This is a genomic window from Salinarimonas soli (assembly GCF_008386575.1).
Classification (GTDB): Bacteria; Pseudomonadota; Alphaproteobacteria; order Rhizobiales; family Beijerinckiaceae; genus Salinarimonas_A; species Salinarimonas_A soli.
Genome location: NZ_VUOA01000001.1, coordinates 54,244 through 96,435 on the forward strand (window position 1 = coordinate 54,244; position 42,192 = coordinate 96,435).

Here is a 42,192-nt window from a genome sequence, read left to right on the forward strand (position 1 = left end):
TCGCCGATGCCGTCCACCTCTAGGAGGCGCGCGGGCGGGGCGGCGAGCGTCTCGGCGAAGCTGCCGAAGCGGCGGATGAGCTCCTTGGCGATGGGCTTCACGTCCCGGCGCGGGATAGAGCGGAACAGCACGATCTCCAGGAGCTCGTAATCGGGCAGCGCATCGCCGCCGACCTCTGCGAAGCGCGCCCGCAGGCGGTCGCGGTGACCGTGATAATGCGGGACCGCCGCGCCCCCATCCGCTCCGCTCATCCGCGCCTCGTTCGCGATTCCGTCGTCAAAGCCTAGCCGTGACGATGGCGCACGCGCGCAAATTGTCCAGAGGTTGTGTGGGTGCCCAGGGGCCGGCGGTCGAGTTTTCCGCCGTCCCGTCTCGGGGGCTGGCCTGAAAGAGGCCGCCGGGCCCACGCTCCCCCTCGTCGCCCGCCTTCGGGGGGCATCCCAGGGCGTCTGGAGCACCCGCGGTCGGGGCCGGTCGCTTACGAGGCCGCGCGGTAGGGCGGCTTGTCGAAGCCCGCAGGCGAGAGCGTGAAGATCTCCACGCCGGTCTCGGTCACGCCCACCGTGTGCTCGAACTGCGCCGAGAGCGAGCGGTCGCGGGTCACCGCGGTCCAGCCGTCGGAGAGCACCTTCACGTGCGGGCGGCCGAGATTGATCATCGGCTCGATCGTGAACAGCATCCCGACCTTCAGCGGCACGTCGTAGGAGGGCTCGACGAAGTGCAGGATGCTCGGGGCGTCGTGAAAGACGCGCCCGAGGCCGTGGCCGCAGAAATCCCGCACCACGGAGCAGCGCTCGGCCTCGGCATAGGTCTGGATCGCCGCCCCGATGGCGTTCGTCGTGGCGCCGGGCTTCACGGCGGCGATGCCCCGCATCAGGGCCTCGTAGGTGATCTCGCACAGGCGCTCGGCGCGCCGTGCCACCTCGCCCACATAGTACATGCGGCTCGAGTCGCCATGCCAGCCGTCGACGATGAGCGTCACGTCGATGTTGACGATGTCGCCGTCGCGCAGGGGCTTGTCGTTGGGGATGCCGTGGCAGACCACGTGGTTGATCGAGGTGCAGATCGAGCGCGGGAAGCCCCGGTAGAGGAGCGGCGCCGGATAGGCGCCCCGGTCCATGGCGAACTCGAACATGAGGCGGTCGAGGCGCTCCGTGGTGACGCCCGGGCGCACGTGCTCGACGAGCATGTCGAGGGCCTCGGCCACGAGGCGGCCGGCGCGGCGCATCCCCTCGAACGCCTCGGGGCCGTGGACGGGCACCTGGCGGGCGCGGGTCGGTTCGAGTTCGGCGACGTCGTCGAGGGTCATGCTGGAGGTCCCATGGAGGGCCGAATGTAAGGATCGCGCGCCGCCGCGCAAGCGCCGCGGCACCGGCGCGGCATTTGCGCGGGGCCGGCCCGGTTTCGCCGCAGGCCGGCGTGCGCGGCCGCGCTTGCAGGGGCCCGGCATCGGTGGCATGAGCACCGTTCCCGCAACCCGGCGACGGCAGGAATGGACGATCGAATGGCTTTCGGCGCTTACGCTCCCTCGGGTGTCACCGGGTGGGTCGTGGACCGCACGCGCCTCCTGCCCGACACCTGGACCGGACGCCGAACCGCCTTCCTGCTGCGCCGGATCGCCTCCCCCTTCATGCGCGGGGTGCCCGTGGACGTGGAGCGGCTGGGGGCGCGCATGCGGCTCCACCCCTACAACAACATCTGCGAGCGGCGCATCCTGTTCACGCCGCAATATTTCGACGCCGAGGAGCTCGCCTTCCTGCGGGGGCGCATCCGCGAGGATTTCGTGTTCATCGACGGCGGGGCCAATGTCGGGGCCTATTCCCTGTTCGTGGCGTCGCAGGCCGGGCCGCGCGCGCGGGTCGTCGCCGTGGAGCCGCAGCCCGACATCTTCGACCGGCTCATCTACAACATCCAGCAGAACCCCTTCGGCACCATCAAGGCCGTGGCCTGCGCGCTCGCCGACAAGACGGGCGAGCTCACCCTCTTCCTCGATCCGCGCAACTCGGGCGAGTCGAGCGTGAAGATCGTGGGCTTCAACCAAGCCCCGACGCTCCGGGTGCCGGGCACGACGCTCCTCGACCTCATCACCCGCGAGGGCTTCGAGCGGGTCGACGCCGCGAAGCTCGACGTGGAGGGCGCCGAGGACCTCATCCTCGAGCCGTTCTTCGCCTCGGCCCCGCGCGCCCTCTACCCCGCCGTCCTCATCCTCGCCAACACGCCGAGCCGCTGGCAGGCGGACCTGACGGGGCTCGTGGAGGCGCAGGGCTACCGGCGGGTGGGGGAGACGAAGAGCAACCTGATCTTCGAGCTGGCCTGAGACGCCTACAGGACCGGCACCGCCTCTCCGATCGTCACCTCCTCCGGCGTCACTCGGCACGTCACCGCGTGCACCTCGACCCCTGCCGCCCGCGCCCGCTTCGAGGCGGCGTCGTAGGTACGGTCGATGTCGCGGGCGACGTCGAAGCGCTCCGCCTCCATCTGGATCACGTAAAGAAGCGCCGCCCGCGCGCCCTGCCCCACCATCGTGGCAAGCTCGTCCATGTGGCGGGCCGAGCGGGCCGCGATGCAGTCGGGGAACTCGGCGAGGCCGGCCTCGCGCATGAGGTGGCAGTTCTTCACCTCCAGATAGAGCGGCGGGCGCCCGTCCGCCTCAAGCAGGAAGTCGACCCGCGAGGCGCGTCCGTATGCGACCTCCGGGCGGATGCGGGAATAACCCTTGAAAGGCGCGAGACGTCCCTCTGCCAAGGCCTCGGCCACGAGCGCGTTGGGACGCGAGGTGTTGATGCCCACCCATTGCGCCGGCCCGCCGTTCACGGGCGCCGCCTCCACGAGCTCCCACGAGAAGCCGAGCTTGCGCTTCGGATTGTCCGACACCGAGAGCAGCACCCGGGCGCCGGGCTGGGCCAGGCCCAGCATCGCGCCCGGATTCGCGCAATGCGCCGTCACCCGCTCGCCGGACATGAGGTCCACGTCCGCCAGGAAGCGCTTGTAGCGCTGGACGAGGCGGTCTTCGAGGAGGGGATGGGGGAAGCGCATGGGGTGTGGTCCGGGACGGGGCGCCCCGCGTATCAGCCACGAGCCCCCGCCACAACGGCCGCCTTGAGCCCCGCCCACCGACGCGCTAAAGCCCACTCCCGCAGGGAACCCATCCATGGCCGAGAAGACCGTCACCGCCGCCATCCTCGTCATCGGCGACGAGATCCTGAGCGGGCGGACCAAGGACAAGAATATCGGCTACATCGCCGAGTATCTCACCGCCATCGGCGTGGACCTGCGCGAGGTGCGGGTCGTGCCCGACGTCGAGGAGGAGATCGTCGGCGCCGTCAACGCGCTGCGGACGCGCTACACCTACCTCTTCACCACCGGCGGCATCGGCCCCACCCACGACGACATCACGGCGGACGCGGTCGCCAAAGCCTTCGGGGTCGCGATCGATCACGACCCCCGCGCGGTGGCGATCCTGCGGGAGCGCTACAGCGCCGAGGAGCTCACCGAGGCGCGGCTGCGCATGGCGCGCATCCCGGCCGGCGCGGACCTCGTCGAGAACCCCGTCTCCAAGGCGCCGGGCTTCCGGATCGGCAACACCTTCGTCATGGCGGGCGTCCCCTCGATCATGCAGGCCATGCTCGACAACATCGCCCCGACCCTCGAGACCGGCGCCCGGATGGTCGTCGAGACCGTCGAGGCGCCGGGGATCCCGGAGGGGATCTATGCCGCCGCCCTGGGCGACGTCGCCAAGGCCCATCCGGGGGTCTCGATCGGCTCCTACCCCTCGTTCACCGCCGGCGGCTTCCGCAACCAGATCGTCGTGCGCTCCAAGGACCCGGCGGCGGTCGCCGCCGCGGCCGAGGCGGTGCGCGGCGCGCTCGAGCGCCTGCGCGGCGACGGCGTCCCGGCCTGATCACACCCCCAGCAACCAAGGTCTCCCCATGGTAGCCCCTCCCCAGCCCAAAGCGTTCCCCGTGTCCTGGGACCAGTTCCACCGCGACGCGCGCGCGCTCGCCTGGCGGCTGTCGGGCGCCGGCCCCTTCGAGGCGATCGTCTGCATCACCCGCGGCGGCCTGGTGCCGGCCGCGATCGTCGCCCGCGAGCTCGGCACGCGGCTCATCGAGACGGTGTGCGTCGCGAGCTACCACGACTACCAGAACCAGGGCTCGATGCAGGTTCTCAAGGAGATCGCCCCCGCGGTGCGCTCGCTCGGCGACGGCCGCGGCAAGGGCGTGCTCGTGATCGACGACCTCACCGACACGGGCAAGACCGCGAAGGTGGTGCGCGAGATGCTCCCCGACGCCCACTTCGCCACGGTCTACGCCAAGCCCGCCGGCCGCCCGATGGTGGACACCTTCGTGACGGAGGTGAGCCAGGACACCTGGATCTACTTCCCCTGGGACATGGGCCTGTCCTACCAGGCGCCGATCACGGACGGGCACAAGGGGTAGGGCCGGGCGGCGGGCGCGCCGCTACGACCCGCCGGCCGCCTTCTTGGCGCCGCCCGCCTTGTGCCCGCCCTCGGCGATCCGGTCGGTCAGCGCCATGAAGATGCCCGAGGCCACGAAGACCACGTGGATGATCACGAGCCACATGAGGTCGCGGTCCGAGAGGTTCGCGACGTTCATGAAGCCCTTGAGCACCTGGATCGCCGAGATGGCGACGATGGAGGACAGGAGCTTCAGCTTGAGGCCGGTGAAATCGATCTTGCCCATCCATTCGGGCCAGTCCGGATGGTCGGCCTCGTCGATGCGCGAGACGAAGTTCTCGTAGCCTGAGAAGATCACGATGATCAGGAGCGAGCCCGTCAGGGTGAGGTCGACGAGGCTCAGCACGCCGAGGATCACCTGCGACTCGGTCGCGCCCGGCAGGTGCGCCATGAGGTGCACGACCTCCGCCATCGCCTTGTAGAGCAGCGCCACGAGGGCGAAGACGAGGCCGACATAGAACGGCGCCAGAAGCCAGCGGCTGGCAAACAGGAATTTCTCGAGCGCGCGTTCGATCCGCATGCGATGCCCCCATCACTGATCGGGTGCATCGCATGCGGGCGGGGCCGCCGCAAGCGACGGCGACGGTTCGAGCGGCGCGGCTACTCGGCCGCGACGCCCACGCCGATGGGGCAGGACACGCCCGTGCCGCCGAGCCCGCAATAGCCGCGCGGGTTCTTGGCGAGGTATTGCTGGTGGTAGTCCTCGGCGAAGTAGAAGGGCGGCGCGTCGAGGATCTCCGTGGTGATCGGCCCGAAGCCCCGCGCCTTGAGGGCGCCCTCGTAGGTCGCCTTGACGGACTCAGCCGCCTCGCGCTGGGCCGGGCTCGTCGCGTAGATGCCGGAACGGTACTGCGTGCCGACGTCGTTGCCCTGGCGCATGCCCTGCGTCGGGTCGTGGCTCTCGAAGAACGCCCTGACCAGCGCCTCGTAGGAGATGCGGGCCGGGTCGTAGACCACGAGCACCACCTCGTTGTGGCCCGTGCGGCCCGAGCAGACCTCCTCGTAGGTCGGATTGGGCGTCGGGCCCGCCGCGTAGCCGACCGCCGTCACCCACACGCCCTCAAGGCGCCAGAACGCGCGCTCGGCGCCCCAGAAGCAGCCGAGCCCGAAGATCGCGGTCTCGTAGCCCTCCGGATAGGGGCCTTTGAGCGGGTTGCCGTTGACGAAATGGCGCTCGGCGGTCGGGATCGGGTCCGGGCGGCCGGGCAGGGCCTCGGCGGCGGCCGGGATCGTCGCGGGCTTGCGGGAGAAGAACATGCGGGGCCTCCTGTGCAGGCCCCTATATGGGGTGCGCCCGCCCGCCCCGCGAGACGGGCCGCGTCACCTTGTCGTGAGCGTCAGCGACGCGCCAGATAGCCGATCGGCTCCACGGGCTTGCGCCCGGCCCACAGCAGGAGGACGCCGAGGCCGAAGGCGAGCAGCGAGGCTGGCAGGGTGAAGAGGTTGAGGAGGATGGGGTTCCACAGGAAGGGGTGGATGTGGCGCGTCACCGCCGGCTCGATGAGCGGGAAGGTCTTCGGGAACGCCGCGAACAGAAGCTCGCCGAGCGGCATGAACATCACGGCGGTGTTGGCGATGGAACGGGTACCATCCACCACGAGGCCGACGAATCCCGCCGCGATCAGGAGAAAACCGACCAGCCGGGCCAGGAAGCGGAACATCGGCGAACCTCAACACGATCCCACGCCGGCTCCGCCGGCACGCTGCGTCCGAGTTAAGGGGCGCCGCGCGCTCACGCAAGGTCAACCTTCGGTCACGGTGAACCGGCGCGCTTGACAGACGGCCCGGGCGGTGTTGTCTCCTAGGGAGGCAGGCTCCGCGACGTGTCGGGGCCGGATGGCGGGTCCTTGGTGCGATGCGCTCCATGACGACGAAAACGAAAACCACCATCACGGCGGCAGCGACCGCCGGCTGAACGTTCGCGCTCGTCCCCGGTCCTCTCCCCAACGGGTCGAGAGGACGCCCATATCACGGGGAGATCGATCCAGGAGCAGGCAAGATGGGTTTCAAGGTCGCCGTCGTGGGTGCAACCGGGAATGTGGGGCGCGAGATGCTCGACATCCTGGCCGAGCGCGCCTTCCCCGCAGACGAGGTCGTGGCCATCGCGTCGCGCCGCAGCCAGGGCACGGAGGTCTCCTTCGGCGACCGGACGCTGAAGGTGAAGGCGCTCGACACCTACGACTTCTCGGACGTGGACATCTGCCTGATGTCGGCGGGCGGCGAGACCTCGAAGGAATGGTCGCCGCGCATCGCGGCGCAGGGCGCCGTCGTGATCGATAACTCGTCCGCGTGGCGTTACGACCCGGACGTGCCCCTGGTGGTGCCCGAGGTCAACGCCGAGGCCGTGCGCGACTTCAAGAAGAAGGGCATCATCGCCAACCCGAACTGCTCCACGGCGCAGCTCGTCGTCGCGTTGAAGCCCCTGCACGACCACGCCAAGATCCTGCGCGTCGTCGTCTCGACCTACCAGTCGGTGTCGGGCGCGGGCAAGGAGGGCATGGACGAGCTCGACCGCCAGACCAAGGCGATCTACTCGCTCCAGGACCTGCAGCAGAACAAGTTCCCCAAGCGCATCGCCTTCAACCTCATTCCCCAGATCGACACCTTCATGGAGGACGGCTTCACGAAGGAGGAGTGGAAGATGATGGTCGAGACGAAGAAGATGCTCGACCCGAAGATCAAGCTCACCGCGACCTGCGTGCGGGTGCCCGTCTTCATCGGCCATTCCGAGTCCGTGAACGTGGAGTTCGAGAACCCCATCACGGCGGACGAGGCCCGCGATATCCTGCGCGCGGCGCCGGGGGTGGTGGTCATCGACAAGCGCGAGCCCGGCGGCTACGTCACCCCGCACGAGGCGGCGGGCGAGGACGCCACCTACGTCTCCCGCATCCGCGAGGACATCACGGTCGAGAACGGCCTCGCCTTCTGGTGCGTATCCGACAACCTGCGCAAGGGCGCGGCCCTCAACGCAATCCAAATCGCCGAGTCGCTCGTGAACCGCAGCCTCATCCAGGCGAAGAAGCGCGCGGCTTGAGGGGCGACACTCCCCTCTCCCAGGGAGAGAGGGGCCGAGGGTGAGGGGGTACCACGCGTGTCCAGCGGTTTGCCCACCCCGGAAATCCTACCCTCACCCTCGTCCTGAGAGGCTGGCTCTTAAATATGGCCTGCCCCCCAACCTCGTCCTGAGGTGCCCTGCGGAGCAGGGCCTCGAAGGGCGCTCCAGGGATCTCCAGACGGCTGTGGGAGCGTGGTGCGTGCTTCGAGGCTCCGCTACGCTCCGCACCTCAGCATGAGGGGGTGCGAGACAGCTGGATCGGCGTGGTACCCCCTCACCCCCTGGCAGTTCGTGCATCCCTCTCCCCCCGGGAGAGGGGAGCCGCGCACTCCCCCAGATCCCAGTACAGCCCCGCCATGATGGCCAGCCCCTCGCGCGCGATCGCGATCGGCAGGTGCTCGTCCGGGGCGTGCTGCTGGCAGGCGGGATAGGAGTGGGGCACCCAGACCGTGGGGAGCCCGAGGGTGTCGGCGAAGACGTCGTTGGGGAGCGAGCCGCCGAGATTGGGCAGGATCGCGGGCGGCGCGCCCGTGGTCCGGGCGATGGAGTCGGCGGCGAAGCGCACCCAGGGGCTGTCGGGGTCGAGGCGGGTCGCGGCGAACACCTCCTCGCCCCGCGTCGGCGCGATCTGGACGCGCGCGAACCCGTGCCGGTCGAGGTGGCGGCGGAGCGCCGGCAGGATCGCGGCCGGATCGACGCCCACCACGAAGCGCAGCTGCCCCCGCGCCCAGGCCCGGGGCGGGATGGCGTTGACGGGGTTCTCCGGGTTGCCGCAGGTGAAGGCCAGGATCTCGAAGGAGGACCAGCCGAAGACCCGCTCGGCGGGGCTCAGGCCCGGCTCGCCCCACCACGGATCGAGGGCGGGCCCGCCGGGCTGGCGCACCACCTCGATGTCGCCGAGCGCCCGGCGCACGGCCGCCGGAATCTCGGAGGGCACCCATTCGGGGATGCGGATCTGGCCCGTGGGCCCCGCGATGGAGGCGAGCGCATGGGCGAGCTCCAGGCCGGGATTGGCGAGAAGCCCGCCGAAATTGCCCGAATGGTGCCCGCCCGTGCGCGCGTCGATCCACAGATCCATGGAATAGGCGCCGCGCGCTCCGAGGAAGATGGTGGGCCGGTCGGCGCCGAGCCGGGGCCCGTCGGACGCGAGCAGCAGGTCCGCCCGCAGCGCGTCGCGGTGGCGCTCGCACAGGGCCTTCAGCCCCGGCGAGCCCATCTCCTCGCCCATCTCGACGAGGAAGCGCAGGTTGAAGCCGAGCCGGCCGCGGGCCTTCAGGACGGCGTCGAGGGCAGCCAGATGGATCGCGTGCTGGCCCTTGTTGTCGGCGACGCCCCGGCCGTACCAGCGCCCGTCCCGCTCCGTCATGCGCCAGGGCGACAGGCCCTCGCTCCAGGATTCCTCCATGCCGCGCACCACGTCGCCATGGCCGTAGGCGAGCGCGGTGACGAGCCCGGGATCCTCGATGCGCTCGGCGACGAGGAAGGGCCCCCGGGCCGAGGGCTCCTCCAGCAGCCGGCAGGTGAAGCCCACGGCCTCGAAGGCGGGGCGCATCTCGCGTTCCAGATAGGCCGCGAGATCGGCCGCCCGGTCCGGGTTCTGGCTTTCGGTCGGCATCGCGACGCGGCGGGCGAGGTCGGCCGCGAAGGCGCCCGAGTCGAGGTGCCGGAGGGCGTGGTCGAGGGCGGCCTGGCGGGTCATTGATGAATGTCCTCTCGCGGCGGGGCCCTGCCTGCGGGCTCCGGCGCCACCATGGCGCCGAATGCCGGCCCCGTCATCACCCGGCGCTCGGCCCGAAGCGGCCGACCAGAACCTGGGCCCCGGCCGGGCTGGTCAGCCGGACATGGGTGATGGCGCGCTCGCCCCGCCAGGTCCGGCGCTCGACCACGAGGCAGGCGGCGCCCCGCGAGAGGCCGAGATGGCGTGCCGCGGCCGCGGGCGCCTCGACCGCGCCGATCCGGTGCTCGGCCTCGGTCCAGGGCACCCGCTCCAGGAGCCAGCGTCCGGGCGTGATGCCCGCGAAAGTCTCGGTGCGGATCGCGGGCGCCATCGCGGGGTCGACGAGGCGCTCCTCCAGCTGCACGGGCACCCCGTCGGCGTGATGGCGCAGGACGAGGCGCAGCACGGCGGTGCCCGGCTCGACCTTGAGGAGGGCGGCCTCCTCGGCGCCCGCCGGCTCTTCGGCGCGCGCCAGGAGATCCGCCCGGTGGACGCCGCCGGCGCGGGCGATCTCGGCGGCGATGTCCCAGATCTCGAACACCGCGCGCTCGGCCGACCGCGCCGCCACCACCGTGCCGGCGCGGCGGCGGCGCTCGACCAGGCCCTCGCCCGCGAGGCTCGCCAGCGCCCGGTTGACGGTCATCCGCGATACGCCGAAGCGCGCCACGAGCTCGTGCTCAGAGGGGATCCGCCGCCCGGGCGCCCAGGCGCCCGACAGGATGGGCCCCGCGATGGCGCGCCGGATCTGCAGATGCAGGGGCCCCTGCCCGTCCAGGACGATGCCGTCGCCGTTCATGGGGCGCGGGTCCGGGGCATCAGATCGCCTCCAGGCGCCGCACCGCCGCGCGATAGCGCCCGGCGAGCCGCTCCCGGTCGCGGTGCCGTCCCTGCGCCACCACGTGGACGCCGTCGCAGATCACGTCCGCGACGCCCGCGTTGTCGGCCGAGAAGATCCAGGCGTCGAGGATTACGTCGCCCGCCGCTGCGGCGAGGGAGGGGTGGTCGGGGTCGAGGACCACGATGTCGGCCCGCGCGCCGGGCGCGATGCGGCCGATGTTCCGGTCGAGCGCCTGGGCGCCCCCGGCGCAGGCGGCCTCGTGGACGCGCCGGCCCGTCGAGACGCCCGGGGCGCCGAGCGTGTTGCGGGAGCGGTGGCGCAGGCGCTGAACGTGCTCCAGGGTGCGCAATTCCTCCGCCGCCGAGACCCGGATGAGCGAGTCGGACCCGATGGCGAAGCGCCCGCCCTGCCCGACATACCCCGTCACGTCGCAGATGCCGTCCCCGAGGCTCGCCTCGGTGAGGGGGCAAAAGCCGATGACGGCGCCGCTGCCCGCCATCGCGGCGATCTCGCCCGCATCCGCGTGGGTGGCGTGGATGAGGCACCAGCGGGGATCGACGGCGGCCGTGTCGAACAGAAGCTCGATCGGGCGCCGGCCGTGCGCGGCAAGGCAGTCGTCCACCTCCTTCACCTGCTCGGCGACGTGGATGTGGACCGGGCCGGCGGGATTCGCGGCCACCGCCGCGCGGAGCTCGTCGAGGGTCACGGCGCGTAAGGAATGGGGCGCGATGCCGATGCGTGCGTCGGGCAGGCCCCGGATCGCGGCGCGGCTGCCCTCCATCAGCCGGGCGAACCGGTCGGGATCGTTGAGGAAGCGCCGCTGGCCCGGCACCGGGGGGGCGCCGCCGAAATTGCCGTGGGCGTAGAGCACGGGCAGCAGGGTGAGGCCGATGCCCGCGATATCGGCCGCGGCCGCGATGCGCTCCGCCGTCTCGGCGAGATTGGCGTAGGGGCTCCCGTCGGGGGCATGGTGGAGATAGTGGAACTCGCCCACCGCCGTGAAGCCCGCCTCCAGCATCTCGGCGAAGGCGTGGGCCGCGATGGCCTCGATGTCGTCGGGGGTCAGGCGGTCGAGGAAGCGGTACATCACCTCGCGCCAGGTCCAGAACGAATCGGGCGCGCTCCCCCGCCGCTCGGCGAGCCCCGCCATCCCGCGCTGGAAGGAATGGCTGTGGACGTTGGGCAGGCCGGGCACCGCAGGCCCCGCGAACCGCGCCGCGTCTCCCGCCGGCACGCCCGCCGTCACCCGGGCGATGACGCCGCCGTCCACCTCCACCAGCACGTCGTCGCGCCAGCCCCCCGCAAGGAGCGCGGTTGCAAAATGCATCTTGCCCAAGGCGCGTTTTCTCCCCTACTCTTTTGTCTAGACAATAACCGGCTCGGGGAGGGGCGCAAGCGGATGAAGGTCGATCGCCTCTGGCGCGATGCGCGGCTCGCCACGATGACGGCTCCCGATCTCGGCATCGAGGAGCGCGGCGCGGTCGCGGCCCGCGACGGCCGCATCGTCTTCGCCGGCCCCGAGGCCGAGCTGCCGGCGGGGATCGTGGCGGAGGAGACGGTCTCCTGCGCAGGCCGCTGGATCACCCCGGGCCTCGTCGACTGCCACACCCATCTCGTCTTCGCCGGAGATCGCTCGGACGAGTTCGAGCGGCGGCTTGCGGGCGAGTCCTATGCCGACATCGCCCGGGGCGGCGGCGGGATCGCGGCGAGCGTGCGGGCGACGCGGGCGGCCTCCGAGGACGACCTCGTGGCCGCCGCCCTCCCCCGCCTCGACGCGCTCCTCGCCGAGGGGGTCACCACGGTCGAGATCAAGTCGGGCTACGGACTCGACACGGGAACGGAGCTGCGCCAGCTCGCGGCCGCGCGCCGGCTCGGGGCGGAGCGCGCCGTCACCATCGCTCCCACCTATCTCGGGGCCCATGCCCTTCCGCCGGGCACCGACCGGGCGGACTACCTGCGCCGCGTCATCGCCGAGATGATCCCCCGGGTCGCGCGCGAGGGGCTTGCCGACGCGGTTGACGCCTTCCACGAGACCATCGCGTTCACGGCCGACGAGACGGCGGCCGTGTTCGAGGCGGCTTCGCGCCACGGCCTGCGGGTGAAGCTCCACGCCGACCAGCTCAACGACAACGACGGCGCGGCGCTCGCCGCCCGCTTCCAGGCCCTCTCGGCCGACCACCTGGAATACACGAACGAGGCGGGCGCCGCCGCGATGGCGCGGGCCGGCACAACGGCCGTGATCCTGCCGGGCGCGTTCTACGTCCTGAAGGAAACCCGCAAGCCGCCGATCGAGGCCTTCCGCCGCCACGGGGTGCCCATGGCGGTGGCGACCGACCTCAACCCGGGCACGTCGCCCATCGCGTCCCTGCGGCTGTGCGCCCACATGGCCTGCACCTTCTTCGGCATGACCGTGCCGGAGGTGCTGCTGGGCATGACACGGCACGCCGCGACCGCCCTCGGGCGCACCGACATCGGCGTCCTGGAGCCCGGCCGCTGGTGTGACCTCGCGATCTGGGAGGTCGCCCGCCCCGCCGAGATCGTCGCCCGCATCGGCCCGGCGCCCCTGCGGGCGCGGGTCTGGAGGGGGGAATGACAGGAGGGGAGGAGAGCCCCATGACCCCGGTCACGATCCGTCCCGGCGCCATGCGGCTCAGCGAGTGGCGCGCGGTCTATTGCGGCGCGCCCGCGGCCCTCGATCCCGCCTGCCGCTCCGCCGTCGAGGCGGGCGCGCAGACCGTCGCGGCGATCGTCGCCCGGGGTGAGCCCGTCTACGGCATCAACACGGGGTTCGGCCGCCTCGCCAACGTGCGCATCGACGCCGCCGACCTGGCGCAGCTCCAGCGCAACCTCGTCCTGTCGCACGCGGCGGGCGTAGGCGAGCCGCTGCCCGATCCCGTGGTGCGCCTCGTCATGGCGCTCAAGATCGCGAATCTGGGCCAGGGCGCCTCAGGCATCCGCTTCGAGACCCTCGCTTTCCTCGGCACGCTCCTGGAGCGGGACCTCATCCCCGTGATCCCGGCGCAGGGCTCCGTCGGCGCCTCGGGCGATCTCGCGCCGCTGGCGCATCTCGCCTGCGCCCTCATCGGCGTGGGGGAGATCGCGGTCGCGGGCGAGCGGCGGCCGGCCGCCGAGGCCCTGGCCGAGGCGGGCCTGCGGCCCCTGGCGCTCGCGCCGAAAGAGGGGCTGGCGCTCCTCAACGGCACCCAGGTCTCCACCGCCCTGGCGCTCGCGGGGCTCTTCGGGGCCGAGGGCGTGCTCCAGGCGGCCCTCGTCACGGGGGCGCTCGCCACCGACGCGGCGCGGGGCTCGGACGGGCCTTTCGACCCGCGCATCCACGCCTTGCGCCGCCACCGCGGCCAGATCGAGACGGCGGACGCCCTGCGTCGGCTCATGCAGGGCAGCGCCATCCGCGCCTCCCACCTCACCGGCGACGAGCGCATCCAGGACCCCTATTGCCTGCGCTGCCAGCCTCAGGTGATGGGCGCCTGCCTCGACCTGCTGCGACAGGCGGGCACGACCCTTGAGACGGAGGGCAATGGCGTCTCCGACAACCCGCTGGTCTTCGTGGCCGAGGGCGAGGTGATCTCCGGCGGCAACTTCCACGCCGAGCCCGTCGCCTTCGCGGCCGACACCATCGCGCTCGCCCTGTGCGAGATCGGCTCGCTTGCCGAGCGCCGCATCAGCCTCCTCACCGATCCCGCGCTCTCGGGGCTGCCCGCCTTCCTGACCCCGAGGCCGGGGCTCAATTCCGGCTTCATGATCCCCCAGGTCACGGCCGCCGCGCTCGTCTCCGAGAACAAGGGGATGGCGCATCCGGCCTCCGTGGACTCGATCCCCACCTCCGCCAACCAGGAGGACCACGTCTCCATGGCGACGCACGGGGCCTACCGCCTGCTGCGCATGGCCCGCAACACGGGCCACGTGATCGCCATCGAGCTCCTCGCGGCGGCGCAAGGCTGCGACTTCCACAGCCCCCTCGCCTCCAGCGAGCCCCTTGAACGCGTGCGGGCCCGCCTGCGCGCCTCCGTCCCCCACCTCACCGACGACCGCCTCATGGCCCCCGACATCGCCCGCGCCATGGCGCTGGTGGCGGGCGGCACGGTGGTGGAGGCGGCGGGGGTGGGGTTGCCGGGGGTGGATCATGCGGGCTGATGCGCGCCAAATTCCTCTCCCCGCGAGCGGGGAGAAGGCTCCGGCTGCGAACCGGCGGCCGGAGCAAGCCCGAAGCGCGAGGGTGAGGGGGCGGCTCAGGAAAGAGCGAACCCGGATAAGCCCCCTCACCCCCGGGCTGCCGCCCTCGCCGCGGCCCCCGATGAAGGGGGCCTCAGCCCTCTCCCCGCCCGCGGGGAGAGGAGACATCTCTGGAGCCCGCCCATGAACCGCCTCGACAACGCCCGCAAGATCCGCAGCCCCCGGGGACCTGAGCGCACGGCGAAGAGCTGGCTCACGGAAGCGGCCCTGCGCATGCTCATGAACAACCTCGACCCGGAGGTGGCCGAGAAGCCCGAAGCCCTCGTCGTCTATGGCGGCATCGGCCGGGCGGCGCGCGACTGGGCGAGCTTCGACCGCATCGTGGCGGCGCTGCGCGCGCTGGAGGCCGACGAGACGCTCCTCGTCCAGTCCGGCAAGCCGGTGGGCGTGTTCCGCACCCATCCGGACGCGCCCCGCGTCCTGATCGCCAACTCGAACCTCGTCCCCGCCTTCGCCACCTGGGAGCACTTCCACAAGCTCGATGCGCAAGGCCTCATGATGTACGGCCAGATGACCGCCGGGTCCTGGATCTATATCGGAACGCAGGGCATCGTGCAGGGCACCTACGAGACCTTCGCCGAGGTCGGGCGCCGGCATTACGGCGGGTCCCTCAAGGGCAAGTGGTTCCTTACGGGGGGCTTAGGCGGCATGGGCGGTGCGCAGCCGCTGGCCGCCACCATGGCGGGCGCCTCCATGCTCGCGGTCGAGTGCCAGCCCTCGCGGATCGAGATGCGGCTGAAGACCCGCTATCTCGACACCAAGGCCAGCACCCTCGACGAGGCGCTGGAGATGATCGAGCGCTCCTGCCGCGAGGGCAAGCCTCTCTCGGTGGGCCTTCTGGGCAACGCCGCCGAGATCTTCCCCGAGCTGGTGCGCCGGGGCGTGCGGCCCGACGCCGTTACGGACCAGACCTCGGCGCACGATCCCCTCAACGGCTACCTGCCGGCGGGCTGGACGCTCGACGAATGGGAGAGCGCCAAGGAGCGCGATCCGGCACGGGTGGTCGAGTCCGCCAAGCTCTCCATGCGGGCCCAGGTCGAGGCGATGCTCGCCTTCTGGCGCATGGGCGTGCCCACCCTCGATTACGGCAACAACATCCGCCAGATGGCCCTGGAGATGGGCTGCGCCGACGCCTTCAGCTTCCCGGGCTTCGTCCCGGCCTATATCCGCCCGCTCTTCTGCCGCGGCATCGGGCCGTTCCGCTGGTGCGCGCTCTCGGGCGACCCGGAGGACATCTACCGCACGGACCAGCGGGTGAAGGAGCTCATCCCCGACGATCCCCACCTCCACAACTGGCTCGACATGGCGCGCGAGCGCATCAGCTTCCAGGGCCTCCCGGCGCGCATCTGCTGGGTGGGGTTGGGCCAGCGCCACCGCCTCGGCCTCGCCTTCAACGAGATGGTGGCCCGGGGCGAGGTGAAGGCGCCCATCGTGATCGGCCGCGACCACCTCGATTCAGGGTCGGTCGCCTCGCCCAACCGCGAGACCGAGGCCATGCGGGACGGCTCCGACGCGGTCTCCGACTGGCCGCTCCTCAACGCGCTCCTCAACACCGCGTCGGGCGCCACCTGGGTGTCGCTGCATCACGGCGGCGGGGTGGGCATGGGCTGGTCGCAGCATGCCGGCATGGTCATCGTCGCCGACGGCACCGAGGACGCCGCGCGGCGCCTGGAGCGGGTGCTGTGGAACGACCCCGGCACGGGCGTGATGCGCCATGCGGACGCCGGCTACGAGGAGGCGGTGGCCTGCGCGCGGGAGCAGGGGCTCAACCTGCCGAGCTTGGACGGCTGACGCCTTCGGCCTCCCCGGGGAGCGATGACGCAGGCGGCGGAACAGTATCGGGAGGTCCGGCGTTGTATCGCGTCCCGCCCTGTCCTTTCGTCATCGACCGTATCGAGCGTCCATGAACCGTATCTCCTCCCTCTGGAACCGCCTGGCCGCCGTGGCGTTCGCGGCGGGCCTGACCCTCTCGGCCAGCCAAGCCCGGGCGGATTACGTCCTTCAGACGGGCGACGTGCTCGAGATCGCCGTCGCCAGCATCCCCGACCTGCGCCAGAAGGTGCCGATCGGGATCGACGGCTCCATCACCTTCCCGCTTCTGGGCGAGATGAAGGTGACGGGCATGACCGTCTCGGCGCTGCAGCAGGCCCTGGGCGACATCCTGCCCACGAAGATCTACCAGCTCCGCAGCACCGACGGCCGCGAGGTCAACGCCCGGATCCTCGCCCAGGAGATCACCGTCCGGATCTCGGACTACAAGCCGATCTATCTCAGCGGCGACGTGTCGAAGCCGGGCGAGCAGGTCTATCGCCCGGGGCTGACCGCCCGGCAGGCGATCGCCCTCGCGGGCGGCTACGACATCATGCGCTTTCGCATGAACAACCCGTTCCTCGACGCCTCGGATCTGCGCAGCGAGTATAACGGGCTCTGGCTCGATTACGCCAAGTCGCAAGCCAGGCTCGCCCGCATCCAGGCGGAGCTCGACAACCAGGGCGACATTCTCAAGATCAAGATCGAGGCGCCCCTGCCCGCGCGCGTCATCGAGCAGATCGTCGCCGTCGAGAACGAGCAATTGCGCACCCGCATCTCCGACATGCAGAGGGAGCGCGGCTTCATCGACAAGGGCATCAACGACTCGAAGGCGCAGGCCGCCATGCTGGAGAATAATCTGAAGCAGGAGTCGCTGGGCGTGGAGGCCGACCGGCGCGAGCTCGACGAGATCCGGACCCTGCAGCAGCGTGGCACGGTGCCGACCACCCGCGTCGCCGACGCGCGCCGGGCGAGCCTCCTCTCCTCAAGCCAGTACCTTCAGACCACCGTGCAGCTCGCGCAGGCCCGCAAGAACATGCTGGAGCTGTCGCGTCAGCTCGAGCGTTCGGAGGAGGCCCGGCGCCAGGAGATCCTGCGCGACAAGCAGGAGGAGAGCGTGAAGGTTGCGCAGCTGCGCGCCCGCCTCAACGCGGTGTCGGAGAAGCTGCTCTATACGGGCGCCGTGAAGACGCAGCTCGTGCGCGGCACGGGCAACAAGCCGCGCCTGACGATCTTCCGCAAGAGCCCCGCGGGCGAGGAGCGCATCGTCGCCGGCGAGGATACGGAGCTGCGCCCCGGCGACGTCGTCGACGTCGCCCTCGAGATCGCGCCGATCGACGCCATCGCCAACTGAGCCGTGCGGGGCCCCTCGGGCCCCGCCGCCCCTACCGGCCGTGGATGCGCCGGTATTCCTCGTAGCGCAGGTCGAACTCGCTCGCGATCCGCCCCACGCCGCGGGCGGTATTCATGAGCGTGCGCACGATGCGGCCCTTGCCGAAGAGTGCGCTCACGGGAATCTGGGCGAGGCTCACGGCGACGAGCCCCGGCCCCTTCGCCCAGCGCAGAGCCGCCGCCTTGCGCCCCGGCTGGTATTTGCGCGCGACCCGCCCGAGATCCGTGCCGGCCCGGAACGACCGGCGCAGCAGCCAGCCGACCTGCATGCGCGTCGTCGGCACCGTCTCCAGCACGATCGCCTCGTCGGCCCAGGCGAAACGGACCCCGTCGCGCCGGCAGCGATGGAAGAAGTCGATGTCGCTGCCCCCGGTGAAGGCGAGCTCGTTCGAGAACGGCTCGTCGAGATAGGGCATGAGGACGTCGCGCCGGATGATCATGCTGCCCGCGCCGTAGATCACGGAGACGGGCCCGGTCGGGAAGCGCAGGGGGTTGAAGAGGTTCGTGCGGGCCATCCAATGGTCCGGGTCGTCGAAGACGGGCAGGACCGGGCCGCCGACGATGCCTGCGTCGTATGTCCGGAGGGCGTCGACCATGAGGGTGAGCCAGTCGGCCGCCGGATACTCGTCGTCGTCGAGGATGGCGACGAGGTCGGAGGCGTCCTCCTCCGTCGCGGCGAGGGTGAAGGCGCGATTATAGGCGTAGGTTTGCCCGCGCGTCGCCTCGAGCACCCCGCGCATGGGGAAGGGAAAGCCCTCGCGGCGGCGCTCCACCACGGCGAGCCCCGCCTGGGCCTCCGCATCGTTGTCGACGACGAGAACCTTGAGGCGCCCCGGATAGGACAGGCGCGCCACATGGTCGAGGAGGAGCTCGAGACCTAAGGGGCGGCGGAAGGTCGGGATGCACAGCGTCACCGTGGGCCAGGCCGCGGCGGGAGCGGTCTGTGCGGCGTCGGACGCGACGGGCGTCGGGGACATCGGGCGGTTTCTCCGGAATAGTATTCAGGTCTGAGGCGATGGGACGAGGAGCACGGAGCCGAGGCGAGCGCGCCTCCCCTCCCCGCCACCGGCATGCCGGCCCTCGCCATGGAAGCCGGGAGCGGCCGCCACTGAAGCCGCGGCGGCATTGCCGGCCAAAGCGGTCGCCATCTGGCTCACGAACATGCCCGAACCTCAGCCGACGTCGCAGAAGTGGCGCAGGACGCTCATGAATGGCTTGGCCACGTAGTTCTCGTCAAGCGGCAGGCACCGATTGCGCAGCTTGTCGGGACGGGCGTTCCAGCGCGGCATCCAGGTATGGCGGTCGGTGATCCCCCAGGTGAGGACCGCGGTGGGCCGGACGACCGCGAAGACCGTGTCGAGAAACTCGTAGGCCCTTGCCGCCACGAGCGCGTCGATGAGCTCGGGCGGGCCCGGCATCATCTTGTCGTTCACGTCGAGCTCGGTGACCGTGACCTTGAGGCCCATCTCGACGAACTCGCGCAGGAGCGCTTGCAAGCCCTCGCGGTCGATCGGGCGGTCGCCGGAGAGGTGGGCCTGGAGGCCGATCGCGTCCACGGGGCTGCCCCGGTCCATGAGGTCGCGCACGAGGCGGCGGAAGCCCTCGCGCTTGACGCGCGAGCCCTCGTCCGCTGTCTCGAGACCGTACTCGTTGAGGACGAGCTCCGCCTTCGGGGCGGCGCCCCGCGCCGCGCGGAAGGCGAGATCGACATACCCCGGGCCGAGGGCGCGGTACCAGACGGACTCGCGCATGCCGCGCTGGGGCAGGTCCTCAATGGGCTCGTTGACCACGTCCCAGGACCCGACCTGGGCGCCGTAGCGCTCGACCACGCGATCGATCGTCAGCTTGATCTCGCGGTCGGCCTGGGCGGCGCTCGAGATGGCGCGCGCCCAGTCGGGCAGGGAGTCGTACCACAGGAGCGTGTGGCCGCGCATGCCGAGATTGTGCTGGCGCGCGAACTCCACGAGCTCGTCGGCGGGGCCGAAGTCCCAGCGGTCGGGCGCGGGACGCAGCTGGTCCCACTTCATCCCGCTCTCGGACACGACGAGCCGGCAATGGCGGGCGATGGCCGCTCGGTAGGGCTCTTCCTTGGGCAGGATCCACTGGTTGACGGCGGCGCCGAACGGCGGCCGCCCGCCGGCGCCTTGCGCGCGCGTCAGGGCTCCCGTCCCGGCGGTCGCCGCCAGCGCGAGGCCGCCGAGCCCGCCCCGCAGAACGTCCCGCCGGGAGTGGGTCATGCCAGGGATCTCGCGGCTCGGAGCCCGGAGGGCGCGGCCTCAATAGGCATCGGTCATACGGTTGATCCTGACCACCGTCAGGATGATGATCTTGAGATCGAGCCACATCGACCAGTGATCGATGTACCAGAGATCGAGGGCGATCCGGCGCTCCATGTCCGAGAGGCGGCGGGTCTCGCCGCGGCAGCCCTGGACCTGGGCCCAGCCCGTGATGCCGGGCTTCACCCGGTGGCGGAAGAAGTAGCGGTCGACGCGCTTGGAATACTCGTCGTCGTGGGCGCGGGCGTGCGGGCGGGGCCCGACGAGGGACATGTGGCCCATCAGGACGTTGAGCAGCTGCGGCAGCTCGTCGATGCTGGTGCGGCGCAGGATGCGGCCGATCGCGGTGATGCGGTTGTCGGTGCGCGTCGCCTGGCGGATCGTCGGGCCGTCCTCCATCACCGTCATGGTGCGGAACTTGAAGATCCGGAACGGCTGCCCGTTGAACCCGATCCGGGTCTGGCGGAACAGGGCGGGACCGGGCGAATCGAGCTTCACGAGCAGGACCACGAAGGCAAGCAGCGGCGACAGGACCAGGAGGCCGAGGCTCGCGAGAACGAGGTCCATCACGCGCTTGAGGGCCGCGTCGAGGCGGGAGATCGGCTGGCGCTGGACCTCGACGGTGGAATGGCGCCCGATCGGCCCAAGCGCCTGTCCCACGATCTGCTGCATGCCCGTGCGGGCCACGAGCCGCACCCGGACCGGAAGCGCGCGCAGAGCCCCCAGGAGAACCTCCAGGGTGTCGGCGTCGCGCCAGTCCACCGCCACGATCACCTCGGCGACGTTGAGCTGGCGCAGGGTCTCGACATGGGCTTCGAACTGCGGCCGCAGCTCGTCCACGGCCGAGGCCCCATCGCGCGACGAGGGCATGGTGAAGCTGCCCACGAGCCGGTGGCCCGTGCGCCGGAGCTGCTGCGCCAGATCCTCGTCGTAGCCGTCCTGGAACAGCGCGATGGGCCGCGACTGCATCAGGCCGCGGTGGATGAAGTCGCGCAGGGTGCGGCACAGGAGGGTACGCAGGATCACCAGCGCCACGAGGCCTGCCCCGAAGGAGGCGAGGAGCGAGCCGCGGGAGATGTGCTGGACCTTCAGGAGGAAGAGGATCGCGATGAAGAAGAGATGGGCGCCGACCCAGATGCCCACGAGGCGCAAGGACTGGGCACGGATGTCGACGAAGGGGGCTTCGGAGGCCTTCGGGCGCCCGATGGCCTGAGCGACGAGCAGGATCATGGTGAGGCAGATCTGCGTGCCCGTCAGCGTCGGCAGGTCGGGCCGGCCGCCGAGATACCAACCCTGGTAGAACAGGGAGGCGCACAGGCCGGCCGCGAGGCTCGCGATGGCGTCGGTGCCGAGCACGAGGGCCCCGCACCATTCGATCGGAATATGCAGCGCCCGGCGCCCGGAGGTCGCCGAAGCCGAGCTCGCGGCTAGGTCGCGCATGTGAGGATCCCCCTGCTGCCCATCGTGTCAGCGGCTCGGAGAGCCCACCCCAAGCGCCGGAGATCGAACGTTGTACTTACGAAACCGTTCCGTTCCCTCGCCTAAAAATGCTGCGGCGCGGAATCGGGCGTGACGGGGCCGGTGTGAAGCGGGGCTTACGCTACGAGCTGACGGGACCACAGATCGTGGTGCAGCGCCGCAAAAGACGGGCGTGGTTCATTCGACGCTCTCGGGCGCGGTCCACAGGCACGCGGCCTCGCCCATGGGGCGGATGCAGATGGCATTCACGCTACGGATCTGCACGAAGACCGGGCGGCTGCCATAGAAGCGGCGGCAATCCTGGCCGAGGATCCGCGTGGTCATGAAGCGGCGCACGCCGACATCGTCGCCCTTCTCGATGAGGCGGCTGAGCCGCGTCCAGTCGACCCGCTCGGAGCAGGCGATGACGCCCGACTTGGTTCGCGCGTTGCCGAGCGCAGCCGCCTCGCCCGCGAGCGCGAGGCCGGCTGCCAGGGCGAGGAGGGCGATGCGCATGGGGGACCTCAGCGGGAACTCGCCATCCGCAGCGAGGTCGAGATAAAGCGTTGCATCCGCCCGGGCTGCAAGACGATCTGGGGATAGCGCAGGATGCCGAGCACAAGATATTGCCCGATGCGCAGGAGGTTGCCGCCCGCGATCTCGTTGCGCGCAGCGCTCCAGAAGGTTTCACATTCGGCAAGCCGCCTCGCCCGGCGCCGCTCGCGCTCGGTGAGACGGGCGCCGATCCCGGGGATGCGCTGCACGGCGTCGATGGCGCTGAAATTCGGCCGCAGGGGCGTGCCGCGCAGCTGGTTGTTGGCGCCGAGCGAGCGCAGGCGGTAGCGGACGGAGACCAAGTCCGGCAGGGCCGCGAAGTCGCCACGCACGGCGAGGCGGCACCAGAACTCCCAGTCCTCGCCGAAGGCGAGCGTCTCGTCATAGCCGCCGATCGCCCGCGCATGCGCCGTCACGATGCCGAGCGCGCCGCCGTTGACGATGAAGTTCGAGGCGAGCAGATGGCGCAGGGTATCGCAGGCCGGCAGGGCACGCGGCGGTAAGGAGGCCGAGAGCGAGCGGCCGTCCTCGAGGATCTTCTCGTGCTGCGCTACGGCGGCGACGCAGCCGGGCCGGGCCGCGAGGGCGGCGCTCATGCGCTCCAGCGCATCCGGCGCCAGGAGATCGTCGCCGTCGAGGAAGAGGACGAGGGGCCCGCGCGCCAGGGCGAGGCCCGCGTTGCGCGCGGCGCTCACCCCGCGATTGGCCTGGCGCACGATCCGGACGCGGGGATCGCCGATGGCCTCCACCGCGGCGACCGTCCCGTCGCGGGACCCGTCGTCGATGACGATCACCTCCACGGACGCCAGAGTCTGATCGAGGGCGCTGCGGATCGAGGCGGTGATGAACCGCTCGACGTTGTAGGCCGGGACGACCACCGTCGCGGCAGGAAGCTCCCCGCCCGGGCTCGTCCGGGGTTCCTCCTCACGCATCGACATATTTCGACCAGTACCGCGACGAGTGATATTGGCTGGCATCGACGTCATAGGACCCGAACTGGGCGACGTTGACCTTGTTGAGGACCGCGGCCGCGAGCTTGTCCTGGATCTCGGGGGCGTTGGCCAGGGCCTTCGACACGGCGCTCGCGGAGGTCTTGCCCCACTCGGTGACGAGGATGAAGTCGGACACGAAACGGCTCACCACCTGCGCGTCGACGATGAGGCCGAAGGGCGACAGGTCCATGATCACGTAGTCGAACACGGACTGCGCCGCCGTCATGACGCGCTCCATGCCCTCGCCGGCGAGGCTCTCGCTCGTGTGGGGCGAGCGGCGCGTCGGGCTGCCGGGCAGGAAGTGCAGGCCCGTCACCTTGTCGACCCACAGGACGTCGGGCAGGGACCGCTCGCCATGGGCGACGTCGAGAAGGCCGTGCTCGGCGTTGGGAACGAGCGTCCGGGTGAGGTCGGAGTTGCGCAGGTCGCCGTCGATGAGGAGCACCTGCGCCCCCGCATGGGCCAGAAGGCCGGCGAAGTTCGCCGCGACCGTGCTCTTTCCCTCGTTGGGGAACGTGGACACGACGCCGATGACCTTCGGGCCGCCCGAATGGCCGAGGTCGACGGCCACCTTGAGGGCGCGGATCACCTCCGCGAACTGCGAATAGGGGTGGCGGACCGCGAAGGAGGCTGCGCCGTCCGCCGGCAGCTCGAAGACGAGCCCGTCCCCCGGCACCGCCTTGTCCGGAGGCGGCAGGAGCCGCCGGCCCGTCCTGCCCCGCGTCGCGGTGATGGGCAGCGAGCCCACGCAGCGCACGTTCGTGATCTGCTCGACCTGGCCCGTGGTGCGGATGCGCCGGTCGAGCATCTCGCGGCCCATGGCGAGGCTGAAGCCCAGCAGCATGCCGGCCGAGGACGCGCCCAGGAGGATGATGGTGCTCTTGGGCCAGCTCTTGCCGCTCGGCGGGGTCGCCGTGGTGATGATGCGCGCCTCGGTGACGGGCGAGGTCTGTTGGTTGAGGGTCTGAAGGTACTTCTGCAGGAAGCTGTCGTAGAGCGCCCGGTAGGTTTCGGCCGTGCTCTCGTAGCCGCGCAGGCGCACCTGGGCCTGGCGCACCAGGGAGGTATTCTTGAACTGGTCGGCGAGGCTGCGCTCCAGGGAGGCCTCGCGGGCGCGGGCGATCTCGTACTCGCTCCGGTAGGTTTCCGCGATGCGGGTGACCTCTTCCTGGATCGAGCGCTGGAGCGACGCCATCTCGGTCCGCAGGTTCACGGCCGCCGGATGGGTCGGGCCGTAGCGCGACGTCCATTCGGCCTCGCGGCGGGACACCTCGTTGAGCTGCTGGCGCAGCTTCGTGATGACCTCGTTGCGCAGGGCCTCGCTCACGCCCTCGTCGACCTGGCGCGACTGCGCGATCTGCTGCACGCGGTCGAGGCGGGCCTTGGTCTGGGCCGTGTCGGCGCGGGCGGCGGCGAGCTGGGTGCTCACGTCGGCGAGCTGCTGGTCGACGAGAAGGCGGCCGTTCGCATCGACGATGTTGTTGTCGACCTTGAACTCCTGGACCCGCCGGTCGGCGACGTCGGCGCGGTCGCGCAGGGAGTCGATGCGGCTCTCGAGCCAGGTCACTTCGCGCTGGAGGATCTCGGACCGGAAGGCGAGCTGGTCGGCGATATAGGCGTTGACGACCTCGTTGGCGATCCGGGCGGCCTTCTCGGGGCTCGAGGAGCGCGCCTCGATCTCCATGACGTAGCTGCTGCCGGCGCGGCGGACGGAGGTGCTCTTCATCACGCCGTCAATGGCGTCACGCACCGCCGGGTCGGTCTCGCTGCCGGACTCGCCCTCGGTCTCGGACCCGCCCAGGCCGAGCATGCTGACGATCGAGCGGCGCAGGAGACCGAAGGAGGACGGCTTGCCGGCGCCGTACTCCTCGTCGAGATTGAGCTGGAGCTTGCGCACCACCGCGTCGGCGATGCGGCGGGACTTCAGGGTCTCGAGCTGGCTTTCCACCAGGGCGACGTCGGTGATCGGATCGGGCGTGCTCGCCGCGCCCTGCTGGAAGAGCGTCGGGCGGCGGGTGTCGATCAGGAGCGAGGCCGAGGCCGTATAGACCGGCTTCGTCGTCGCGATGTAGAAGATGCCGGCCCCGATGCACAGGACCATGGCCGCGCCCCACCAGCGCCAGCGCCGCCGCAACATGGCGATGAGCGACACCAGGTCGATATCGAAGGCGCCCTCCGCTTGCGGCATCGGCGTGCGCCGCGTGGGGAGAGGTGGCAGGACGTTCATGGGGCGGTCCGGCGAGGTTCGAGGATTCATGAGCCGTCGGCATGTCGGGTGAGCGGGATGCAGGCGCCCCGAACGCCGCCTCGTCCCAAAGTTATAATGCCGAGTTGGAGGCACTACGTCCTAGAGACGAGATCGGCGTCGGCAACGTCACGTGAGTACACTGCCGGGGCGCCCGTCGACAAGCCAAGCGACGGCACTAACGTTAAACGGCCATGTTGGTTCCATCGGGCCCGCAGCCGCTCTGGGGACTTGCGGGACGCCATGCCTTGTCTCTACGGTCCGCGCGTTCGGCGCCGGCATGGGAGAGCGAGTTGGGTGCGAGGAGCTTTGCGGGCGGCCTGGGCGTTGCCGTCACGGGCCTCGGGCTCGCCCTCGCCTCGTCGCCCGCCGCGGCCCAGTTCTCGATTCACGCGGCCCGGGTGGCGGCCGGGGACCTCTGGATCCTCGGCGTCGTGAACGAGCCGGGCGCCACCGTCTCCCTCGACGACCTGTTCACCACGAAGGCGGACAGCCGCGGGCGCTTCGAGTTCCGCGTGCCCTATCATCCACCTTATTGCATGGTCCGCCTGAGCACGGGCCTGCACACCCGCAACGCGGTGGTCGCGCAATGCGGGCAGCTCGGGCCGCGCGGCGAGCCCGGCCCCGCGGGCCCCCCCGGCGCCCGCGGCGAACCCGGGCCGCCGGGCCTGCCCGGGCCGATGGGCCCCGAGGGACCGCCGGGCCGGGAGGCGACGGCGCTGCCCGGAGGCGGCCTGCGCGGGGGCCCGCCGCAGCCCGGCCCGGGACAACCTCCGCTGCGCGTCCTGCCGCGCGGCGCCATCGAGTGATCGAGGCGCGCGGCCGAGCCGCTGCGGCCGAGCTTATGGCGATGCCTCCCTTGAATTAATCGCAGCCGCGCGCGCGCTTTTCGGTCAAAATTCAGCAAGCGTTTCGGGAACGGATCGGGGACCGGCGGCGTTACGAGTCGCGCAACCGCGAGCGTGCCCCTCCTGCGGAATATAGGCCACAATATGACGCTTCAAACGAAGCCACCCCGAGTCGTCATCGGAGGCCTCCCCATCGTCGCCCTCAGCCGGCAGGGCTGGACCGAGCGCTTCCTCGCCGACCTCGACGCGAACCGGGAGCGCGATCTGCCCGCCCGCTTCATGACCTCGGCCAACGGACAGGTCCTGTCGCTGGCTGCCCGCAACGCCGCGTTCCGCGAGACCCTCACGGGCTCGGACGGGATCGACGCGGACGGCATGCCCCTCGTGATCGCCTCGCGCTTCCTGGGCTCCACGCCTCTCCCTGAGCGCGTCGCCACCACGGATTTCTTCCACGACATGGCGAAGGCCGGCGCCGAGCGGGGCCTCACCTTCTATATGCTCGGCACCACCGAGGCCGAGAACGCCCGGGCCATCGCCAAGGTGCGCAAGCTCTATCCGGGCCTCAAGGTCATCGGGCGGCACGGCTATTTCGCGCCCGAGGAGGAGGAGGGCATCGCTCGGGAGATCGTCGCCTCGGGGGCGGACGTGCTCTGGGTCGGGCTCGGCGTGCCCCGCGAGCACGAGTTCGTGACGCGCAACCTGCACCGCCTCGCGGGCGTCACTTGGGTGAAGACCTGCGGCGGCCTGTTCAACTTCCTCTCGGGGACGAACAGCCGCGCCCCGGTCGTCGTGCAGAACATGGGCCTCGAGTGGGCCTATCGCCTCATGCTGGAGCCCCGCCGCCTGTTCTGGCGCTACGCGGTCACGAACTTCCACTGCCTCTACCTCATGGCGACGCGCAGCCGGATGACGCCCTCGCCCGAATAGGGCCCCCCGCGCCCGGCCGTCCGGCGGCTGGCCGGCCGCCGGCCTTGCCTTCGGCGGCCGGTCGCGCCAAGTCATGACCTGCCCTCCCGGGGCACGGGCCCGGCCGGCCGGCGACGTGCCGCTCCGGGACCGGTCCCCTCCATCTGCGCTATCCTTTCTCCATGGCTCCCTCCCTCAGACCGATCGACGACGCCGACCTCCCGGCCGTCGGCGTCTTCCTCAACCGGCACCTGAATGCCGGCGCCTCGCCCGAGCGCTACGCCGACGCGTTCCGCTATCGCTGGCCCGCCCGGCGGCCGAACCACGGCTTCCTCCTGGAGGAGAACGGCGCGATCGTCGGCATGCTCGGGGCGATCTACAGCAAGCGCGAGATCCGCGGCGAGGAGCACGACATCTGCAATCTCTCCTGCTGGTGCGTCCTCCCAGACCACCGCAAGCAGAGCCTGGCCCTGCTGCTCACGCTCGTGAAGCAGCCCGGCTACACGTTCGTGAACCTCACCCCCGCCCTGCAGGTGCTGGAGATCGGCAAGGCCTTCGGCTTCCAGATCTTCGAGGGCGGCCGCTACATGCTCCTCAACCGTCCGCGCTTCGCGGCGGCGCCGGGGATCCGGGTCCTGACGCCGGAGACGGTCGATCCCGCCCGCCTCGACGGAGCCCAGGCCGGGCATCTGGCGAACCTGCGCGGCCTGGAGCACGCGCAGATGACGTTCGTCGAGGCGAGCGGGGCCGTGTCCATGATCGTCCACCGCCGCTTCGGGCACATCGTCGCCCATCGGCTCCCGCGCGTGCCGGCGATCGAGATCCTGCACATGGACCTGCGCTCGCCCTTCGAGGCGATCTGGCCGAGCCTCGCCGACCACCTCCTGCGCACCCAGCGGCGGCCCGTCACGGTTCTGGACCAGCGTCTCCTCGCGTCCCGCCCGGCCGGGGCGCTCACCTTGCGCGGCGGCCGCAAGATGTTCCTCAGCAAGACCCTCGGGCTTGCCGACATCGACAGCCTCTATACCGAGCTCATGGTGGGCCTCGGATGAGCCCGACGCCGCGCCCCTGGCCCGCCACGCCCGAGAAGGATCCGCCCCGATGATGGAGCTTGGCCGCCGCAGCTTCACCCTCGACGACCAGGAACGCTTCGCGGGTCTCGCGGGCGACCGCAACCCGCTCCACGTCGACCGCTCCTATGCGCGGCGCACGATGCTGGGGGACGTGGTCGTCCATGGCCTTCACCAGGTGCTCTGGGCGCTCGACCGCCTCTACGACGTCCACCCCGAGACCCCGGCGCCGGCGGCCCTCGACGTGCGGTTCCGGCGGGCGCTCCACCTCGACGAACCCGTCGAGCTCACCTTGCGTCCGGGCGGGCCGCAGGTGCTGCGCCTCCAGATCTCCCTGGCCGGCACACCATGCACCGACATCGCCGTGACCCTGCGCCCGCAGGGGGAGGCCGCCCCGGCGGACCCGTCCCCCGCCACGGCGCAGGAGACGGCACGGGTGGGCGCGCAGCCCGTCGACCTGACGATCGAGGCCATGGCGGGCCGCTCGGGCGTGATCGACCGCTGCGCGGGCGATGCGCCGCTCGCGGCCGCCGCCCCGGCGGCCCACCGCCATGTGGGCGGCGGCGCCCTGGCCGAGCTCGTGGCCCTGAGCCGCCTCGTGGGCGTCGAGTGCCCAGGGCTGCACTCCCTGTTCAGCAGCTTCAAGGTGGCGCTCGCCGGCGAGCCCGGTGCGCCGCTCGCCTGGCGCACTCTTATGATCGAGCCGAAGTTCTCCATGGTGACCCTCGCGGTAGAGGGCGCTTTCCTGCGGGGCGAGGTCGTGGCCTTCGCGAGGCCCCGCCCCGTAGAGCAGCCCGCGGCCGCCGCTCTCCTGGGGGTCGTGGAGCGCGGCGCCTTCGCCGGGCGCCGGGCCCTCGTGATCGGCGGCTCGCGCGGGCTCGGCGAGGTCACGGCAAAGCTCATCGCCGCCGGCGGCGGGTACCCGGTGGTCACCTATGCCAACGGGCAGGCTGAGGCCGAGCGGATCGCGGCCGACATCAGCACCGTCGGCACCGCGGCGGCCGAGAGGCTCGACGTCCTCGATCCGGACGAGGCCTTGGCGGGCATCATCGAGCGTCACGGCCCCTTCGACGAGATGTACTACTTCGCCACGCCGAAGATCTTCGTGCAGAAGGCCTCCTTCTTCGACGAGCGGCTCTTCCGATCCTTCTGCGAGGTCTATGTCGAGCGCTTTGCGGGGATCGTGCGCCGTCTCGCGGCCGCGGGGCCCGGCCCGCTGTCGGTTCTCTATCCCTCGACCCAGGCCCTCGACGAGCCTGTGCGCGACTTGGCCGAGTACGCCGCCGCCAAGGCAGCGGGCGAGGAGATCTGCCGGCTGCTCGCCCGCTTCACGCCGGGGCTCGCGATCGTGGCGCCGCGCCTGCCGCGCCTCGCCACGGACCAGACCGCCACCCTGCTGCCGGTTCCGGCCGCCGACCCCGTCGCCGTCATGCTGCCGGAGATCCGGCGCATGGCGGCGGGCGCGGCGTCGGCCCGGCCCGCCCCGGCCCTCGTGCCCTGAACGCCCCCTCGACGCGGACACCCCACGTGCCAAGCTTGCGCGAGTTGAAGGACCGGGCCTTGAGCCTGGTCGGACGGACCCCCGCCTTGCGCCTGCTCGGCCCTCGCTGGGCCGGGGCCGCGACGGTGATCATGTGCCACCGCGTCGTTCCCGACGACGCGACGGTCGCCAACATGCCGCTCTCGATCCGGCAGGGCTACCTTGCGGCGGTCGCCGACGAGGTCGTGCGGCGCGGTCTCGACGTGGTGAGCCTCGACGAGCTCCACAGGCGCCTTGCGGCCGGCGCTCCCCCGCCCCGCCCCATGGTGGTCTTCACCTTCGACGACGGCTACCGCGACAACCTCACGCTTGCGGCGCCGGTCTTCGCGAAGCGGCGCCTGCCCTGGACGCTCTTCCTGACCACGGGCTTCCCGGACCGCTCCTGCGACTATTGGTGGGGCGTCCTGGAGGCCGTCGTGCTCCGGCACGAGCGCGTCGAGATCGAGCTGCCGGGCTGGCACGCCGCCTACCCGGCCGGCAGCCCCGCCGAGAAGCGCGCTGCCTTCGCCGCCATCGCGGCGCGTGCCGATCCCAAGGCCCTCGCGGCCTATCTCTGGGCGCGCTACGGCCTGACCGAGGCGGCGGCGCTCGAGGAGGACGCCATGTCATGGGCGGAGGTGAACCGGCTCGCGGCGGGCGGCCTCGTCGAGATCGGGGCCCACACCATCACCCATCGGGCGCTCGCAGGGCTGCCGGCCGAGGAGGCTCGCCACGAGATGGAGGGCTCGCGGGCCCGCATCCGGGAGATGACGGGGATCGAGGCGGCCCATTTCGCGTATCCGTTCGGCGATCCCGGCTCGGCGGGCGAGCGCGAGTTTCGCCTCGCCCGCGAGGCGGGCTTCCGGACGGCGGTGACGACGATCCCCTCGAACGTGTTCGCGGGGGGCGGACAGGACCTCCAGGCGCTGCCCCGGCTCGGCCTCGACGGGCGCGACCAGACCCTTTCGCAGCTTGCCGTGCACCTGTCCGGCTTGACGAGCCTCGTCACCCTGCGGCGGCGCCACCCGCTCCTCGCGGCCCGCCCCGCCTGACCTTCAAGGCGTGAGCGCCGGGCGGCTCCGGCGGAAGCGGATTCCGCCGAGCAGGCGGCGCAGCGGCCTGTGGGCGCGGGCGCCGAGCCAGAGCACGGCCGCCGCGAACTGGAAGCTCAGGAACAGCATCGGATCGACGCTGATCCCGCCCACGGAGAGAATCAGGAAGATCGCCAGGATCAGCAGGCGCATCGGCCCCGGCCAGTGCTGCCCGATATAGCGATAGGTGAGATAGGGCAGCCAGCGCGCCAGCACGAGCGCGAGCAGCAGCTTGATCCCGATGAGGTTCATCGGCACGAGCACCGCGTAGCCGACGGACCGGAAGATCTGAAGGACCGGGTACAGGAACGAGCGCGTGTGCGTGTCGACCCGATTGTAGAGCCAGTACACCCCGCGGGCCGCGGCGAGATAGGCAGTCCAGATCGCGAAGGTGATCGCGAAAGCGGGGGCGAGGTCGATCCCCGCGTCGAGATGCGGGAGCTCCGGCCCGTTCGTCGCGACGAGGAGCAGGATCGCCGGGGCGGAGCAGAGGAGCGCGGTCAGCCAGGCCACGGGCGGGCTCAGGCGCCGGCCCTCGCGCACCGCCGCCGGAGGCATGTTCGGGACCGCCTCGTGCTTCGTCGCGACGAGGTCGTTCTCGGCATAGCCGATCTCGTAGATCATCCAGAAGCAGAGATGGAGGACGAGAAGGCTCACGGCGCCTGCGACGGGGGATGGCATCAGCCAAGCCGAGGCAAGGCACAGGAGCAGCACGTCCTCGAGCAGGACATGCTGGAGGATGTAGCGCTGGCCGGGACGCTTCCCGAGCTCCGTATAGGCAAAGGGCAGGTAGCTGTGGGAGAAGGCGGGCTCGTAGCGCGCCTCGGGCCAGCGCACGAGAAGGGGCGTGCCGCAGGCGTCGAGCAGATCGGCATCCTCCGGGCTGTCGGTGACCACGATCGCCCGGGCGACGGTCCCGTCGCCGAGGGCGGTGCGGACCGCCGCACCCTTGCCCTGCCGCCGGATGCGGCGGAGCGACCAGAGCCGGTCGCTGGCGCAAAGCGGCATCGCCGGCGCGAACCGCGCCAGAAGAGGCCCCACCAGAGCGTCGAAGCCGAGCGTCGCGACCCGGACGCCGAGATCGGGCCGTGCGCTCAGCGCATCCAGAAGGGGGCGGTTGGCGAAGCCTGGACCGATGCGGCGGGCGCGCAGGCGCCACAAGGGCAGGCTCCAGGGCATCAGCAGGCTCGCCGCCATCACGCGGCACCAGTCGCGGTGGACCCGGCGCTTGTCGGCCCCCGGCAGGAGGAACCACGGCCGCAGGAGGTCGACGAGGGCGAGAACGAGCAAGCCGAGGACGCGCGGGCGCAGCGACCGCAGGTACTCTTCTGTCGAGTTGCGCAGCCACAGGGTCTCGTCGAAGTCGACGATCACCGGCCTGGCGTGCTCCGCCCGGGCGATCGCCGCGTCGACCGCACCCGGCTCCCGCAGGAGATGCCGGGCGGCGTCGAGGGCCGGAGGGGACTTGTCTTCGAGGGTCATGACCCACCTGATTGCGCCAAACCACGCTGGACGGGTCGCCGCCGGAACGCCGGGACGGCGTTCAACCGGGGCGGACGGGGCCCCGATTGGGCGAGATGCTCTCGTGTGCCGCGCCTGGCCTGCAGGCCTCGGCGGGGACTATAAAGGAGGCTAGGGCGGATTGACAGGGACCCGCCGCTGGCCGTGACGGCTCGCGACACGGCGCGGCATCGACGCGGGCGGGACACGAACGCTGCCGAGCATGACCGTGCGCCGCCACCAGCGGTAGCGCAACCGATCCTCATCCAGCATGCGCGCTCTGTACAATCCGCTCGCCCTGTCCGTTAACCGATCCCAAACGCCGATCCGGCGCGCCGGTTCCATCGGACCCGCGAAATCGTCCGGTGGCCTTGAAACCGTCGCCGGGGGATCGGCATTATGAAGCGGGGCATTTCGTCGGCCCCGGCATTCCCTCACGAGAGCTCCCCGCGAGCCGCCCTCCATCATGAACCTCTATCTCACCGGCAACTTCACGCTGGCTCCCCTGAAGCCGTTCCTGCGCGGGCATCAGGTTCGCGTCGGCGACTTCAACGACTACAAGACGGTGCTGCTTGGCGGCCGCCGCGAGGCCCTCGAGGGCTGCGGCGCCGTCGTGTGCCTCCTCGACGGCGTCGAGGTGGCGGCCGAGCTCGGCTTCGACGAGCACGCCATCGCCTCCGTCCTCGACGGCTACGCCGAGGCCTGCGCCGCCTTCGCGGCCTCGCATCCCGACATCCTCCTCGTCGCCTCGACGGTGCGCCTGCCGGCCCACGGCCCGGCCTCGTTCAGCGACACGATCGCGGATGCAGGTTTTCCGGCCCTCGAAGCCTCTCTCCACCGCCGCCTCGCCGCGCTGGCGGCGGAGCGCCGCAACGTGGTCGTGTTCGATCTCGCGCGCCTCATCGGGCAGGTGGGCGAGCGGGCGGCCTACGCGCCAGCCATGCGCTACGCGGCCCGGTTCGGCTTCGCTCCGGCCTTCGCCCGCGAGGTCGGCACGGCCCTGGACCAGGTGCTGCGCGCGGGGTTGCAGCAGTCCCGCAAGGTCCTGGTGCTCGACTTCGACAACACGCTCTGGGGCGGCGTCGTGGGCGAGGTGGGCGCGCACGGGATCGCCGTCTCGCAGGACGGGATCGGGCGCGCCTTCCGCCACTTCCAGATGGCGGTGCAGCGCCTCGCCCGCCGCGGCATCCTCCTCGTCGGCCTGACCAAGAACAACGAGGCCGACGTCGACGAGGTGTTCTCGGACAACGACATGATGGTGCTGCGGAAAGACGACTTCGTCCGCATCTGCGCCAACTGGGAGGTCAAGGCGAGCAACCTGATGGAGGTGGCCAAGGGCCTCAATCTCGGCCTCGACAGCTTCGTGCTCATCGACGACAACCCAGTCGAGCGCAGCGCCATGCGCGAGATGCTCCCCATGGTGGCGGTGCCGGAGTTCCCCGCCTCGCCCGAGCTCCTTCCGACGTGGTTCCTGGAGAGCGTGGTTCCCGAATATTTCCCTGCCTACCGCATCACCCAGGAGGACCGGGCCAAGGCGGAGCAGTACAAGGCGAACCTCAAGCGGGCCGAGATGCAGGGCGCCATCTCTCTCGACGAGTTCATCGCCAACCTCGACATCCGGCTCGACTTCCGCGTCAACGACCAGCGCGACATCGTGCGGGTGAGCCAGATGACCCAGAAGACCAACCAGTTCAACCTGACCACGCGGCGCTACTCGGTGGCCGACATCGAGGGCCTGCTGGCACGGGGCGACCACGACATCGTCTCGATGAGCTACGAGGACAAGTTCGGCAAGGAGGGCGTGGTCGGCCTCGCGATCCTTGACGGAACCGCGGGCGAGATCGACACTTTCCTCCTGAGCTGCCGCGTCATCGGCCGCACGGTCGAGGACCAGCTCCTGCGCAAGGTCGAGGAGCGGGCCGCCGCGCGGGGGCACCACGAGATCCGCGCGGCCTTCCGCCCGACCCCGAAGAACCAGGTCGCCCAGTCCTTCCTCCCCAGCCAGGGGTTCGTCCCGCAGGGGGACGCCAGCTCCGACATCCACCTCTACAGGAAACCCATCAATGCTCGTTGACGACATCCGCCGGATCATCGCCGAGACCCTGGAGCTGTCCGTCGAGGAGGTGCCGGCCGACGCGGAAGCCTCCCGGATCGAGAAGTGGGACTCGCTTGCGCAGATCAACATCTGCATGACCGTCCAGGGCACCTACGGAATCGACATGAGCGTCGAGGAGATCACGGACACCCTCTCCGTGCCCGGCTTCGTCGAGCTCGTCCGCCGCAAGGCGCCCGCAGCCCAGGCGGGCTGACGGGCGTCCCCCTGCCCGCCGCGCCGCCGTTCTCGGGGCGCGGCCCGTAGCCTTCCGGACGTGGCCGAGGCCGCCTGGATCGGCTAGACCGGCGTGGCAGGGGTCGGCCGCGCCTCGGATCGAACCGGACGGGTCGCCCCTTTAACGGACGTTAACTTCTTCGGTGCATGTTGCGCGAGAAGAAGACACCACGGCCAGGGGGCTTGATGTTCAACCGGATTCGCGCGGCCGCCTCGTCCTATCTGTTCTCCAGACGGGCACGGGCGCTCCTCAAGGACGTCGAGACGTTCGAGCGAACCGATCCCTCCTACCGGCTCTACCTCGCCCACGAATACCGGCGCATCCTCGCGGACCGCGACAGGGTCCTTGCGATTCCCGCGCAGGACGACCGCCTCGCCGCCATCCGTGAGCACGGCATGCGGGCCATGGCGGCGCGCAAGCAGGCCGCGGAGGACGGCGGGCGCTCGGCCCTTCATCCCGGCTGGAACGTAGCGGCGGTCGAGGAAGGCGTGTTCTCCGTCGAGCTCGGCATCCTGTGCGGGCACCTGGCCTTAGGCCACCGAGACTGGATCGAGACGGCCCTGCGGTTGCGCTGCGGCCCTGCCGCCGACGAGATGCACGCCGCCGACCGCCTGCGCCGGGCCGTCTGAGCGCCCAGGCGCTACGCCCTCTTCAGGCGGGCGCTCATCCGGCAAGGCGCCGCACCCTGCCCCTCATGACGGATGGATGCGGCGACGCGCCGGCGAGAGCGGCCGCGTTCACCAGGAATCACAAGGGTCTGGATCCGGAGCGGGTTCATCTGCATTATTGCCAAGCTTCTTCCGGAGCTTGTGTGAGGCGTATGATGACCGACCCGCTGCTGACCCGTCGAACCGCCCTTTCCACCCTGGCCGGCGCTCTCGTCGGCTCGGCTCTGCCAGGGGAGGCCGTCGCCAACCAGCGCCCCCGCCCGGCCGCGGCCGCCGCCGGACCGCGATGCGAGCCCGGCGCCGCGGGCCGCTCCTGCGCCGACCTCTGGCTGCCCCCCGAGGTCGAGGCGACGCCAGCCTTCTTCGACGGCTTCGAGACGTTCTCGCTGCGCACCTGCCCCGGCCGGCGCAACCTGCTCACGGGGCTGCGGCAGGAGGGCGGCGCCCCCGATATCGGCCTGTTCTGGCGCCGCTCCGAGGCGATCGAGAACCGCCTCGGCTACAAATACGGCACGGGCCGCTACGTGCCCCGCTTCCGCTGGCCGGAGGGGGCGCTCGGCCAGCCGGGCTCGGAGGGCGCCACGCCCACCGCCTTCATGGTCGATCCGGAGCATCCGGCCTGGAAGGGCTACAGCCCCTTCCGCAACGTCCGCCCCTCCGTCGCGGGGCTCGTCCTCGAGCGCACGCCCGCGCATCTGCAGGGCGTCGTTCCCGTCGAGCCCCTCACGGGCCAGCCCTACCAATATCTCTCGGGCCACTTCACGACCCGTTGGACCCATGCTCAGAAATGGGGGTTCTTCCGGGCCGGGCTCAAGCTGCCTAAGGGCCTGGGGCTGTGGCCGACCTTCACTCTCATGCCCGACCAGCCCAAGGCCGACGGCAGCTGGTGGCCGCCTGCCATCATGGTGATGGAGAGCGTGGGCGAGACCGACACCTATTACACGACCCTCCATCACACGGGCGAGGACGGCCAGAGGAAGCAGATCACGACGCCCGTGACCCGCAAGACCCTCGACACGGAGTTCCACGACTACGCCCTGCTATGGACGCCGGAGAAGCTCGTCTTCTACTTCGACGGCGCGCCCGTGGCCGAGGTGCCGGCCCAGGCCGAGACGAACACCGTGAACATGTACGTGGCCATCGGCCTATCCTGCGGCGGGAACTGGGGGTCCCTGCCCGGCGACGAGGCGCTGCCGGCGGTGCTCGAGATCGATTATCTCGGCATTCATCGGCTGAAGGCCCCGCTGCAGGCCACGGCCCAGCCCTGATGGGGCGCTCCCGCCGGGATCCGGACAATTGAAGCCGTCCGGCTAACGAAGCGGGAGCATCCCTTCCGCTACGGTAAGGCTCGGACGGCAGTCGCGGAGGGTCCCATGTTCCTGGTGTTGTTCGTCGGTCTTGCCGGCGGCCTTGCGACGGTGGCTCTCGTCGAGCCCTCCCATGGGCTGTTCCTTGGCCTGCTCGCGGCTCCGCTGGGCGGCAGCGCCCTGGCGAGCGTCGCCGTCGCCTTCCTGATCTGGCGCACCCGCCACGCCGATCTCGACGAGCTCGCCGACGAGATGGTGGCGGATCTCAGAGGCGTCTCGGCCGAGCGCTCCGACGGCACCCGCCCGGCCGGGCGCAAGGGAGCGGCGCGCGAGGTCGCGTGAGGCCCGCAGGCCGCCCCACCGTGACGGGATCGACGCGGAAAATCCTGTGATCCTGTCACGATCCCATTGGCGCCACCGCGCGATCGGTGCATCATCGTCCCGCGGCAGCTGACTCGGCGGCGCTCTCACGGGCGCCGCGCCTGAAGCCTTGCGCTTCGGGGTAGGCCATGGAGGGGCCTGCTCGATGATGCTGATCGCAATCCTGTGGCTTGCCTGCGTCGCCATTTTCCTCAACGCCGTCGCACGGGCGCCTGCCCTCGACGATGGGCCCGACTGAGGCCAGGGGCGAGGCCCCCACCGCCGGCGGCTCTCGAGGCCTGCCGCGCGGGCTCCAGGCCGGGCGCCCCATCGGTCAGACTTTCTTTCAGAATCAGGGCGACCTTGCCCGGGCCACACCGCTCGGCAGACCCGACCCTTGAGATCCGCTGCCGCATCCCTCACGGGCTGGAGCCCGACGGGCTGCGAGATGGCGGACAACCACACGCGCGTCCGGCTGGGGGAGGTGTATCGGCACCTCCCCTGCCCTTTCTCGTATCAGGACGCCCCGCTTGGTTACGGCGCTCCTCCTGGCTGCGGTGTCTCCCGCTAGAGCAGGGCGAGGGCGATCCACAGGAGGAGCCCGCACCAGGCGAGCGTCAGCCCGGCCGCCACGACGAGGAAGGCGAGGGTGAGAGAGCCCTCTCGACGCCGTTTCTCGCCAGGGGACAGACCCGTCCCGGTTCGGGAATAGGCATGGTCGGATCGGAAGGCCTTTAATCTCGAATGAACCAGTTTAATCCTCGCGCCCGTCCGCTTGCGTCGCCTCTGGGAATTGTTGGCTTTCATCCTGAAACACCCTGCTCAGCCTGCCGAGCACGATGCGCGAAGCGTGCCACGCGAAAGCCAGGGACATGCGCTCGCCCGCATGAAAGCAACTTGACATTACCAGCCGAGAAATACCCGCGCTTGAACAAAAGTTCTGAGCTTGCGTTGCCATCATGACAGGATGCGAAAAGGAGCTTAGCCGAAAGGAGCGCGACATGATCTTATTCGCAACGATCTACTTGGCTTGCATTGCCGTGTTTCTCGAGGCCTGCCACCGCGCGCCGCTTCTCGAATACCGGCCCATCCCGATCCGGACCCGCCGCTGAGGGCGGAACATCGATCGCCGCAAGCACGCGACACATCCAGCTCCGACATCCGCCGACAGCGAAAATCCGCATCGATTGCAAGGCGGGCGGTCGCGCCCCTGCGCCGATCCCCGCGACGTCACCGGTCTTGGCTTCGGTGTCCGACGAGCGTGGTCCGGGGTCTCCACGGTCTGCCGACGAGGAAGGCGGCTCAATCCGGCACAGGCGAGCGGGGCGGGATCGGGAGCCATCTCGGCCGTAACGCCGGCACATCACCCCGTTAACTAATGACAGCGCAGGGAACCGGGTTTTAGTTCCACCGAATCGAAAAAATTTTTATCCGGATAGAGCACTCGACCCTTGTTGACGCTGCACACTTCGCTGCTAGCTTGAGCTTTCTCCGTGATAACCTTCGGTTCCTCCCATGAAAGCAGTGATCCTAGCCGGCGGCCTCGGCACCCGCCTGTCCGAGGAGACCTCGGTCCGGCCCAAGCCGATGGTCGAGGTCGGCGGTTACCCGATCCTCTGGCACATCATGAAGATCTACTCCGCCCACGGCGTGAACGACTTCGTGATCTGCCTCGGCTACAAGGGCCACGTCATTAAGGATTTCTTTCTTAATTACAAGATGCACCGCGCCGACATCACGGTCGACCTGGGCGCGGACTCGACGGAGATCCATTCCTGCCGGGCCGAGAAGTGGCGCGTCACCCTCGTGGAGACCGGCCCCCTCACCGAGACCGGCGGTCGCCTCAAGCGGGTGATCCCCTACGTAGCGGACGAGGAAGCCTTCTTCATGACCTACGGCGACGGCGTGGGCAACGTGGACATCACGGCCGGGCTGAACCTGCACCGGGAGCAGAAGCGGCTCGCCACCGTGACGGCCACGCAGCCCGCGGGGCGCTTCGGCGCCCTTAAGACCAAGGGCAACCAGGTGGTGAATTTCCGCGAGAAGCCCGACGGCGACGGGGGCTGGATCAACGGCGGCTTCTTCGTGCTGAGCCCGAAGGTCGCCGACTATATCGAGGGCGACGACACGGCCTGGGAGCGCGGTCCCCTCGACCGCCTGGCGACCGACGGACAGCTGTCCGTCTACCGCCATGACGGCTTCTGGCAGCCCATGGACACCCTGCGCGACAGGACCGTCCTCGAGGGCATGTGGAATTCAGGCGCCGCTCCGTGGCGCATCTGGTCGGAGTAAGTTTCATGCGCATCCTCATCACCGGGAACATGGGCTATGTGGGCCCCGGCGTCGTGGCGCAGCTGCGCCGCAGCTACCCGGACGCTCACCTGGTCGGCCTCGATCACGGCTGGTTCGCCCATTGCCTGACGAGCCGGGCCGTGCTGCCCGAGACCGTGCTCGACGAGCAGCGCTTCGGGGACGTCCGCAAGGTCACGCGGGCCGACCTGGAGGGCTTCGACGCCGTCGTGCACCTCGCGGCCGTGTCGAACGACCCCATGGGCAACAAGTTCGCCGCCGTCACCGACGCGATCAACCATCGGGCGAGCGTGCATCTGGCGCGCGTGGCCTCGGCGGCCGGCGTCAAGCGCTTCGTCTTCGCCTCGAGCTGCAGCATCTACGGCTTCGCCGCGGACGGCCAGCCGCGCACCGAGAAGGACCCGGTCGCGCCGCTCACGGCCTATGCGCGCTCGAAGATCGCCACGGAGGAGGGCCTGGCCGGCCTCAACAGCGACCTGGAGATCACCTGCCTGCGCTTCGCCACGGCCTGCGGGTTCTCGCCGCGCCTGCGCCTCGACCTCGTGCTCAACGACTTCGTGGCGGGCGCGCTCACCTCCGGGGAGATCTCGGTGCTCAGCGACGGCACGCCCTGGCGGCCGCTGATCCACGTGCGCGACATGGCCCGCGCCATCGACTGGGCGATCCAGCGCGGCAGCACGGTGAGCGACCGCTTCCTCACCGTGAACGCCGGCTCGAAGCAGTGGAACTACCAGGTGCGCGAGCTCGCCGACGCGGTGGGCAAGGTCCTGCCGGGCGTGAAGGTGTCCGTGAACCCCAACGCCCCCCCGGACAAGCGCTCCTACAAGGTCGACTTCTCGCTCTTCGAGCGCCTCGCGCCGAACCACCAGCCGCAGGAGACCCTGGAGGGCAGCGTCGCCGAGCTGATCGACGGCCTGCGCTCCATCGGCTTCGCCGATCCGGACTACCGGCAGTCCCACCTCATCCGTCTCAAGGTGCTCGAGGGGCTCATGGAGTCCGGAGCGCTCACCGACGACCTGACCTGGCGCCACGCGGCGCAGCGGAGACCCGTCCATGAAGTTCAATCCCTCGCCTCTTGAGGGCGTCTTCCTCATCGAGCAGGAGCGCCGGGGCGACGACCGCGGCTTCTTCGCCCGGGCGTTCTGCGAGCGGGAGTTCGAGGAGGCGGGCGTCGAGTCCCGCTTCGTGCAGATCAACAACTCCCTCACCAGCCGCAAGGGCACCCTGCGCGGCCTGCACTACCAGCTTCCGCCGGCGGCGGAGGTGAAGGTGGTGCGCTGCGTGCGCGGCGCGCTGTGGGACGTGGTCGCGGACATCCGTCCCGACTCGCCCACCTTCGGCCGCTGGTTCGCCGCCGAGCTCTCGGCCGAGAACCGGCACATGATGGTGGTGCCGCGCGGCTGCGCGCACGCCTTCATCACGCTCACCGACGACGTCGAGGCCTTCTACCTCGTGAGCGACGCCTACGCGCCGGCGCTCGAGCGGGGCCTGCGGTGGAACGACCCCTGGCTCTCCATCGACTGGCCCCTGGAGCCCGTCGAGATCTCCGCCAAGGACGCCGCCTGGCCCGATTTCGATCCGGCCTATCACGGCGTCGACCTCTTCCGGCGCGCGCCCCTGACCCAAGCCCAGCCCGAGTCCGTTGCATGATCATCATCGACACGCTTCTCAAGCGCCGCGCCGCCGAAGGCCGTCCCGTCCGGGTCGGCATGATCGGCGCGGGCTTCATGGCGCGCGGCATCGCGAACCAGATCACGAACTCCGTGCCGGGCATGGTGCTCGTGGCGATCGCCAACCGGACGCTATCCAAGGCCCGCGAGGCCTATGCGGAGGCGGGCCTCGCCGAGGTCGGCGCCGTGTCGACCCCCGGCGAGCTCGAGGACGCGATCCGGGCCGGGCGCCCGGTGGTCACGGAGGACGCGTTCCTGCTGTGCCGCTCCGAGGCCATCGACTGCCTCGTCGACGCCACCGGCCATCCGGAGTTCGGCGCTCACGTCACCATGGCCGCCATCGAGAACGGCAAGCACATGGTGACCATGAACGCCGAGCTCGACGGCACCGTGGGCCCGATCCTCAAGCGCTACGCCGACCGGGCGGGCGTGATCCTCACCGCGACCGACGGCGACCAGCCCGGCGTCGAGATGAACCTCTACCGGTTCGTGCGCTCCATCGGGCTCACGCCGCTGGTGTGCGGCAACATCAAGGGCCTGCAGGACCGCACCCGCAACCCGACCACGCAGGCCGGCTTCGCCGCCAAGTGGGGCCAGAACCCCTACATGGTGACGAGCTTCGCGGACGGGACGAAGATCAGCTTCGAGCAGGCCATCGTCGCCAATGCCACGGGGATGACGGTCGAGCGCCGCGGCATGCGTGGGGGCGACCACCCAGGCCACGTGGACGAGCTCACCAAGACCTACGACGTGGAGGCCCTGCGGGCCCTCGGCGGCGTGGTGGACTACGTGGTGGGCGCCAAGCCCGGGCCCGGCGTCTACGTGCTCGCGACCCACGACGACCCCAAGCAGCGCCATTACCTCAACCTCTACAAGCTCGGCGAGGGGCCGCTCTACAGCTTCTACACGCCCTACCACCTGTGCCACTTCGAGGTGCCGCTCTCGGTCGCCCGCGTGGTGCTGGCGGGCGATCCCGTCATGCAGCCCGCGGGCGCGCCGAAGGTGGACGTGGTGACGCTGGCCAAGACCGACCTCAAGGCCGGCGACACCATCGACGCGCTCGGCGGCTACATGACCTACGGCGAGTGCGAGCGCTACGAGATTTCGCGCGCCGAGCGCCTGCTCCCCATCGGGCTCGCCGAGGGCTGCCGCCTCAAGCGGGACGTGCCCCGCGACGTGGCGCTCACCTATGACGACGTCGAGCTGCCCGAAGGCCGGCTGATCGACCGCCTGCGGGCCGAGCAGGACGCGGCCTTCCCCGTGGCGGCCGCCGACGCGAGCGGCTCGTCCGCCCGGGACCGGACCCTCCTGCCGGCCTGACGCCGTTCAGCCGCACCAAAGCCCATCGCGCCCGCGCCGCCGCAAGGCCGCGCGGGCGCGATGCGTTAACAGATCGTTAGCCATGGCCTTGCTAGGGTGAGGGGACGTCCCCTGTCGACGCTGCGTCGTCCCCTGGAAGAGAGCACCCCATGCATCGGCTTGCCGTGTCGGCCCTCGCAGCGGCCCTCGCCACGTCTCCTGCATCCGCCGAGACGTTGGAGGGTGCTT

Annotated in this window: 38 protein-coding genes (1 of these 38 only partly in view); 22 read left to right on the forward strand and 16 right to left on the reverse strand. The window is 70.6% G+C overall.

What is annotated here, in order from left to right:
- Both radC and map read right to left on the reverse strand, forming a co-directional pair.
- Positions 1-251: the start of a RadC family protein gene (gene radC, locus F0L46_RS00275; protein WP_149815026.1), read on the reverse strand. The gene continues 448 nt to the left of window position 1, outside the view; the window shows 251 of its 699 coding nt (coding positions 1-251); it begins with the start codon at positions 249-251; the stop codon falls past the left edge of the window.
- A gap of 227 nt (positions 252-478) precedes the next feature.
- Positions 479-1,309, reverse strand: coding sequence for a type I methionyl aminopeptidase (gene map / locus F0L46_RS00280; protein WP_149815027.1), 831 nt, complete (start codon positions 1,307-1,309; stop codon positions 479-481).
- Between the two features lie 195 nt (positions 1,310-1,504).
- On the opposite strand from map, the gene F0L46_RS00285 reads away from it, so the two are divergent.
- On the forward strand, positions 1,505-2,317 hold the full coding sequence (locus F0L46_RS00285; protein WP_240539793.1) for an FkbM family methyltransferase: 813 nt from the start codon (positions 1,505-1,507) through the stop codon (positions 2,315-2,317).
- Positions 2,318-2,322: 5 nt separating this feature from the next.
- On the opposite strand, the gene sfsA is transcribed toward F0L46_RS00285, so the two are convergent.
- Positions 2,323-3,036 (reverse strand): DNA/RNA nuclease SfsA, encoded by a 714-nt coding sequence (sfsA, locus tag F0L46_RS00290; protein ID WP_149815029.1) that lies wholly within the window; start codon positions 3,034-3,036, stop codon positions 2,323-2,325.
- A gap of 115 nt (positions 3,037-3,151) precedes the next feature.
- Here sfsA and F0L46_RS00295 point away from each other — a divergent pair, with 115 nt between their 5' ends.
- Together F0L46_RS00295 and gpt are read left to right on the forward strand one after the other, a co-directional pair.
- Positions 3,152-3,901: a competence/damage-inducible protein A gene (locus F0L46_RS00295; RefSeq protein WP_149815030.1), complete on the forward strand. Its 750-nt coding sequence runs from the start codon at positions 3,152-3,154 to the stop codon at positions 3,899-3,901.
- Between the two features lie 28 nt (positions 3,902-3,929).
- Positions 3,930-4,439, forward strand: coding sequence for a xanthine phosphoribosyltransferase (gpt, locus tag F0L46_RS00300; protein WP_149815031.1), 510 nt, complete (start codon positions 3,930-3,932; stop codon positions 4,437-4,439).
- A 21-nt stretch (positions 4,440-4,460) separates the two neighbouring features.
- Here gpt and F0L46_RS00305 read toward each other — a convergent pair whose 3' ends face one another.
- The 3 genes from F0L46_RS00305 to F0L46_RS00315 all read right to left on the reverse strand — a co-directional run bounded on the left by F0L46_RS00305 (position 4,461) and on the right by F0L46_RS00315 (position 6,138).
- Positions 4,461-4,997, reverse strand: a complete 537-nt coding sequence (locus F0L46_RS00305; protein WP_149815032.1) for a TIGR00645 family protein — start codon at positions 4,995-4,997, stop codon at positions 4,461-4,463.
- Positions 4,998-5,077: 80 nt separating this feature from the next.
- Complete coding sequence (msrA, locus tag F0L46_RS00310) at positions 5,078-5,734, reverse strand: peptide-methionine (S)-S-oxide reductase MsrA (RefSeq protein ID WP_149815033.1); 657 nt, start codon at positions 5,732-5,734, stop codon at positions 5,078-5,080.
- Between the two features lie 80 nt (positions 5,735-5,814).
- On the reverse strand, positions 5,815-6,138 hold the full coding sequence (locus tag F0L46_RS00315; RefSeq protein ID WP_149815034.1) for a hypothetical protein: 324 nt from the start codon (positions 6,136-6,138) through the stop codon (positions 5,815-5,817).
- A gap of 338 nt (positions 6,139-6,476) precedes the next feature.
- Between F0L46_RS00315 and F0L46_RS00320 the strand changes: the two genes are divergently transcribed.
- Complete coding sequence (locus F0L46_RS00320; RefSeq protein WP_149815035.1) at positions 6,477-7,511, forward strand: aspartate-semialdehyde dehydrogenase; 1,035 nt, start codon at positions 6,477-6,479, stop codon at positions 7,509-7,511.
- 295 nt (positions 7,512-7,806) lie between these two features.
- Here F0L46_RS00320 and F0L46_RS00325 read toward each other — a convergent pair whose 3' ends face one another.
- From F0L46_RS00325 to F0L46_RS00335, 3 genes are all read right to left on the reverse strand, one after another.
- A complete protein-coding gene (locus F0L46_RS00325; protein WP_149815036.1) occupies positions 7,807-9,231 on the reverse strand; it encodes a M20 family metallopeptidase in 1,425 nt (474 codons plus the stop codon).
- Positions 9,232-9,307: 76 nt separating this feature from the next.
- The gene (hutC, locus tag F0L46_RS00330) at positions 9,308-10,045 is read right to left on the reverse strand and encodes a histidine utilization transcriptional repressor HutC (protein ID WP_149815037.1); all 738 of its coding nucleotides are present in this window, start codon (positions 10,043-10,045) and stop codon (positions 9,308-9,310) included.
- A gap of 19 nt (positions 10,046-10,064) precedes the next feature.
- Positions 10,065-11,423, reverse strand: a complete 1,359-nt coding sequence (locus tag F0L46_RS00335) for a formimidoylglutamate deiminase (protein ID WP_149815038.1) — start codon at positions 11,421-11,423, stop codon at positions 10,065-10,067.
- A gap of 63 nt (positions 11,424-11,486) precedes the next feature.
- Between F0L46_RS00335 and hutI the strand changes: the two genes are divergently transcribed.
- The 4 genes from hutI (at position 11,487) to F0L46_RS00355 (ending at position 17,501) form a co-directional block, all read left to right on the forward strand.
- Positions 11,487-12,680, forward strand: coding sequence for an imidazolonepropionase (hutI, locus tag F0L46_RS00340; RefSeq protein WP_149815039.1), 1,194 nt, complete (start codon positions 11,487-11,489; stop codon positions 12,678-12,680).
- A gap of 20 nt (positions 12,681-12,700) precedes the next feature.
- Positions 12,701-14,239: a histidine ammonia-lyase gene (gene hutH, locus F0L46_RS00345; RefSeq protein WP_149815040.1), complete on the forward strand. Its 1,539-nt coding sequence runs from the start codon at positions 12,701-12,703 to the stop codon at positions 14,237-14,239.
- Positions 14,240-14,461: 222 nt separating this feature from the next.
- On the forward strand, positions 14,462-16,129 hold the full coding sequence (hutU, locus tag F0L46_RS00350; protein ID WP_149815041.1) for a urocanate hydratase: 1,668 nt from the start codon (positions 14,462-14,464) through the stop codon (positions 16,127-16,129).
- Positions 16,130-16,241: 112 nt separating this feature from the next.
- Complete coding sequence (locus F0L46_RS00355; RefSeq protein WP_149815042.1) at positions 16,242-17,501, forward strand: polysaccharide biosynthesis/export family protein; 1,260 nt, start codon at positions 16,242-16,244, stop codon at positions 17,499-17,501.
- Between the two features lie 31 nt (positions 17,502-17,532).
- On the opposite strand, the gene F0L46_RS00360 is transcribed toward F0L46_RS00355, so the two are convergent.
- The 6 genes from F0L46_RS00360 to F0L46_RS00385 all read right to left on the reverse strand — a co-directional run bounded on the left by F0L46_RS00360 (position 17,533) and on the right by F0L46_RS00385 (position 25,047).
- The gene (locus F0L46_RS00360) at positions 17,533-18,516 is read right to left on the reverse strand and encodes a glycosyltransferase family 2 protein (protein ID WP_149815043.1); all 984 of its coding nucleotides are present in this window, start codon (positions 18,514-18,516) and stop codon (positions 17,533-17,535) included.
- A gap of 195 nt (positions 18,517-18,711) precedes the next feature.
- Complete coding sequence (locus F0L46_RS00365) at positions 18,712-19,776, reverse strand: endo-1,4-beta-xylanase (protein WP_149815044.1); 1,065 nt, start codon at positions 19,774-19,776, stop codon at positions 18,712-18,714.
- A gap of 39 nt (positions 19,777-19,815) precedes the next feature.
- Entirely contained in the window at positions 19,816-21,255 is a 1,440-nt protein-coding gene (locus F0L46_RS00370) for an undecaprenyl-phosphate glucose phosphotransferase (RefSeq protein WP_149815045.1), read from the reverse strand.
- Positions 21,256-21,471: 216 nt separating this feature from the next.
- Positions 21,472-21,789, reverse strand: coding sequence for a hypothetical protein (locus tag F0L46_RS00375; protein WP_149815046.1), 318 nt, complete (start codon positions 21,787-21,789; stop codon positions 21,472-21,474).
- 8 nt (positions 21,790-21,797) lie between these two features.
- Positions 21,798-22,760 (reverse strand): glycosyltransferase family 2 protein, encoded by a 963-nt coding sequence (locus F0L46_RS00380; RefSeq protein WP_188311797.1) that lies wholly within the window; start codon positions 22,758-22,760, stop codon positions 21,798-21,800.
- Positions 22,753-25,047, reverse strand: coding sequence for a GumC family protein (locus tag F0L46_RS00385; RefSeq protein ID WP_188311798.1), 2,295 nt, complete (start codon positions 25,045-25,047; stop codon positions 22,753-22,755). Before F0L46_RS00385 ends, F0L46_RS00380 begins: the two co-directional genes overlap by 8 nt.
- A 311-nt stretch (positions 25,048-25,358) precedes the next feature.
- Here F0L46_RS00385 and F0L46_RS25975 point away from each other — a divergent pair, with 311 nt between their 5' ends.
- The 5 genes from F0L46_RS25975 (at position 25,359) to F0L46_RS00410 (ending at position 30,460) form a co-directional block, all read left to right on the forward strand.
- A complete protein-coding gene (locus F0L46_RS25975) occupies positions 25,359-25,874 on the forward strand; it encodes a hypothetical protein (protein WP_188311799.1) in 516 nt (171 codons plus the stop codon).
- A 183-nt stretch (positions 25,875-26,057) separates the two neighbouring features.
- Positions 26,058-26,840, forward strand: a complete 783-nt coding sequence (locus tag F0L46_RS00395; protein ID WP_210247580.1) for a WecB/TagA/CpsF family glycosyltransferase — start codon at positions 26,058-26,060, stop codon at positions 26,838-26,840.
- Between the two features lie 161 nt (positions 26,841-27,001).
- The gene (locus F0L46_RS00400; protein WP_149815049.1) at positions 27,002-27,871 is read left to right on the forward strand and encodes a GNAT family N-acetyltransferase; all 870 of its coding nucleotides are present in this window, start codon (positions 27,002-27,004) and stop codon (positions 27,869-27,871) included.
- A gap of 49 nt (positions 27,872-27,920) precedes the next feature.
- The gene (locus F0L46_RS00405; protein WP_149815050.1) at positions 27,921-29,390 is read left to right on the forward strand and encodes an SDR family NAD(P)-dependent oxidoreductase; all 1,470 of its coding nucleotides are present in this window, start codon (positions 27,921-27,923) and stop codon (positions 29,388-29,390) included.
- A gap of 35 nt (positions 29,391-29,425) precedes the next feature.
- Positions 29,426-30,460, forward strand: a complete 1,035-nt coding sequence (locus F0L46_RS00410; RefSeq protein ID WP_149815051.1) for a polysaccharide deacetylase family protein — start codon at positions 29,426-29,428, stop codon at positions 30,458-30,460.
- Between the two features lie 3 nt (positions 30,461-30,463).
- Here F0L46_RS00410 and F0L46_RS00415 read toward each other — a convergent pair whose 3' ends face one another.
- The gene (locus tag F0L46_RS00415) at positions 30,464-31,981 is read right to left on the reverse strand and encodes a hypothetical protein (protein ID WP_149815052.1); all 1,518 of its coding nucleotides are present in this window, start codon (positions 31,979-31,981) and stop codon (positions 30,464-30,466) included.
- A gap of 484 nt (positions 31,982-32,465) precedes the next feature.
- Here F0L46_RS00415 and F0L46_RS00420 point away from each other — a divergent pair, with 484 nt between their 5' ends.
- From F0L46_RS00420 to F0L46_RS00460, 9 genes are all read left to right on the forward strand, one after another.
- On the forward strand, positions 32,466-34,073 hold the full coding sequence (locus tag F0L46_RS00420) for an HAD-IIIC family phosphatase (protein WP_149815053.1): 1,608 nt from the start codon (positions 32,466-32,468) through the stop codon (positions 34,071-34,073).
- Positions 34,063-34,308: an acyl carrier protein gene (locus F0L46_RS00425; protein ID WP_149815054.1), complete on the forward strand. Its 246-nt coding sequence runs from the start codon at positions 34,063-34,065 to the stop codon at positions 34,306-34,308. The genes F0L46_RS00420 and F0L46_RS00425 overlap by 11 nt, the downstream gene beginning before the upstream one ends.
- Before the next feature lie 206 nt (positions 34,309-34,514).
- A complete protein-coding gene (locus F0L46_RS00430; RefSeq protein WP_149815055.1) occupies positions 34,515-34,958 on the forward strand; it encodes a hypothetical protein in 444 nt (147 codons plus the stop codon).
- A 194-nt stretch (positions 34,959-35,152) separates the two neighbouring features.
- Complete coding sequence (locus F0L46_RS00435; protein ID WP_149815056.1) at positions 35,153-36,265, forward strand: glycoside hydrolase family 16 protein; 1,113 nt, start codon at positions 35,153-35,155, stop codon at positions 36,263-36,265.
- A 105-nt stretch (positions 36,266-36,370) separates the two neighbouring features.
- Positions 36,371-36,646 (forward strand): hypothetical protein, encoded by a 276-nt coding sequence (locus tag F0L46_RS00440; RefSeq protein WP_149815057.1) that lies wholly within the window; start codon positions 36,371-36,373, stop codon positions 36,644-36,646.
- Positions 36,647-38,179: 1,533 nt separating this feature from the next.
- Positions 38,180-38,956 (forward strand): glucose-1-phosphate cytidylyltransferase, encoded by a 777-nt coding sequence (gene rfbF, locus F0L46_RS00445; protein ID WP_149815058.1) that lies wholly within the window; start codon positions 38,180-38,182, stop codon positions 38,954-38,956.
- 5 nt (positions 38,957-38,961) lie between these two features.
- Positions 38,962-40,053: an NAD-dependent epimerase/dehydratase family protein gene (locus tag F0L46_RS00450; protein WP_149815059.1), complete on the forward strand. Its 1,092-nt coding sequence runs from the start codon at positions 38,962-38,964 to the stop codon at positions 40,051-40,053.
- On the forward strand, positions 40,028-40,624 hold the full coding sequence (gene rfbC, locus F0L46_RS00455; protein ID WP_149815060.1) for a dTDP-4-dehydrorhamnose 3,5-epimerase: 597 nt from the start codon (positions 40,028-40,030) through the stop codon (positions 40,622-40,624). The genes F0L46_RS00450 and rfbC overlap by 26 nt, the downstream gene beginning before the upstream one ends.
- Complete coding sequence (locus tag F0L46_RS00460; protein WP_149815061.1) at positions 40,621-41,964, forward strand: NAD(P)H-dependent oxidoreductase; 1,344 nt, start codon at positions 40,621-40,623, stop codon at positions 41,962-41,964. The genes rfbC and F0L46_RS00460 overlap by 4 nt, the downstream gene beginning before the upstream one ends.
- Positions 41,965-42,192: the final 228 nt, after the last annotated feature.

Excerpts from the sequence above, each read along its gene's own strand:
- hutC (WP_149815037.1), bottom strand. The coding sequence starts at position 10,045 with ATGAACGGCGACGGCATCGTCCTGGACGGGCAGGGGCCCCTGCATCTG.
- F0L46_RS00375 (WP_149815046.1), bottom strand. The coding sequence starts at position 21,789 with ATGCGCATCGCCCTCCTCGCCCTGGCAGCCGGCCTCGCGCTCGCGGGC.
- hutI (WP_149815039.1), top strand. The coding sequence starts at position 11,487 with ATGAAGGTCGATCGCCTCTGGCGCGATGCGCGGCTCGCCACGATGACG.
- F0L46_RS00355 (WP_149815042.1), top strand. The coding sequence starts at position 16,242 with ATGAACCGTATCTCCTCCCTCTGGAACCGCCTGGCCGCCGTGGCGTTC.
- sfsA (WP_149815029.1), bottom strand. The coding sequence starts at position 3,036 with ATGCGCTTCCCCCATCCCCTCCTCGAAGACCGCCTCGTCCAGCGCTAC.
- F0L46_RS00325 (WP_149815036.1), bottom strand. The coding sequence starts at position 9,231 with ATGACCCGCCAGGCCGCCCTCGACCACGCCCTCCGGCACCTCGACTCG.
- rfbF (WP_149815058.1), top strand. The coding sequence starts at position 38,180 with ATGAAAGCAGTGATCCTAGCCGGCGGCCTCGGCACCCGCCTGTCCGAG.
- F0L46_RS00365 (WP_149815044.1), bottom strand. The coding sequence starts at position 19,776 with ATGACCCACTCCCGGCGGGACGTTCTGCGGGGCGGGCTCGGCGGCCTC.
- F0L46_RS00420 (WP_149815053.1), top strand. The coding sequence starts at position 32,466 with ATGAACCTCTATCTCACCGGCAACTTCACGCTGGCTCCCCTGAAGCCG.
- F0L46_RS00400 (WP_149815049.1), top strand. The coding sequence starts at position 27,002 with ATGGCTCCCTCCCTCAGACCGATCGACGACGCCGACCTCCCGGCCGTC.
- F0L46_RS00450 (WP_149815059.1), top strand. The coding sequence starts at position 38,962 with ATGCGCATCCTCATCACCGGGAACATGGGCTATGTGGGCCCCGGCGTC.
- F0L46_RS00305 (WP_149815032.1), bottom strand. The coding sequence starts at position 4,997 with ATGCGGATCGAACGCGCGCTCGAGAAATTCCTGTTTGCCAGCCGCTGG.
- F0L46_RS00385 (WP_188311798.1), bottom strand. The coding sequence starts at position 25,047 with ATGAACGTCCTGCCACCTCTCCCCACGCGGCGCACGCCGATGCCGCAA.
- F0L46_RS00370 (WP_149815045.1), bottom strand. The coding sequence starts at position 21,255 with ATGCGCGACCTAGCCGCGAGCTCGGCTTCGGCGACCTCCGGGCGCCGG.
- gpt (WP_149815031.1), top strand. The coding sequence starts at position 3,930 with ATGGTAGCCCCTCCCCAGCCCAAAGCGTTCCCCGTGTCCTGGGACCAG.
- rfbC (WP_149815060.1), top strand. The coding sequence starts at position 40,028 with ATGAAGTTCAATCCCTCGCCTCTTGAGGGCGTCTTCCTCATCGAGCAG.
- hutU (WP_149815041.1), top strand. The coding sequence starts at position 14,462 with ATGAACCGCCTCGACAACGCCCGCAAGATCCGCAGCCCCCGGGGACCT.
- F0L46_RS00415 (WP_149815052.1), bottom strand. The coding sequence starts at position 31,981 with ATGACCCTCGAAGACAAGTCCCCTCCGGCCCTCGACGCCGCCCGGCAT.
- F0L46_RS00440 (WP_149815057.1), top strand. The coding sequence starts at position 36,371 with ATGTTCCTGGTGTTGTTCGTCGGTCTTGCCGGCGGCCTTGCGACGGTG.
- F0L46_RS00460 (WP_149815061.1), top strand. The coding sequence starts at position 40,621 with ATGATCATCATCGACACGCTTCTCAAGCGCCGCGCCGCCGAAGGCCGT.
- msrA (WP_149815033.1), bottom strand. The coding sequence starts at position 5,734 with ATGTTCTTCTCCCGCAAGCCCGCGACGATCCCGGCCGCCGCCGAGGCC.
- F0L46_RS00405 (WP_149815050.1), top strand. The coding sequence starts at position 27,921 with ATGATGGAGCTTGGCCGCCGCAGCTTCACCCTCGACGACCAGGAACGC.
- F0L46_RS00320 (WP_149815035.1), top strand. The coding sequence starts at position 6,477 with ATGGGTTTCAAGGTCGCCGTCGTGGGTGCAACCGGGAATGTGGGGCGC.
- F0L46_RS00435 (WP_149815056.1), top strand. The coding sequence starts at position 35,153 with ATGACCGACCCGCTGCTGACCCGTCGAACCGCCCTTTCCACCCTGGCC.
- hutH (WP_149815040.1), top strand. The coding sequence starts at position 12,701 with ATGACCCCGGTCACGATCCGTCCCGGCGCCATGCGGCTCAGCGAGTGG.
- F0L46_RS00380 (WP_188311797.1), bottom strand. The coding sequence starts at position 22,760 with ATGCGTGAGGAGGAACCCCGGACGAGCCCGGGCGGGGAGCTTCCTGCC.
- F0L46_RS00295 (WP_149815030.1), top strand. The coding sequence starts at position 3,152 with ATGGCCGAGAAGACCGTCACCGCCGCCATCCTCGTCATCGGCGACGAG.
- F0L46_RS00430 (WP_149815055.1), top strand. The coding sequence starts at position 34,515 with ATGTTCAACCGGATTCGCGCGGCCGCCTCGTCCTATCTGTTCTCCAGA.
- F0L46_RS00315 (WP_149815034.1), bottom strand. The coding sequence starts at position 6,138 with ATGTTCCGCTTCCTGGCCCGGCTGGTCGGTTTTCTCCTGATCGCGGCG.
- F0L46_RS00360 (WP_149815043.1), bottom strand. The coding sequence starts at position 18,516 with ATGTCCCCGACGCCCGTCGCGTCCGACGCCGCACAGACCGCTCCCGCC.
- F0L46_RS00395 (WP_210247580.1), top strand. The coding sequence starts at position 26,058 with ATGACGCTTCAAACGAAGCCACCCCGAGTCGTCATCGGAGGCCTCCCC.
- map (WP_149815027.1), bottom strand. The coding sequence starts at position 1,309 with ATGACCCTCGACGACGTCGCCGAACTCGAACCGACCCGCGCCCGCCAG.
- F0L46_RS00425 (WP_149815054.1), top strand. The coding sequence starts at position 34,063 with ATGCTCGTTGACGACATCCGCCGGATCATCGCCGAGACCCTGGAGCTG.
- F0L46_RS00285 (WP_240539793.1), top strand. The coding sequence starts at position 1,505 with ATGGCTTTCGGCGCTTACGCTCCCTCGGGTGTCACCGGGTGGGTCGTG.